The sequence below is a fragment of the Nostoc sp. genome (assembly GCF_036917095.1).
In the GTDB taxonomy this organism is placed as follows: Bacteria; Cyanobacteriota; Cyanobacteriia; order Cyanobacteriales; family Nostocaceae; genus Nostoc.
This window is the reverse complement of the sequence record NZ_JBALFH010000023.1, coordinates 115,343-173,013: the sequence shown is the minus strand read 5'-3', so window position 1 is coordinate 173,013 and position 57,671 is coordinate 115,343. Positions and strand designations below refer to the sequence as shown.

At 42.8% G+C, this 57,671-nt stretch carries 47 protein-coding genes and 1 riboswitch (1 of these 48 cut by a window edge); of the genes, 26 read left to right on the top strand and 21 right to left on the bottom strand.

Features of this window, described 5'->3' with window-relative positions; translation table 11 throughout:
• Positions 1 to 199: 199 nt before the first annotated feature.
• Together galT and V7L01_RS12780 are read right to left on the bottom strand one after the other, a co-directional pair.
• Complete coding sequence (gene galT, locus V7L01_RS12785) at positions 200 to 1,300, bottom strand: galactose-1-phosphate uridylyltransferase (RefSeq protein WP_335035223.1); 1,101 nt, start codon at positions 1,298 to 1,300, stop codon at positions 200 to 202.
• The gene (locus V7L01_RS12780; RefSeq protein ID WP_335035221.1) at positions 1,279 to 3,135 is read right to left on the bottom strand and encodes a glycoside hydrolase family 2 protein; all 1,857 of its coding nucleotides are present in this window, start codon (positions 3,133 to 3,135) and stop codon (positions 1,279 to 1,281) included. Before V7L01_RS12780 ends, galT begins: the two co-directional genes overlap by 22 nt.
• A 1,365-nt stretch (positions 3,136 to 4,500) precedes the next feature.
• Between V7L01_RS12780 and V7L01_RS12775 the strand changes: the two genes are divergently transcribed.
• From V7L01_RS12775 to V7L01_RS12760, 4 genes are all read left to right on the top strand, one after another.
• Complete coding sequence (locus V7L01_RS12775; protein ID WP_335035219.1) at positions 4,501 to 6,393, top strand: lipoxygenase family protein; 1,893 nt, start codon at positions 4,501 to 4,503, stop codon at positions 6,391 to 6,393.
• Between the two features lie 94 nt (positions 6,394 to 6,487).
• Positions 6,488 to 7,837: a cytochrome P450 gene (locus tag V7L01_RS12770; RefSeq protein ID WP_335035217.1), complete on the top strand. Its 1,350-nt coding sequence runs from the start codon at positions 6,488 to 6,490 to the stop codon at positions 7,835 to 7,837.
• 357 nt (positions 7,838 to 8,194) lie between these two features.
• Complete coding sequence (locus tag V7L01_RS12765; RefSeq protein ID WP_335035215.1) at positions 8,195 to 8,797, top strand: hypothetical protein; 603 nt, start codon at positions 8,195 to 8,197, stop codon at positions 8,795 to 8,797.
• Positions 8,798 to 9,455: 658 nt separating this feature from the next.
• A complete protein-coding gene (locus V7L01_RS12760) occupies positions 9,456 to 9,809 on the top strand; it encodes a hypothetical protein (RefSeq protein ID WP_335035214.1) in 354 nt (117 codons plus the stop codon).
• A 779-nt stretch (positions 9,810 to 10,588) separates the two neighbouring features.
• Here the strand turns inward: V7L01_RS12760 and V7L01_RS12755 are convergent.
• The 3 genes from V7L01_RS12755 to V7L01_RS12745 form a co-directional block, all read right to left on the bottom strand.
• Entirely contained in the window at positions 10,589 to 10,825 is a 237-nt protein-coding gene (locus tag V7L01_RS12755) for a DUF4327 family protein (RefSeq protein ID WP_012407481.1), read from the bottom strand.
• An 865-nt stretch (positions 10,826 to 11,690) separates the two neighbouring features.
• Complete coding sequence (rbfA, locus tag V7L01_RS12750; protein WP_335035212.1) at positions 11,691 to 12,110, bottom strand: 30S ribosome-binding factor RbfA; 420 nt, start codon at positions 12,108 to 12,110, stop codon at positions 11,691 to 11,693.
• 119 nt (positions 12,111 to 12,229) lie between these two features.
• Complete coding sequence (locus V7L01_RS12745) at positions 12,230 to 12,436, bottom strand: DUF751 family protein (protein WP_335035210.1); 207 nt, start codon at positions 12,434 to 12,436, stop codon at positions 12,230 to 12,232.
• A gap of 164 nt (positions 12,437 to 12,600) precedes the next feature.
• Between V7L01_RS12745 and V7L01_RS12740 the strand changes: the two genes are divergently transcribed.
• On the top strand, positions 12,601 to 13,458 hold the full coding sequence (locus V7L01_RS12740; RefSeq protein WP_335035208.1) for a DNA adenine methylase: 858 nt from the start codon (positions 12,601 to 12,603) through the stop codon (positions 13,456 to 13,458).
• Here V7L01_RS12740 and V7L01_RS12735 read toward each other — a convergent pair.
• The 3 genes from V7L01_RS12735 to V7L01_RS12725 all read right to left on the bottom strand — a co-directional run bounded on the left by V7L01_RS12735 (position 13,430) and on the right by V7L01_RS12725 (position 16,509).
• Complete coding sequence (locus V7L01_RS12735; RefSeq protein WP_335035206.1) at positions 13,430 to 13,906, bottom strand: PD-(D/E)XK nuclease superfamily protein; 477 nt, start codon at positions 13,904 to 13,906, stop codon at positions 13,430 to 13,432. The genes V7L01_RS12740 and V7L01_RS12735 overlap by 29 nt on opposite strands.
• A 315-nt stretch (positions 13,907 to 14,221) precedes the next feature.
• Positions 14,222 to 15,442: a HetZ-related protein gene (locus V7L01_RS12730; RefSeq protein ID WP_335035205.1), complete on the bottom strand. Its 1,221-nt coding sequence runs from the start codon at positions 15,440 to 15,442 to the stop codon at positions 14,222 to 14,224.
• Positions 15,443 to 15,849: 407 nt separating this feature from the next.
• A complete protein-coding gene (locus V7L01_RS12725) occupies positions 15,850 to 16,509 on the bottom strand; it encodes an L-threonylcarbamoyladenylate synthase (RefSeq protein ID WP_335035203.1) in 660 nt (219 codons plus the stop codon).
• A gap of 66 nt (positions 16,510 to 16,575) precedes the next feature.
• Here V7L01_RS12725 and larC point away from each other — a divergent pair, with 66 nt between their 5' ends.
• The gene (gene larC / locus V7L01_RS12720) at positions 16,576 to 17,856 is read left to right on the top strand and encodes a nickel pincer cofactor biosynthesis protein LarC (protein ID WP_335035201.1); all 1,281 of its coding nucleotides are present in this window, start codon (positions 16,576 to 16,578) and stop codon (positions 17,854 to 17,856) included.
• Positions 17,857 to 17,996: 140 nt separating this feature from the next.
• On the opposite strand, the gene thiC is transcribed toward larC, so the two are convergent.
• From thiC to V7L01_RS12705, 3 genes are all read right to left on the bottom strand, one after another.
• Positions 17,997 to 19,370, bottom strand: a complete 1,374-nt coding sequence (gene thiC, locus V7L01_RS12715; RefSeq protein ID WP_335035199.1) for a phosphomethylpyrimidine synthase — start codon at positions 19,368 to 19,370, stop codon at positions 17,997 to 17,999.
• Positions 19,371 to 19,377: 7 nt separating this feature from the next.
• Positions 19,378 to 19,474, bottom strand: a riboswitch (TPP riboswitch).
• A gap of 72 nt (positions 19,475 to 19,546) precedes the next feature.
• Complete coding sequence (locus V7L01_RS12710; protein WP_335035197.1) at positions 19,547 to 21,112, bottom strand: cytochrome P450; 1,566 nt, start codon at positions 21,110 to 21,112, stop codon at positions 19,547 to 19,549.
• Between the two features lie 349 nt (positions 21,113 to 21,461).
• Complete coding sequence (locus V7L01_RS12705; RefSeq protein WP_335035241.1) at positions 21,462 to 21,941, bottom strand: protein tyrosine phosphatase family protein; 480 nt, start codon at positions 21,939 to 21,941, stop codon at positions 21,462 to 21,464.
• Between the two features lie 627 nt (positions 21,942 to 22,568).
• Between V7L01_RS12705 and V7L01_RS12700 the strand changes: the two genes are divergently transcribed.
• Entirely contained in the window at positions 22,569 to 23,072 is a 504-nt protein-coding gene (locus V7L01_RS12700) for a GNAT family N-acetyltransferase (protein ID WP_335035195.1), read from the top strand.
• Between the two features lie 115 nt (positions 23,073 to 23,187).
• Positions 23,188 to 23,829 (top strand): TetR/AcrR family transcriptional regulator, encoded by a 642-nt coding sequence (locus V7L01_RS12695; protein ID WP_335035193.1) that lies wholly within the window; start codon positions 23,188 to 23,190, stop codon positions 23,827 to 23,829.
• Between the two features lie 227 nt (positions 23,830 to 24,056).
• On the opposite strand, the gene V7L01_RS12690 is transcribed toward V7L01_RS12695, so the two are convergent.
• Positions 24,057 to 24,770 carry a gamma-glutamylcyclotransferase gene (locus V7L01_RS12690; RefSeq protein WP_335035191.1) on the bottom strand — a complete coding sequence of 238 codons (714 nt, stop codon included), beginning with the start codon at positions 24,768 to 24,770 and terminating at the stop codon, positions 24,057 to 24,059.
• A 152-nt stretch (positions 24,771 to 24,922) separates the two neighbouring features.
• Here V7L01_RS12690 and V7L01_RS12685 point away from each other — a divergent pair, with 152 nt between their 5' ends.
• Positions 24,923 to 25,705 (top strand): hypothetical protein, encoded by a 783-nt coding sequence (locus V7L01_RS12685; RefSeq protein ID WP_335035189.1) that lies wholly within the window; start codon positions 24,923 to 24,925, stop codon positions 25,703 to 25,705.
• Between the two features lie 13 nt (positions 25,706 to 25,718).
• On the opposite strand, the gene V7L01_RS12680 is transcribed toward V7L01_RS12685, so the two are convergent.
• Positions 25,719 to 26,468, bottom strand: a complete 750-nt coding sequence (locus V7L01_RS12680) for an SDR family NAD(P)-dependent oxidoreductase (RefSeq protein ID WP_335035187.1) — start codon at positions 26,466 to 26,468, stop codon at positions 25,719 to 25,721.
• A gap of 182 nt (positions 26,469 to 26,650) precedes the next feature.
• Positions 26,651 to 28,129: an MFS transporter gene (locus tag V7L01_RS12675; protein ID WP_335035185.1), complete on the bottom strand. Its 1,479-nt coding sequence runs from the start codon at positions 28,127 to 28,129 to the stop codon at positions 26,651 to 26,653.
• Positions 28,130 to 28,271: 142 nt separating this feature from the next.
• Between V7L01_RS12675 and V7L01_RS12670 the strand changes: the two genes are divergently transcribed.
• The gene (locus V7L01_RS12670) at positions 28,272 to 28,418 is read left to right on the top strand and encodes a hypothetical protein (RefSeq protein ID WP_335035183.1); all 147 of its coding nucleotides are present in this window, start codon (positions 28,272 to 28,274) and stop codon (positions 28,416 to 28,418) included.
• A 204-nt stretch (positions 28,419 to 28,622) separates the two neighbouring features.
• Entirely contained in the window at positions 28,623 to 29,072 is a 450-nt protein-coding gene (locus tag V7L01_RS12665; protein WP_335035181.1) for a hypothetical protein, read from the top strand.
• Positions 29,073 to 29,118: 46 nt separating this feature from the next.
• Here V7L01_RS12665 and V7L01_RS12660 read toward each other — a convergent pair whose 3' ends face one another.
• Complete coding sequence (locus tag V7L01_RS12660; protein WP_335035179.1) at positions 29,119 to 29,445, bottom strand: ester cyclase; 327 nt, start codon at positions 29,443 to 29,445, stop codon at positions 29,119 to 29,121.
• Between the two features lie 695 nt (positions 29,446 to 30,140).
• Here V7L01_RS12660 and V7L01_RS12655 point away from each other — a divergent pair.
• The 7 genes from V7L01_RS12655 to V7L01_RS12625 all read left to right on the top strand — a co-directional run bounded on the left by V7L01_RS12655 (position 30,141) and on the right by V7L01_RS12625 (position 38,602).
• Positions 30,141 to 31,154, top strand: coding sequence for an Npun_R2821/Npun_R2822 family protein (locus V7L01_RS12655; RefSeq protein WP_335035177.1), 1,014 nt, complete (start codon positions 30,141 to 30,143; stop codon positions 31,152 to 31,154).
• Positions 31,155 to 31,228: 74 nt separating this feature from the next.
• On the top strand, positions 31,229 to 32,176 hold the full coding sequence (locus tag V7L01_RS12650) for a glycosyltransferase family 2 protein (protein ID WP_335035176.1): 948 nt from the start codon (positions 31,229 to 31,231) through the stop codon (positions 32,174 to 32,176).
• 145 nt (positions 32,177 to 32,321) lie between these two features.
• Entirely contained in the window at positions 32,322 to 33,554 is a 1,233-nt protein-coding gene (locus tag V7L01_RS12645) for a damage-control phosphatase ARMT1 family protein (protein WP_335035173.1), read from the top strand.
• 413 nt (positions 33,555 to 33,967) lie between these two features.
• Positions 33,968 to 34,330 (top strand): hypothetical protein, encoded by a 363-nt coding sequence (locus V7L01_RS12640; protein ID WP_335035171.1) that lies wholly within the window; start codon positions 33,968 to 33,970, stop codon positions 34,328 to 34,330.
• 263 nt (positions 34,331 to 34,593) lie between these two features.
• On the top strand, positions 34,594 to 36,228 hold the full coding sequence (locus tag V7L01_RS12635; protein ID WP_335035170.1) for an alpha-D-glucose phosphate-specific phosphoglucomutase: 1,635 nt from the start codon (positions 34,594 to 34,596) through the stop codon (positions 36,226 to 36,228).
• 163 nt (positions 36,229 to 36,391) lie between these two features.
• The gene (locus V7L01_RS12630) at positions 36,392 to 37,705 is read left to right on the top strand and encodes a multidrug effflux MFS transporter (RefSeq protein WP_335035168.1); all 1,314 of its coding nucleotides are present in this window, start codon (positions 36,392 to 36,394) and stop codon (positions 37,703 to 37,705) included.
• Positions 37,706 to 38,230: 525 nt separating this feature from the next.
• The gene (locus tag V7L01_RS12625; RefSeq protein ID WP_335035166.1) at positions 38,231 to 38,602 is read left to right on the top strand and encodes a zinc ribbon domain-containing protein; all 372 of its coding nucleotides are present in this window, start codon (positions 38,231 to 38,233) and stop codon (positions 38,600 to 38,602) included.
• A gap of 308 nt (positions 38,603 to 38,910) precedes the next feature.
• Here the strand turns inward: V7L01_RS12625 and V7L01_RS12620 are convergent, their stop codons facing one another.
• The 5 genes from V7L01_RS12620 to V7L01_RS12600 form a co-directional block, all read right to left on the bottom strand.
• Positions 38,911 to 40,218, bottom strand: coding sequence for a CO2 hydration protein (locus V7L01_RS12620; RefSeq protein WP_335035164.1), 1,308 nt, complete (start codon positions 40,216 to 40,218; stop codon positions 38,911 to 38,913).
• 98 nt (positions 40,219 to 40,316) lie between these two features.
• Positions 40,317 to 41,813 carry an NADH-quinone oxidoreductase subunit M gene (locus V7L01_RS12615; protein WP_335035162.1) on the bottom strand — a complete coding sequence of 499 codons (1,497 nt, stop codon included), beginning with the start codon at positions 41,811 to 41,813 and terminating at the stop codon, positions 40,317 to 40,319.
• Between the two features lie 111 nt (positions 41,814 to 41,924).
• Positions 41,925 to 42,638, bottom strand: a complete 714-nt coding sequence (locus V7L01_RS12610; protein WP_335035160.1) for a carbonic anhydrase — start codon at positions 42,636 to 42,638, stop codon at positions 41,925 to 41,927.
• A gap of 172 nt (positions 42,639 to 42,810) precedes the next feature.
• A complete protein-coding gene (locus V7L01_RS12605; RefSeq protein WP_335035158.1) occupies positions 42,811 to 44,688 on the bottom strand; it encodes an NAD(P)H-quinone oxidoreductase subunit F in 1,878 nt (625 codons plus the stop codon).
• Positions 44,689 to 45,056: 368 nt separating this feature from the next.
• Positions 45,057 to 45,242: a hypothetical protein gene (locus V7L01_RS12600; RefSeq protein WP_335035156.1), complete on the bottom strand. Its 186-nt coding sequence runs from the start codon at positions 45,240 to 45,242 to the stop codon at positions 45,057 to 45,059.
• 63 nt (positions 45,243 to 45,305) lie between these two features.
• Between V7L01_RS12600 and V7L01_RS12595 the strand changes: the two genes are divergently transcribed.
• The 3 genes from V7L01_RS12595 (at position 45,306) to V7L01_RS12585 (ending at position 49,751) form a co-directional block, all read left to right on the top strand.
• Positions 45,306 to 45,893: a Uma2 family endonuclease gene (locus tag V7L01_RS12595; protein ID WP_335035154.1), complete on the top strand. Its 588-nt coding sequence runs from the start codon at positions 45,306 to 45,308 to the stop codon at positions 45,891 to 45,893.
• A 336-nt stretch (positions 45,894 to 46,229) separates the two neighbouring features.
• Positions 46,230 to 48,293: a pentapeptide repeat-containing protein gene (locus V7L01_RS12590; RefSeq protein WP_335035152.1), complete on the top strand. Its 2,064-nt coding sequence runs from the start codon at positions 46,230 to 46,232 to the stop codon at positions 48,291 to 48,293.
• 414 nt (positions 48,294 to 48,707) lie between these two features.
• Positions 48,708 to 49,751 carry a cyanophycinase gene (locus V7L01_RS12585; protein WP_335035151.1) on the top strand — a complete coding sequence of 348 codons (1,044 nt, stop codon included), beginning with the start codon at positions 48,708 to 48,710 and terminating at the stop codon, positions 49,749 to 49,751.
• 365 nt (positions 49,752 to 50,116) lie between these two features.
• Here V7L01_RS12585 and V7L01_RS12580 read toward each other — a convergent pair whose 3' ends face one another.
• Positions 50,117 to 50,857, bottom strand: a complete 741-nt coding sequence (locus tag V7L01_RS12580; RefSeq protein WP_335035149.1) for an SDR family oxidoreductase — start codon at positions 50,855 to 50,857, stop codon at positions 50,117 to 50,119.
• Between the two features lie 156 nt (positions 50,858 to 51,013).
• Here V7L01_RS12580 and V7L01_RS12575 point away from each other — a divergent pair, with 156 nt between their 5' ends.
• The 5 genes from V7L01_RS12575 to V7L01_RS12555 form a co-directional block, all read left to right on the top strand.
• Complete coding sequence (locus tag V7L01_RS12575) at positions 51,014 to 51,970, top strand: aldo/keto reductase (RefSeq protein ID WP_335035147.1); 957 nt, start codon at positions 51,014 to 51,016, stop codon at positions 51,968 to 51,970.
• Positions 51,971 to 52,695: 725 nt separating this feature from the next.
• Positions 52,696 to 55,248 (top strand): proteasome protein, encoded by a 2,553-nt coding sequence (locus V7L01_RS12570; RefSeq protein WP_335035145.1) that lies wholly within the window; start codon positions 52,696 to 52,698, stop codon positions 55,246 to 55,248.
• 53 nt (positions 55,249 to 55,301) lie between these two features.
• Positions 55,302 to 56,114, top strand: a complete 813-nt coding sequence (locus V7L01_RS12565) for an Rpn family recombination-promoting nuclease/putative transposase (RefSeq protein ID WP_335035143.1) — start codon at positions 55,302 to 55,304, stop codon at positions 56,112 to 56,114.
• 157 nt (positions 56,115 to 56,271) lie between these two features.
• Complete coding sequence (locus V7L01_RS12560; protein WP_335035142.1) at positions 56,272 to 56,523, top strand: aspartate aminotransferase; 252 nt, start codon at positions 56,272 to 56,274, stop codon at positions 56,521 to 56,523.
• Positions 56,524 to 56,740: 217 nt separating this feature from the next.
• Positions 56,741 to 57,671 carry the 5' portion of a molecular chaperone gene (locus tag V7L01_RS12555; protein ID WP_335035140.1) on the top strand. Its footprint extends 2,045 nt past the window's final position, so the window shows 931 of its 2,976 coding nt (coding positions 1–931); the start codon lies at positions 56,741 to 56,743; its stop codon lies beyond the right edge, outside the window.

The following is a 57,671-nucleotide window of genomic DNA, read 5'->3' as shown; positions in this document are numbered from 1 at the left end:
TGTTGAGGTGTGATTTCATTAACGAACGCCATAATCTCACCAAATTATTAACGTGAAATGGTATTACAGAAAAGTTAAAAACCGTCCCCGATTAGAAGGAACGGTTAAGACAGTTTATTGATGAACTAATTCGAGAGGTGGACAAACTTCAATAAATGCGTTGGTTTGTCCAGAAATTAAGTTACAGTTTCAAACCCTGTCACACCGAAATCGGTTCTTCAATGTTTACCATCACAGCTTGTAGTTCCTTCGCTTTCTCCTCCGGTAAAGCATCATTGGCAAACATCCCCGCTGCAAGTTCGGTTCCCGCCAGATACTTCAGCCTTTCGCTTGTCCGATATGGTGGAAAAAACTCGGCGTGTAAATGCGCTTCGGGATGCGCTAAACCGTCAGTTGGTGCTTGGAACCAAGCCATCAAGTAAGGAAATGGGCGATTCCACAAACCGTCATACTTGAGAGTGACAGTTTTTAACGCTTTGGCAAGTCCCCAACGTTGCTCTGGAGTAAGATCCGTAAAAGTGCCAACTGGCTCTTTTGGTGCAATCCAGACTTCATAGGGGTAACGAGCGCATACCGGGACAAATGCGATCGCATACTCATCTTGGTAAATAATCCGTCGATTGTCTGCAATCTCCTGCTGAATCAAGTCTTGCAGTAAACCCCGCCGATGTTTTTCATAATACTCCTGCTGCATTGCCAGCATCCGCGCCGGGACAGGCGGTATAAAAGGATAGGCGTAAATTTGCCCGTGGGGATGGTGCAATGTTACACCCACCTCTACACCTTTATTTTCAAAGGGCAGCACGTACTGAATTTCAGGATTTAGTCCTAGTTCGCGGGTGCGATCGCCCCATACTTCCAACAGCAAATCTAGATGATCCAACTGTAAGGAACTCAAGGAGGCGCTGGCATCTTGAGTAAAAACTACTACCTCACAGGCTCCATTAGCTGGTAACGTTTCCACGATAGTATCAGGTGGATTGTTTGCTGTCAGGCTCATTGAGGGAAAGCGGTTATCGAACACTGCCACATCATACTTACCTTGGGGTAGTTCCGTTGGGAACTCAGGGTTGGTGGTAGGTGCGAGGGGATTATATTCTGGGGGCGGCATGAATGTCCGCCCTTGACGGTGACTAGCATAAGCTACCCATTCACCCCGCAAGGGGTGCCAGCGCAAGTGGGGATTAGCTTGCACTGGCTCATTACTAGGGCTACTGGCTTCTAACTGACTACTAATTGGGTAGCGACTGTATAACTTGAGTTTGCGTCCGTCGGGCTTTAACAGCTTGTGGGAGTACATAAACCTTGTCCTGAGAGGGTTGCTGCGCGGATTGCCTCAATGGGAAATTTCGGAGTGCGATCGCCGTACAATAAACCGTTAGCTTCTTGGAAGGTATCTGTTAATTGTGTGTAACAGAATCCGCTAAATAGCTCAATGTTATTAACTGTTTCGAGCAGTGCAGCGTATTTCATTTGCAATTCGGAGATATTCGAGCAGTTTTCATATCCCCAAGCTTGATCTGCATTCGGTTGATCGAGAGGGGCATAAGCGATACCACCAAACTCGGTTAACATTACTGGTTGTCCCTGGTGGGGATAGTTATCCAGAGTAAGAATGCGTCCTCCAGGGCGGCTACGCTCAAATAGATCCGATATCTGAATATCCGGTCTGTAGCGATGGGCTAATCGCTCAGGGTGGCGTTCATAGTCGTGAATAGCGAGGATGTCGGTATCTGTACTTTCCCAACCGTCGTTACCAATTACTGGGCGAGTCGGATCGAGAGTCTTGGTCAGGTGATACATTGCCAATACGTAGTTACGATGAGCCGCCGTCTCAGTCAAATTTGGGACTCCCCAAGATTCATTAAACGGAACCCACGCCACAATACAAGGATGGCTAACATCTCGCTTGATGATTTCTGTCCACTCCCGCGTCATCCGTTCCACAGCTTTCGGCGTGAAGCGGTAAGCGCTAGGCATCTCCTCCCATACTAACAACCCTAAAACGTCTGCCCAATATAAAAAGCGGGGGTCTTCAATTTTTTGGTGTTTGCGTACTCCGTTAAAACCCATAGCTTTGACGAGTTCTACATCACGTCGTAATGCTTCGTCATTGGGTGGAGTCATTAATGTCTCAGGCCAATAACCTTGGTCGAGAACTAACCGGAGATAGTAGGGACGACCGTTGAGCATAAAGCGATCGCGCTGAATGCTGACAGTCCGCATCGCTGTATAAGATTCCACTTCATCTAACAGACAATCTTTATCCCATAGCTGAATTTGGGCATCTATCAGCGTCGGCTTTTCTGGACTCCACAGTAATTCATTACGGCAGTCGTCAATACCCGGATCGCTCAGAACAATGCGACGGCAAATTTCCCCATTGAATACTTCATAAGTATCGCTTGCTAACATGCGATCGCCAGCGCTGAGTTTAATTTTAATTTGGACACCTGAAGTAGGTAAATTACCAGCCAGCCCAATTTCAAACCCAATTTCCCAGCGTTCGCAGTCGGGAATCCAACGAAGATTACCGATATAAGTCTCACCTACGCGCTCTAGCCAGACTGTCTGCCAAATACCGCTCGTGCGAGGATACCAAATACTATGGGGTTTCAATTGCCAATCTTGTTTACCACGAGGTTTGGCGAGATCGTGCGGATCGTCTTGCGCCCACACTGTTACCTTGGTTGTACCACTGTGATTTAAGGCATGGGTAATATCGAGACTGAAAGAGGTGTGTCCGCCTTCATGCTCGGCTATGTATTTATCGTTTACCCACACACGAGCGCGATAGTCTACAGCCCCAAAATGTAACACTAATCTCCCGTCGCCTGGTGGTGTTTCAAATTCGCGCTCGTACCAGCAGTTTGGATGAAACCCGCGATCGTTAATCCCACTTTTGGTAGATTCCGGTGCAAAAGGAACTTCTATATGATGAGACCATTCGCTAAAATCGCTGGGTTCGATACATTTTCCTTGGTCATCATATGCAAATTTCCACAGCCCATTTAAAGTTTGCCAGTGTGAGCGTTTTAACAATGGTCGGGGGTGTGCTGCTATTAAGTCCACAAAATTACTATCTGTTTTAGAGGCTAATTTAACCTCAGGATTCTGCAAATCTAACAATTTCATCAAATTTTCTCCTTATACATAACTCAATCAACCCCTGCTATCAGTTAAATTTAAACCCAAATACTTGGATTACCAGATATAGCAAGAGTTTTTAGCCCATCGTTTATCGATCGGTTGGAGCTAGTAGTATTATATTTTTTGTAGCCAATACTGATACCTTCCGCACTTACGTGTTGAAGTCTAACAATAAGTTTATATACGCCTAGCTCGTGACATTATGGCATATACATTACTAATCTTTGCCAAGTCATCTAAAAAAAAAGTATTAAATTTAGGTCTCTAATTACTATCATAAATCTGCCACACAAGAAAGTGGCGATCGTGAAAACTTTTTATATAAATTGTTTAAGTAATTTCTTTTTTAAATCATTTATTAGTGAATAAGCATTAGCAAACTAAAGTAAGATAACTAAAATCAGCTTATACAAGAGGATAACGTAATAATTCGTTGAATATTGCTAGATGGATGGCATTTTTGCTTGCAACCATAGTTGTAGAGTAACTGGTTGAGTTGTCATTGGCTATAACCCAATTATCACCCCAGAGGGAACTCTCTGGGATAATCCCCCTAACTCCTTCAATCATTGAGATGTCATCTATTGTACTGTCAGTGGGGTCGCCCTTTTGAACAGAAAATAATCTGACTTTTGGGTAGAGCTACTGAGCGTTGTAGAAAACGAAGTCAGCAAGCGCACCTGTGTGATTCATGTTTTTGATTCTGCTCGCTGCCCTAAACTAAAAGCGATGGGATATTTTTATCTGGAAGTGCCTTGAATACTCTAAAACTTGTAGGCATTGGGATATGTCCTCACTTTTGTGGACTTTCTGGCAGAGCAAGATTTCTAAACGTTCAATGCGTCGTACAGAAGTCGGGAAATTCCATAAAATTTCTTTTAGAAAAATCAGAATTTCAAACTTGATTGCGATAATACGTTTAGCTAACTCAAACCTGTTTAGGGAGATCCAAAAAATAAAATGCCCAGCCCAACGGGAAACCCACCTACCCTATGAGAACGGCAAAGCCGAACTTTAAGAGGACTTACCGGATTGGGGATATTATGGCTACACGAATGATTGGCACGAATAAAAGGTGAAAACTTGCCAGGGCAAGGGGTAGGGTGTAGTGTTTAAGAAAATTGAATTTTAGTGCATCAAAGAGATCAACATCTTCTTTCTTCCCTACACCCCACATCCAAAATCCAGTAATCTCAGGAGTTTACGCCGATCGTAGCGCCATTCGCTACACACTATATTTTTGGCGCTTTCGCTCTTCGGGCAAAAGCTAGGGGTGAGCAGCATTTTCTTACTGATAAATGCCTTATCCTAAACTGTTAAAGTTCCCTGTACTACACGTGAGTAGGGCCAATGACAGCTTCATCACCAGATAATTCAAGAAGTTTATCAAGCACTCATACCCCAGATATAGCTGGGCAAGAGTATCAATATAACTACACCCATATTCCATCTATTGCGATGCTGGATCGGCTTTCCGTTGCGGAAGAGTTCAGCACCGATTGGTATTTTATAGTAGCCCAGCAGTTACGATTTCTTTTTCTCAATACCTTGATTGTCAACAGAGGCAATCAGGGTTCTAAATCGATTCGTGATGATGTCGAAAAGTTTATTCTAGAAGCCTTGCTCAAGGGAGCAATACCAGCGCGAATCAGCATTGTGGCGAGAATCCTGCAAATTATCCCTCAGTTTTTGCTCAAAGGGATATCTAAGGATGTTAGAGAACTTGACGATCTTTTCTTTTCTATTCTTAAAGAAAACGGACTTGTGATCCTCAGAGATGCTCTAAATCGGGTAATTAACCTTTTATATGAAGGACAACCCACAGGACATGCAACCAGTCTCAAGGACTACGAAAATTTATTTCCGGTGATTGGTGTACCAGCGATCGCTAAAACTTACCACGAAGATGAAGTATTTGCCTACATGCGAGTAGCTGGCTACAATCCCGTCACGATCGAGCGAGTAACTACTCTAGGCGATCGCTTCCCAGTCACAGACGAACATTACCAAGCAGTGATGGGAACTGAGGATTCATTAGCAGCAGCAGGACAAGAAGGAAGGCTCTACTTAGCAGATTATAAAATTTTATCCGGTGCGATTAACGGTACATTCCCACGCGAGCAAAAATATGTTTATGCTCCCCTAGCACTGTTTGCCTTACCCAAAGGCTCAGATCCCACCCGTCTATTGCGTCCGATAGCGATTCAATGCGGTCAAACCCCAGGTGCAGATTATCCGATCGTTACCCCTAACTCCGGTAAATACGCTTGGCTTTTTGCCAAAACAGTTGTCCAAATAGCAGATGCCAACTTGCACGAAGCTGTTACTCACCTAGCAAGAACTCACCTGTTTGTTGGGGTTTTTGCGATCGCCACTTATCGACAACTGCCACTTACCCATCCCCTCAGAATTCTACTGCGCCCGCATTTTGACAGCACCTTAGCAATTAACGATGCCGCCCAACGGATTCTCATTGCTCCTGGCGGTGGCGTCGATAGATTGCTCTCACCATCAATTGATAACTCTCGCGTTTTAGTAGTGCTAGGGTTGCAAAGTTATGGTTTTAATAGTGCCATCTTACCCAAGCAATTCCAACAACGCGGTGTGGACGATCCAAACCTATTGCCTGTTTACCCATACCGGGATGATGCACTATTAGTCTGGGATGCAATTCATCAATGGGTTTCAGACTACCTGAACCTTTACTACCCTACCGATGAAGACATTCAAAAAGATACAGCCTTGCAAAGGTGGGCAGCCGAAATCTCAGCTTACGATGGTGGACGCATCCCCGATTTTGGCGAAGATGGAGGCATCAAAACGCTGAATTACCTGATTGATGCCACTACGCTGATTATTTTCACTGCCAGCGCCCAACATGCAGCCGTTAACTTTCCGCAAAAAGATTTGATGGGCTACGCCGCAGCCATACCATTGGCAGGTTATTTACCAGCCTCAACTCTCAAAAGAGAAGTTACTGAGCAAGACTACCTCAATTTGCTTCCCCCCTTAGATCAGGCGCAACGGCAATATAACCTACTCAGCTTGTTAGGGTCTGTATACTATAACAAGCTAGGCGAGTATCAGCAAGGATACTTTACAGACCAGAAAGTAAAACCATTGTTACAGGGATTTCAGAGTCATCTTCAGCAGGTAGAAGATACTATCAAGCAACGTAATTTGAACCGTCCAAGCTATGAATCTCTACTTCCTTCTAAAATTCCTCAGAGCATCAATATCTGAATTGGAGAGGGGGCAGGGGAAGCAGGGGAAGCAGGGGAAGAATAACAATGCCCAATGCCTCGTGACAAATGACCAATGACTCAAAGTAAATATTATGACACTTAAAGATAAAGTCCTCAAAGGTCACGATCGCCAGCTTTGGCTTGCACCTATACTAGCCAAAGTAGGTTATGACAGTGCGATCGGCAAGTTTCTCCGCTTGATTTTTTATTACACGGATGCATCAATCATCCTCAAGGCATGGCGGGACTTTCTCTACATCCGCAAGGACAATATTGGAGACAAGTATTTTGCAGTAGACCAAGCAATTATGCATTCTTCTCACTCGCAGGTAAGGGAACTAATGCAAACTCAACCACAACTGCGGGGAAACGATTTAGGCATCATTAGAATATTAGCTCCTAGCTACCTACTCGATAATCCTCTGAGCTTGGGAACGAACGGGAACGAACACACAGGACTGCGTACTGTAATCTTACAAGCCTTACCGGAACCGTCTCAAAAAATAGACTTTTTAGGGAATCTAGTTGAGCAAAGCTTGTTAGAAGCTGCTAAACAAGGCAAATTACACATCGGCAACGATTTGCCAAAGGTCATGCTGTCGATTTTGCACCAACTGGTTTTTCAGATATCTTTATCTGAGGAAGAAATCACAGCATCGAGTAGTTACATTAAAGGTTTGGTTCTCGCATCCTTGCCAAATTTTATTAGCAAGTATTTGCTGGCAATATTAACAGCGCCAAAAATTCGGCATCGTCAATATTTAACCAACCGATATAAACAATCTGCTAAATGGGCATCTTACTTTGAAACAGGCGCTCAGTATCAGTTGAACGAACACCAAATTGCTAATACCCTTTTCGATATGATTCATATTGCTGGTACTGCGGGTACGAGTGCGCTTTTGGGATCTGTTATTGGTGTTCTATGCTTGGATAATACCCTCAGAAATGATGTCGTATCAGAAATCAACGCAGTCTGGAATGGCAAGGAAAGTTTAGAGCCAGATGCTCTAGAACAGTTAACACTTCTCAATCAAGTGATTCTAGAAACAGCTCGTCTGTATCCACCTGTGCGGTTTGTTAGCCAACTTACCACTGAAGCGGGTGAAATTGAGATTGGAGAACAAAAATGTCCTTTCCAAAAAGGTACTCGCTTGCTTGGCTCTATTTTTACGGCTAATCGGGATGCCAACAGATACCAAAATCCAAATGATTTTGACTTAACACGGAATTTTTCAGATATCTTATCTTGGAACGGTGAAGGGCATGAGCGAGCCTGTCCTGGTACATCCTTATCAATTGGCTTTATCAAGATTTTCTGTTTACATCTGTTCAAGAACTATCAATGGGACTCAATTACAGAAGTAAAGTGGGATTTTGAAAAAGTGACTGCCGTTACTCCTAATAATTTAGTGTTACAAGGTTTTGCTAAACGGCCGTGAGTGTTGAAGTCGGGAGTTTGGAGTTAGAGAATGTTTGAGAAGTATCAAATATTTTTTTATCCCCCTAACCCATTAGACCTCTTGCAAAAGTCAAAAAATCAGCAATGTCATTCTGTTCTCGCAGAGTACAGAACGCACTATTGCGAAGAATTTCACCACATGTTTTGTTCCGCTCAAGATGACAATTTAAGCATTTATGCAAGAGGTCTTGCACATTTGGGATGCTCCCCTTAAAAAAGTGACTTTAGGAGGATCTATAACTGTTTGGTTTACGCTAAATTTCCAAACATTCTCTTAAGACTCTGTAATTGTTTTGTTGGTTGTATCTTAATTAAGAATTAGGAGTGAAAAATTAGTATGACTGAATTAATCGAGCAAAAGCAACTTAATAATATTGCAACCTGGATGATTCCAATCAGAGAAACAAACTTACCATCTGTGCTTAAGGGTGTGTTTTTTCTGGATGGCAATCCAGTACCAGATACTTGCATCACTATGTACAATTTGGAATGGGATGCACAGAATAGAACTTTGGTATTACCAGTTTTTGCACCCTTGCAGTGGACTTTTCACAACTCGATTCCTGGCTGGATAACACTACGTTTTATTCAATTGTTTAAGTTAACTTACAAAATTCAGTTTGAAGATGAAACTTTGCAGCAAGCCAAAATTATACCTATTTTGCTGGGAATACCAATTTCAACATTGATTGTAAGTTTTACAATGACCCAAGATAAAAATTCTCCCAATGGAGATATTTGGCACAGAAAGAATGTTTGGTTCGGTGGTCTTTCTAGGGCTGGTGAGTATACTCTCCGTAGGGTTGTTGATGAAGATGGCCGTTATACTCCTGCTTTTAATGATATGCTTACCAGGGTTCCAAATGAGTGTTTAGTGATTGCAAGAAGCTCAAAAAACAACGCCTCTAATAATCTTAGCGGTAAACAGATTATCAGCTAAAAGAGTGGAATATTCATCTTGACAGTGAGATATAAATCTGCTCATTAGCTAATTACCAAAACTACCATTTATGGTATTTTTAAAGCTTTTTTTTAGCTCAATTAACTGATTACTTAGTTTTTCTATTAAACATTAAATAACTCTCTAATAAAAACTTTTTATCAAAGGTGCTAAAGTTTTTCTAAAATAACTGCCTTGCTGAAGTGTAAGGCGATCGCAGAACTTTTTAGTCTACTGAGATTTTTCTATTACTTTAATCACTATCAAAACTTGTATAATTACTTATTTTTTCCCCACTAGCTATCAAAACTAAAACTGATGGCACTAGCGGTATCCAGATTCTGTGGATCGACTGTCTCATTAATTTTGTGGAGTTAGTAAGCTGTTCCACATTTAAACTAGGGCGGGCAAGATGCCCACCCCACAAGAGTTTGATTTAATCTGATTATGCAATTTAGATGTTTTTTAGCTTATTGAGCGATTTATCGCTTAATTTCAAGGTTTTTAGTCCTGACTACGAGCTTTCACAGCCCATCATTCAAAACTAATTACATGAACCACTGGTCTTTGAAGAAGACACGGGGAACTATCAGAGTAAGATTCAGCCCCCTTCTTCCGGTAATATTAGTACTTATCAAGAAGTTTTAATAAAAAACATATGTCTTCAATTCCTCTAACCTTGAACCTAATTGAAGGTTCCGTCTCCTTCAGTTTTTCACCCCAAGCAGCACGAGAATTAAAAGCAGCAACAGATCAACTAATGGAACGCTTAAAAGCTGTCGCCGCTAAACCCACTCCTGGCGGCGGTAAAATTACTCCCCAGCCTCCCCTGGAATATCGTTACACGGGTGAAGTATTTTTAGAAATTTTCTGTAATCCTAATATCTGGCCGACGCCCTTCGCAGCCAAAGTTTTGCTGACTGTCCGCAACGTCAACATCCGCTTGACTACTGAAGCTGAACTTACTCGCATCATTGAAGACATTAATAATTATTTAGAGCAAGTAGGATAATAGTTCAGATGATTTTTTAATAAAAAATACTATACAAATACCGCGTGCAACTTTCTCTCAAACCTAACACCCAACCCCTTCCCTACATTCGCGCAGCGTGCCGTCCCCTTACTTTTAAAGCTTGCTACGCATTGGCAGAGCCTTTAGTAGAGAAGCGTCTCGTTGACCCAGCCTCTAGTAGAGAAGAGAAGGCAGTGAAGGGGAGCAATAATCAAAGCCTCTTAGGAGTAGGGGAAACGAATGGAAGCAGGGTTCCAAGAATAAGTTGCATATCGCGCAAATTTTTGATTTTGCGAATATTCTCGACACTCGATAGCGTTCGCGTAGCAAGCTTTAAGAGTAGGGGTACGCTATCTATTGTTGGTTAGCCCGACTTAGCAAACCTTTCAAGAGGCATTTTGGCTTTGAATACCAAGCAACTATCGCTTCCATCAAGTTAAGCGAGGCGATGAATTAATTGCGAGTCAAAAGTGAAGTTCCTACACTTTTATCGGATCGATGTAGGAACGTCACAGAATTTACATACTAGACTCAAGCTGTAGCACCAGATATACAGAACAAGTGGTTCTGATGCTTTCTTCAGCTTGAATAGTTGTATAAATTCAGACTCTAATGCTTCTGTATTAATGAAAAACGCAAGATTCTATATGGGGCAATGCTCATCAAAATCTAAAACAAAAACCAGAGATTACCCCCCAGATTGGGCGTCGAATCGTTGATGGTGACATCCACACATCGAAAATAAACTCCCAATCCCAAATCCGAAATCAAACATTAATTTAGTCGTTGTCCCACTGTTCGCGACCAATTAGGTCGCCAATGCGATCGCGCAACAAAAAGTCACATTTCTCTAATTCACATTCAACGCAAACCCACTCTCTCGCTGGAATGTATTGGCAGAGGGTATATATTGGCTGTTGTCGGCTAATCATTCCCTTTTGCACCAGTCGGCGTGCTTCGTCTTGAATCAGATCGAGAGAGTAGTAATTGATAGAAGGCACCGTATTCACACTCATGTTTTTTACTCACAAATTAACACTTACGATAGTGTTCCCGTTAATAATTAGGAACAAACATTACAGAAATTAGACTTGTGGCTAGGATTTTGTAGTTTGCTATACGGAACTATTTTTATTTTGACGCTAGATATCCTGAAATTATCTCAAGAAATGTTACAAAAGTCAACGAATCCTGACAATTATCGAAAATCCGCTTTACAAAAAAAATTCCGAGTAGTTAACTTAACATGCTCCTTTAGCTTTATGACTTTTATTCAACAAGTCTGAAAGTCTTGCCATTAAAGCCTTTAGGCAAGACTTGGTGGGTAGAAGAGTTCAGGGCGCGACCGCGAATAGCCCGCCACAGGCATCGCTTACATATCAAATAATCACCTTAAAGCCGGATCTAGAATTGCTGGTATTTATCTAAGGGTAAACAACATAAAAATATTTGTCAGATACTTGGGTATAAACTGTAGCAAAGTATAACGGCTAAAGTACACTACGAAGGCTTTTACCATAGCATCTGTTAATTATTTCTTAAGTAAATCCGTAATTACCGAGGTACTTTTAAGACTAAAGTTACACAGGTTTCTTTTAATAAACATCTGTAGAAGGGTGGAGTAAGACTAATTTGTAATTAGAACACACAGATAAAATGCTTGAGGCAAGCATCTGCACAGAAGGGTTGCTGCTCCTACAGTGCTTTTGCAGTAGAGTCAGAACGAAAGCTAAGACAAATAGAAAGTGTATACATGCAACTACCGATCCCTGAAATAGGTTATGGTCACATTAAAACAGACGCGATCTAGTCACGTCTGTAAACTGTTTGGCGGATTTGCTGAGATTAATTGTTCTGAAGTTACATTGTTATTTCAGTCACTTATTCACTAAATGATTCATCATCTTGCTCTGTCCTGTCTTCTACTGATACCAGATTTTCTGGCGGACGCTCATGGTTAAGTTGGTTGAGTAGTGCCAGTACCTTATTACCGCGTTCTATGGAGCGATCTTCGAGAAAAATGACCTCTGGCGTGCGACGTAGCCGTACCCGCGCCCCAAGTTCGCTGCGGACGTAACCCGTGGCCGACTTTAAACCTGCCATTGTTTCTGCCTTAGCTTCATCTGTACCATAGATACTGACGTAGATTTTAGCGTGTTGGAGATCGCCAGAAACATCAACATCAGTAACACTTACCATTCCTGTACCCACACGGTCATCCTTAATGCCGTTGAGCAGCATTTGGCTAACTTCCCGTTTGATCAGTTCAGCAACGCGGGAAACCCGGCGATTTGTAGCCATAAAAATTTCGCCTCCTCACAGAGGTTGTACAACAAAAATACAAGTTGAGTAGACAGTACTTAGCGGAAGCAACGCCAAGAGCAACCGTCTGTGGGGCACAGCCCCGATATAGCGCTAGTCTAGATTGTACTCAAGCCCAGCATTGCACGTAGGGTGAGAGTCAGGAAGATTAGGCTGCTCACAAAGAAACCCAAGATAGCGATTAAGGTGACTGGGCGCTTCAACAATGGTACTAATGGCGCAAAGGTGTTCAGAAACAGTCCTAAGACGATAGTAATTAAGTACCGGGGGTAGCGAAAGACGTTATCCCAAAATCCGTCAAACATCTGAATGTAAACTGCCTTGTTATATACTTACGTTTGTTTTGATATGCTTTATCTACTCAATTGTAATCTATGCGGCTGAAAAATTAGCAGTTAATATAAAATATACTTCGTCGGTTATATTTGCTTTATTTAGTCACGATTATTTTCAGTTAAATCAGAAGTAAATGGTAATTCAAATCCCCAAAGAAACTAGCCCGCGTCCATTTTTGAAGTGGGCAGGGGGTAAAAGTAGGTTGATACAGCAATATATTCCTTATTTTCCCAAAAGTTATAAAAATTACTATGAGCCATTCTTGGGTGGTGGTGCTGTTTTTTTCTATCTCCAACCAAATACAGCGATTTTAACTGATATTAACGCGGAATTAATTAACACTTATTGTTGTGTTAGAGATCGTGTTGAGGAATTAATATCTCTATTGAAAGAACATAAAATCCGACATAATAAAGATTATTACTATAGTGTTAGAAACAACTTTAGTGGTACTGATATAGAAAAAGCTGCTCGTCTAATTTATCTTAATAAGACTTGTTTTAATGGCCTTTATCGAGTCAACTCACAGGGTAAATTCAATGTTCCTTTAGGCAGATATGAAAATCCCAATATTTGTTCTGAGGTTTTACTAAGAGCAGCCTCTGTAGCACTTTCTCATGCAAAAATTCAACAAGCAGATTTTGTTGATGTGTTAAATTATGCCACAAGCAGTGATGACTTTGTATTTTTTGATCCGCCCTACCATCCTATCAGCGAAACTAGCTATTTCACTGCTTATAGTCAAAATTGTTTTAGTAAAAAAGACCAAGAACTTTTAAGAGATACTTGTGCAGAGTTGGCAAGTCGTGGTGTGAAAGTTATGGTATGTAATTCTGATAGCGAATTTATTAGTAAAATTTATACTGATATTAATTTTGAAACTTATAGAATCAAAGCAGTACGATCGATTAACTCAAACATAAAAAATAGAGGGATGATTTATGAGTTATTAATTACATCTTTTAAAGATTTTTATTTGCCCAAGCAATGAATCTGTCTAAGCTATAAACTGCTAATAAATTATGGTTATCATTAACTCTTGCTTTTAGCCATTTGCTTGCGCCTTCTCGCATACCTTCACCGCCTAAAATCACGATAGTAGGTGCAGGGTAATAGTTCTGGATATTCATGTTCAAGTAAGGAAACTTTTCATCAACCGAACCGGGGCTTTCTTGCCATTTACACTCGAAAATTAAACCAGATGGCATTGCTGGCGAGCCAACAACATAAAAATCAACCTTCAAATCGGTATGATAAATTCCAGTTCCAATATAAACTTCTTTTCCATAACGTTTTGGTAATAAAGCAGCATTTAATATAAATTCTTTTGGAACATAGTTCCCTACTTGGAAATAATTATGTCCATACAAGATTGCTTCTACATTTCCTTCTAGAATATTCCCAGACTTATTTGCCCGTCCGCCTTGAGTCAGAGCCATCTTCAATCCCTCTGCCAAAAGTCCTGCTTATTATAGGATTTCACAGAAGTAGTAACAAATGGTCAGTTACTTAATATGAATTTTTGATTTTGACTAAACAAGGTTGGATTAATAGGTAAAAAATCTGAAAATATTGGTACTTGTGTACTAAACAAATACAAATGTATTAATAATTTGGATCGGGAACGAGTTACTAATTCAGGGAAGTATGAAAGAAATGGAATTTTCCTTTTCTCTTTATCCCTTAACCTTTTTCCTAACCTCTCTAATAACTAGGATTAAGGTTGGATAAATTTTAGTTATTTCGTCTTAGCTTCAACCAGTCTGTGCCTCAGTATGACCGTTGCGGATAGACCATGCTAGTTCTAAAAGTTGAGTCCAGCGCTTTTGTAACTGTTTGGGGGTGCATTTGATGGTTTTGGCGATCGCAACGTCGTTTTGTCGGGCAGTTTTTAACTCTAATATCTGCTGTTGCTGTTCTGTGAGTTGATTCACAAAAATTTCCCACTGCTGGGAAGATAAACCCAACTTTTGCTCTAAACCCGCGCCTAACCATTGATGTACCAATTGCCAGTGGTGTTGCTTGGCAAACTTTTCCACATGGTATTTAAACCGTTGTTGGAGATAATCGCGCTGACGGCTGGTTAAACCGAGAATTTGGTCAATTTCTGGGGCTGAGAGGTCTTGGAGTTTCAGACTGAGGTAGTTCATACAGTCAGATTGTCCTTGAGACTCCAGGTATTTCATCAATTCAGTGATGACGCGATCGCGTTCTGACTCTTCAGATGGATCGAAATTAGTTTGGGCAATCATTTGCGATCGCAGCTGTTGCACCGCCGAGTTACGCTGGTAAGATTCTGCTTCTTCACCCTTAGCAGACTCTACCGCCATTTCGATATCCACGGTAGTTTCTTGGGGCTGACGACGAGCAAAACCTTGGGCCCGCAAGATAATCAATTGCTGATTTGCACCACCAGGTAAATTGATCCGACGTTTGGCATACTGTTCTGTAAAGGCCATGTATTCAGCCAATTGCAGCTGAGTACGCGGCGTGTGATCGTCGGGTAGTTCGTTTTCTCTGCGGAAAGCTTTGATAGCTTCGATATAAAATGCTTGTAAAAAATCTTCAATTAGACTGTAACGAGCCTCAAAACCCAACTCAGAGCCGGATATAGTTACATGGCGGTAAACCATAGCACCCAAATTGCTATGTAATTCTACCCGTCCTTGTTTGGAACCGAGTTGATAGTAGCGTAAGCACTTTTGCATCCGATGCCTTCCCAACGTAATCTGCCAGGATTTAATTTCCCCAGATGTTTGGATACGGGAGCTTTTATCGCAAATGCGTTCTACTTCTACAGCTATACGCTTTGCTAAGGCTTCTACACACTTGGGTGTTGCTTTCACTTGCCCTTGCATTTCCTCACGCAGCAATTCAATTAGGGTATCGCTGCTGCTATCTGAAAATTCTTCAGTCGAAACGTGGTTCTCAAAAATAGGTGTAGAGTTTGGTAGATTGACGACGTTAGATTTCATGACTTTTCCAGGTAGTAGTATTGCACCGTAATTACAACGCAGACACAGCAATCAAGGCAGGCCTTGGCTTGTGAATCTTTGGGCATTCATCCATCAACGCTTGCCGCATGTAATGCTCACATCTAAAGCTCATATATAAAACTGTAGGAAATACGAAAGAGTTACGGTTATAGCAATGTGTCGGTTCTTTCACAAGCCACCACATTGACGCTGGGACATAAGTACCCGCCATTTAGTCAAAGTTGTCAAATACCTTGCTATGCCAACTGTTGCCACCATCCTGTTATATCCACTACGTCACCGAACAGATCGTCGTAGGCATCGCTTCTAAATATGACAATTTCAAAAGTGGAGTCGTTTTTATCACAATTTCCGAAACGGAGAGGTGTGCCTGTGAAGTTTAATTCTTATACCCATGCTGCTGCTGCTTCCCAACCTAAACCCCTCCGTATAATTACTGCTTCATCTCCGGTCATATCCAAGATGGTAGATACTTCAAATGTAGGTTCCTCGCCAGTGTCTACAATTATGTCTACCAACTTGTCTAAACGGTCAAATAGCTCTACCCGCGACTGAACAGTTTCTGGATCTATCCGAATCATGCCATCATCCGCTTCATCTGGTGGTAGATGTGCTGAAGTTGAAATAATTGGATTGCCCAACGCTGCCAGCAACTCCAAACACACAGTATGGTTTGGGACTCTAATTCCAGTAGTTTTCCGTTTGGGGCTTTGCACCAATCGCGGTACTAACTTAGTCGCTGGGAGCAAAAACGTGTATGGCCCTGGAACCAGGCGTTTCATAATCCGATAGGCTGTGTCACTTACGAAGGCATAAGTTGCCACATTTGAAAGCGAGGGACATAAAAATGTCAGTGGTTTATCATTTGCTAGCTGTTTAATTTGCCGCACTCGTTCTACCGCCGACTTAGCATTCAAATCACAACCGATCGCATAGACTGTATCAGTAGGGTAAAGCATGACTGCGCCACTAGAAAGCGCCGACTTTATTTCCTCTATTCGGCGAACTTGAGGATTATCCGGATGAACTGGGAAAATTTTTGCCATACAGAGATTTGGTGAGAAGGGACAAGGGAGAATAACTAATGACTAATGACTAATGACTAATTTATTATGAATAAAATTGCTTATCTTCAATGTCCGACAGGAATCTCCGGTGATATGTGCCTGGGTGCTTTGGTCAGTTTGGGTGTTCCTGTGGAGTATTTAATTGAAAAACTCAATGGGTTGGGAATTGAACAGGAATATCAGTTAAGGGCAGAACTTGTCCAACGCAATGGTCAGCAGGCGACTAAAGTCCATGTTAATTTAGCACGCGACCATCACCATCACCACGGCCACGAACACAGTCACGATCGCACACGCCACTTGCCAGAAATAGAGCGGATGATTCTCAAAGCGGGGTTGCCATCACGGGCAGAAGCTTGGAGTTTGGCGGTATTTCGACAGCTAGCAGTAGCAGAAGGGGCGGTGCATGGCATTTCTCCTGAAAAAGTTCATTTTCATGAGGTGGGTGCTGTAGATGCGATCGTAGATATTGTGGGTACTTGCCTGGGGTTGGATTGGTTGGGGATTGAGAGCAATGAGTCAGGATTGCCCTTACTTTACTGCTCGGCATTCCCGACTGGTGGCGGCACTGTTCGGGCTGCACATGGTCAGATGGCAGTACCAGTACCAGCGGTATTAAAGCTGTGGGAAATGCGGGGTTGTCCAGTTTATAGCAATGGCATTGACAGAGAACTGGTGACACCAACAGGAGCTGCGATCGCTACTACTTTGGCAAGAGATTTTGGTTCGCCACCCGCGATCGCTATCAAGCAGATAGGGTTGGGAGCAGGAACCATAAATTTACCCATTCCCAATATTTTACGCCTTTGGGTGGGTGAAAGCGTAAGTTTACAGTCTAATTTCAACGATTTTGAAGATAGTAGCTCAAATTTAGAAACGATATCAGTATTAGAAACTCAAATTGATGATTTAAATCCGCAAGCGATCGGCTATGTGTTTGAGGCGTTGTTCGCTGCTGGTGCGGTAGATGTTTTTACCCAAGCGATCGGTATGAAAAAGTCCCGTCCTGGGATTTTGCTGACTGTGATTTGTCATCCAGAAAATTTACTCAGTTGTGAAGCGGTTTTATTTCGCGAAACCACTACTTTGGGCATTCGGCGAACAACTCAGCAACGCACCATTTTAGAACGAGAAATTCAACAAGTGGAAATTGAATATGGCAAAGTGCGTGTCAAAGTAGCATGGAAAGGACAATCACCAGAAAAAGTTATTGCTAATGTGCAGCCAGAATATGAAGATTGTGCAGAGTTAGCCAGAAAACATAATATTCCCTGGCGTGAAATTCAACGTTTGGCGCTACAGCGTTGGTATTTAGTCAATGCCTAAATATCCTCGTTCCTAGTCAGAGACTGGGAACGAGGTAAAAAAGCTTTATTTTCAATTAGTCCACGGAGGTGGACTTCGTTTGTGTGCCCCTAAACTCCGCGAATTCTATTCGCTAGGGTTTAAGTTGACTAGATCATCTGCTAGCTTTGGGTAACAGTTTCTTTCGCCAAGAACTTCTCTAGTTCTGTCAGCGCATCAGCATCAACTTTAGTTTGCATTGGGCAGAACTTAGGCCCACACATCGAACAAAACTCAGCAGTTTTATAGATATCTGCTGGCAGAGTTTCATCGTGATATTCCTTAGCTCTTTCTGGATCGAGTGATAATTCAAACTGACGGTTCCAATCGAAGTTGTAACGCGCCTTGGAAAGTTCATCATCTCTATCTCTTGCACCAGGGCGATGTCTAGCAATATCAGCTGCATGAGCCGCTATTTTGTAAGCAATCAACCCATTCCGCACATCTTCGGCATTTGGTAGACCCAAATGTTCTTTAGGTGTTACGTAGCACAGCATCGCAGTACCGTACCATCCAGCCATTGCGGCTCCAATAGCTGAAGTGATGTGGTCATAACCGGGAGCAATGTCTGTCACCAATGGCCCCAAAACATAGAAAGGTGCTTCCGAACACTCTTCCATTTGCTTACGGACGTTGAATTCAATTTGATCCATTGGCACATGTCCAGGCCCTTCCACCATCACCTGTACATCATCTTCCCAGGCTTTACGAGTTAGCTGTCCAAGGGTTTTCAATTCAGCTAATTGTGCTTCATCTGAGGCATCATGGGTGCAGCCGGGACGCAGGGAATCTCCTAAACTGAAGGAGACATCATATTTTTTGAAAATCTCAATAATATCTTGGAAGTGGGTATAAAGCGGGTTTTGTTTGTGGTGATGTAGCATCCACCGCGCCAAAATACCGCCGCCGCGAGAGACAATACCAGTGAGCCGGTTTCTCACCAAAGGCAAATGCTCAAGCAAAATCCCTGCGTGGATAGTTTGATAGTCTACTCCTTGCTGGGCGTGCTTTTCGATGATATGGAGAAAATCATCAGCAGTCAGGTTTTCGATTGTGCCGTGGACACTTTCTAAAGCTTGGTAGACTGGCACTGTACCAATGGGAACAGGGGAAGCTTTGATGATGGCGGTACGAATTTCATCCAAATTACCGCCGCCTGTGGATAAATCCATTACGGTATCAGCACCGTACTTTACTGCCAGATTCAGCTTATCAACTTCTTCCTGAAGATTAGAAGAGTTGGGGGAAGCACCGATATTAGCATTTACTTTACATTTAGAGGCGATGCCAATAGCCATCGGCTCTAAATTAGTGTGATTAATATTAGCCGGGATAATCATTCGTCCCCGCGCTACTTCCTCACGAATGAGATCGGCAGGGAGATTTTCGCGTTGGGCGACGTAGTGCATTTCTTCGGTGATAACACCTTGGCGGGCGTAGTGCATTTGAGATACATTACTCTGCCCACGTCGTTTAGCAACCCATTCTGTCCGCATATTGTGATTCCTCAATAAACAGCTTCCCTCCGCTGGTATTACCCAGACTCAGGTGTTAAGGGTGTGATCTCAGCCTGGTTATGTAGGCACCCCTAGCATTGATGTAGTGTACCACCTTCGTTATATCTGGGGGTAAGGGTGTTAAAACAATTCAAACCCAACTTCTAGGTTTTTTGTTATGGAAGCGAATTTCTCAACCGAAAGCGCACTGGCATTTTATCGGATGGATAAATTAACAGGTTTTGCTGTAATTGTTCCAGAGAAGAACGACCGTTGACTAACTCCCAGTCGAAGTACCGGAGCAATAATGCTAGCATCATAGTTGCTTCTAGCATTGATAGATGCTCTCCCAAGCAACGATGAGGCCCTGAGCCAAAATCTATCATTGGCAGTGAGCTAGTTTCCTTACTCTTGTCTAACCAACGTTCCGGTAAAAATTCCCCTGGATTAGCATAAACTTCTGGATCTCTTCCAGCAGCAAGCATTGACCAGGATATTCTTGTACCGCGAGGAATCACTTGACCCTCAATTACAGTGTCGCGTTGAGTCTCCAATGAAGTTGAGCCTGATGCGACTGAATAAAGGCGTAACGTCTCCTTGATAATTGCGCGAATATAAGCCAATTCCTTGAGGCTTTCTGTATTAATACAGCCAAACCTTTGCCAAGCTTGGTCAACGATGTCTCGTGCTTGCTGAAAAACCCTTTGATTTAAGCTCAACTCTCCGATCGCAAAGGATAAAGTATGGGCTGTTGTGTCAGTACCAGCTATTAATAATTCAACAGATTCTGCTATTAATGTTTTATGATTGTATTTTGGTTCTTTGGCAGCGATTTTGACTAACATTGATTCCAGGAACAAAGAACTTACCTGTGGTAAATTGGTTGTGTTTTGTTCTCTGAGCCTTAAAGCTAAGTCTACACGGGGAGTTAGAAATTCCTCTAAATATCGCCTTGCTGCCCAATATTCTCTTGAATTTTTAGTTGGCAAATATTTCATCCATATTTTCTCTCCAGTAGCTTGTCGTAGGAACCGATAGCCTAAAATAGACATCGCTTCGTACACCTTGAGAACTTCCAGAGATGGCCCTTCATGACTAGTACTGTTTCTATTCACAGGAATGCCGAGTACTAGACAAGAAATCACTCTCATTGTTAGTTCTACAAACAAAGGATCTACGTGAACTTCTTTTGGTGGCGCTGCTTCTTTGAGTGTCTCAATTACTTGTTCGCAGGCTTGGCTAATCATTTCTACATATTTCGAGAGACTGCTAGAACTGAATTCCGGGTTCCAAGCTTTGCGTCGCCACTGCCACTCAATCCCAGTTTCTCCTATTAGAATGGGACTACTCATGTCGTTCCAAGCTTTGCGTAATTGCTCAGACCTGATTAAGCTACCATCTTTCATTCCATTGACAATGGTATTGTCGATAACTTTTGGTTTACTTAAAATGACAACTGGGTTGTTGCCATTCCAAATAACATACATCGGGCCTAGCTGTTGACTCCAATCAAATATTTGCCGGAATAATTTTTTCTGTTTCACTGCTGCTAATATTTGAGGAAAATTTCCTAACAGCCAGTGTTTGGGAGGAGAAGGGAGTGATTGTAGCGATTTATATGTGTTCTTTTGCTTCCACCAGCGCCACCCAATTATTCCGGCTATGCTAGTAACGCCTGAGACTGTTGCTAAATATGGAAGTGAGTCAGAATAAGCAATCTGAGCAGTAATGTCTTGGAACATGAATCCACCTTTATCCACCAAAAACTTCAAATTACCCAGATGCTACCTTATTGTTTCCCATTCGTGAGAGGTTAAGGTCAAATACTATCTGTCAATAAGCAAGAGTACCTATATTGCAGAAAATCGAGGTCGGAAACACAAAAGCAAAAGCTTTTAACCACCAGGTATTATGGAGCGATCGCCTTTACTTTGTACGTTGCCTCATCCACTGCCCAGTTGTGCGAATTGTACCTGAATAAAAGAAACCTCTAAGAAGGTTTTACTACGCAAAACCGTCCCTCTCCGAGTCGGAGAGGGACAGACTTGAACGAAAGTTCAAGGCAGGGAGAGGTTTGTTAAACTCGCTGTTTCAGCAAGTAGGGACAACTACTTTCGCGTGTTTGTTAACGTAGTCTACAAATAATTGTTTTAGCCGAGGACTAACGCCAGCGTGTTCAAAGAATCCAAAACCCAGATTCTTAGCTCTGGCTAAGGTTTCTTCTGGTGTTAATCCTTCCTGGATAGCGATACTTAAGAGGGCAATTCCAGTCGATCGCATCCCGGCTGCACAATGCACAACTGCTGGTTTAGGGATTTGTTCGAGTGTCCTGAGAATTTTGGTAATCGCCTCTTCATTCAAATTTTTTAAATCCACCTTGAGTGGAACATTCGTATAATGCAGCCCCAATGCTTCCGCTACTTTTTGCTCATCCTGGGAAAATCCTAGCTCATCAGGCGATCGCAGATTTAGAACGGACTTAAAACCTTCTTGAATAGCTTGCTCAAGCTGTTTTGGTATAACTTGCCCTGTTGTTGTCAAGTTTTCGTTAATCTGTATGGCGTTGATCACATTCACTCCTTTTCACTTTCTAATGGCTTCTAGCTTGGTAAATAGTCGAATCAGCAAGCTTTGAGAAGATATACAAATAAAAACCTCAAAATTAGCCAAATATCAAAAGATATAGCTTGATTAATTCAAAATACAGATTTTGAAGTTAGTTATTTTATTGCTTTATCCATAATATACGGTTTATCGATAGACTTAGTGTTGATTAAAACTTATTATACTTTTTACGTATAAAATTACGGTAGCTTATATTCTAGGAGTTGTCATCGATCGCGATCGAATTACAGGTGGCGGTGCGATCGCTGGTTCTTCCCAAACTGCCCCTGTGGATGTACTTGCTCGCGTGAGTGCTGCGAGTCACAATGTTCAAGAAATCAGTCGGCAAATTGTCCAGCGAGTTGTGACTCAATTGCAAACTGCTAATATCAGTAAAGAGTTGATAATTTGTCTATCTAAATTAATGTCTTAGGATGTCTACGACGGTCGCGTAGCTCTGTCGTACCCTTACGGGGAAGCAAGCTTGGCGCAGCATCTCGTAGAGAAGTGCGGGCTACGCCTACGCAACTAAAATTTCTCATAACATACCAAAAAGTCAAACAGGCATGTAATCTGAATGCTAGCCCTGAACTTATGAGCGCTAACGAAATATCTCTCCGGCCTGCCCAAGAAACAGATGCCTGGGTGCTGAGTGCAATTCATATTGCTGCTATCAAAGCTCTGCCTGCAACTTTTTACACTCGGAAAGAACTTTTAGCTTGGCGTAATTACCGCGACAAACCTGATGGTTCAAATATCTTGAAGAGTATGAAAGTAGAAACTTTCTGGGTTGCGCTCCAGGGAGATGTTGTTATCGGTTTTGCTAGTTTTATTATTGATGAACTCATCGGACTGTATGTTCATCCTAAATATCAAGGTAAAGGGATCGGGCGTGCTTTGGTTCAACATTTTTGCGATGAAGCAACTGAACAAGGTATAGATAAGGTAATTACAACTGCTAGTCTTTATGCTGAAGGGTTTTATTTACGACTGGGATTTACTGCTATCCAAAAGGCACCTCATTATTTAAGAAGTGGTGTAATTGTCCCAGTTACTAAAATGAGTAAAACATTATCTCCCGCCCCAAAATCAACTTAAGCCGATCCAAGTTTTTCAATAACTTTAAAAATGCTGATTTCAATATTATTTTTACCCAAATTACCACAACTTTTTCTACATATCCTATGATGTAAGTAAGTACTTGCCAGCATAAATGAATAAAACTATCCGCTCATCAACTCTCACCCGTATACGTTTAATAGAAGCCGCCTCGCAGGTATTTGCGAGTTTGGGTGTTCAAGGAGCAACTACCCGTGAAATAGCTCGTGTTGCTGGTGTGAATGAGGTGACTTTATTTCGCCACTTTGCTAGCAAAGAACAACTTTTGGGAGCAGTAATCGAAAATGCTTTTGTACTCCAGACAGAAGCCCTTGCACACCCCGAAGCGTGGACGCAGGATCTAAAAATTGATTTAAGGCATTATGCCCATCTTTACAATACTATGTTAGAGGCACAGGAAGACTTAATTCGTACCTTCATTGGAGAAGCTAAACGTCATCCACAAGCGGCCAAACAAGTGATTCAAGAAGCTGTCAAGCCTTTAGGGGAAAAACTGATAGCTTACCTGCAATCGAGTCAGAAACGGGGCACCGTCAGAGCAGACCTCGATCCATTTCCAGCAGTCGATATGTTTACAGGAATGCTGTTAGCTGGAATGCTATGCCGTAGTGCAAAATTCAATCAAAGCAGCTATAGCTGTGAGGAGTATATCGAAAGCTGTGTAAATATTTTTGTGCGTGGTATTAGTGCCACTCCCCTCTCAGTTGTCAATACAGATGTAAGCCACGATCTATGAATTTAAGTTATTTCTGCGCGACTCCCTACTAAAACTACTCAAGAGGCAACAGCTTTAGCGATCGCTACTGAATATAATTTATGTTTAATCGATATTAATAGTAATTAAAACTCACTAATCTATTAACAAAGATTTATCTAAATTAAACAATCTACTTGGCAAACAAACACTGCACTGTAGTCTATGCATAGTATCGATATAATTATTAAATTAGAGATTTACAACAGTTATTCTAAAGTATTAGCTTGAGTAGATTCGCTACTAACTAAAAGCGCTTGCTGTTTGGCCAGCACTTGTTTGCGTAACAAGAGCAATTTTCTATCTTTAATGCCTTCTGCCATCAACCCCTCAACAGTTCTCATCAGATAATCAGCGCAGGAACCCAATTTTCCAGATGCGGTGGCAATGCTATTAACAGTGGTTGTTAATGGTATCTGATGAGCGTATCTGGGATGTTGGCGATTGGCAACGAAGGCGATCGCTTTAAATTCCTGTGTACCATCAAACACCTTTACCCAACGAGCAACGTAGACACCACCCAACATTTCTCGTCGCCAAATCAGCAGTAATTCGGATGGTACATCAGCAGCAGCAATTCGATAAATAATGCCACGACAACTACCGCCCCGATCGAGTCCTAAGAGTAAACCGGGATTCTCTGGAGTACCACGAGCGAGGATCATCCATGTGCAGAAGCGCCGATGCCAACCATAAACAATCCCAGCACGGCGCTCGACGTATGTGATTAGGGGATTCCAAATCAGCGAACCGTAGGCAAATATCCAGATATCAGAATTTGGTGATTGTTGTTGTAGTGTTTCATCGAGCGATCGCTGTAACTCATCTTCACTCAAGGTAGTTAGCTTGATTCCAGAGTGTGATGCTTCTAATAGCCTCGTCTGTTCATTTCCAGCTTCGAGGTCGCTACGACTGAGTGACATAATTGAGATTATTTCCTTTTTCGGAAATCTTCAGTAATTTCACTATAACTTTAAGATAAATTAATTAGCATGTAACTCCTTTTACCGTAGGATTGACGATAATCCTAACTATATCTTGTTGATGCCAATCTACGAAATAAGGAGTAAGCTTTGTGGCATTTGCGACAAACCAATTATTAAAGTTCTCAATCAAATATTTACCAGCAATTGCCACCAAACTAGCAATTACAACTCTAATAGCAGTTCTCCCACTACCAGTTCAAGCAGTTACATTAGTAACTAGTCGTGCTGCTTTCGGAGGCAATGACGAAATTGATTGGTCGAGTTTGGGTAAAGTGTTCAATCCCTTTGCTCCCGATCCTTCGGCTTTTTTGCCTAACTCTTTTTCAGCAGTATCCGAAGGCGGTCTATCTTTGGGTGTAAATATACCTCAAGTTGACGATGCTGCTATTACCCCACCTTTTGTTTTTAAAACCTCTGTTATACCCAAAGGCATTCCGACCAACTTCACTGATGGTGATTTTCTTCTCTTCACAGGCTTGAACCCAAGAAGTGGTTTTCCTGCAATTGGCAACCCTGGCCCTTTGACCATTAGCTTCGATCGGCCTGTTTTCGGTGCTGGTACTCAAATAGCTGTAGACGATATTCCAGAATTCAAAACGTTTGTTTCAGCTTTTGATAGTGCGAATAACCTTTTGGGTACTTTCACAGTACCGGGGACTTCCTCAGAAAAATTGGATAATTCGGCATTGTTCCTTGGGATTCGCAGTGAAACTGCTAACATCTCGCGACTCGTTTTCAGCACTTCTGAGTTAAATAGGGCTTTGGCCATCAACAGGGTGAGCATTATTGCAGTTCCTGAACCAAATTACACCGTGGCTATATTAGCTTTCGGTGTTTCAGGTGCAATTTTAAGAGTACGCCAACGCAGGTAAGAATTATGCTTGTTTAATGTTCTTGTCCCGTTGGTCGAATCAGGATTTCGTTGACATTTACACGTGGTGGTTGGGTAACAGCATAAACGATCGCAGCAGCAACGTCTTCGCTTTGCAGAGGTGTAATTGCCTTACGTCGTTCTTCGATCCGTTGTTTGGCAACGGGATCGGTAATTTGGTTATCAATTTCCGTATCCACCAAACCTGGTTCGATAATGGTGACGCGGATGTTGTCCTTGTGGACTTCTTGGCGCAATGCTTCCGAGAGGGCATTGACACCCCATTTGGTAGCATTGTAAACACCGAGTCCCGCCCGTGCTGTCCGGCCAGCCACTGAAGAGATATTAACTATATGCCCGGATTTTTGCGCCTTCAACAGAGGCAAAACAGCGTGAGTCGCATATAGCAGCCCTAGTACGTTCAGGTCAAACGATCGCCGCCAGTCTGAGCTATTCCCAGCTTCAATGGTGCCAAGTAAGGCAATCCCTGCATTATTCACAAGAATATCGACCCTTCCCAATTCTGCATTTGCCTTTGCCACCAAGTCATTTACCTGAGTTTCGTCAGTAACATCGGTGACAATCGGCAATGCCTTGCCACCACTAGCTTCGATACGTTCTGTCAATGCCTGAATGCGATCGCCCCGCCTAGCAGCGAGTACTACTGTTGCTCCTTCAGCTGCCAAGGCGATCGCAGTTGCTTCTCCAATCCCGGCTGAAGCCCCAGTGATAATTGCTACTTTTCCTTCTAATTTACCTGTCATACGATTATCTAGCTCCTTAGTAATTGATAATTGAATATTGGGCGTTGCATATTTGCGGGATGATTTTGCTAGTTTTGTGGGATGGGCATCTTGCCCGTCCCTTGTATTTCAGGGCGCTCGTGTCGCCCACCCTACAAGAATCATCCCTTGATTCAGCAACGCCGAATATTGAGCATTGGGCATTAATTATTCCTCCCCTGCTCCCCCTGCCCCCCCTGCCCCCCTGCCTCCTCTGCCCCCTGCCTCTTCCCGATCCTCAAAACGGATGCAACCGCTGCCCCACACAGGATTACGGCTGCGAAGCGAAAAGTTCCTTGGAACCCCGCAACGATCGCTTCAGGAGTGGCAACAGAGACATCTGCACCCGCAGACATGCTAGCGATTAACGTTCCAAATACTGTCCCGATTAGAGCAACTCCTACTGTATTCCCTGAGGTACGTGACAAAGACAGCAGTCCAGAAGCAATTCCTAACCGCTCCCTTGGTACCGATCCCATAACAGTGCTGTTGTTGGGCGATTGGAATAAACCCAGTCCAATGCCGTAAATAAAATAGCGCGACACATAGCCTAGCTCAGTAATTTGAGCGTCAAAGGTACTAATCCCCAGACAACCGCCAATCATCAACCCCAGCCCAATTGAACTGATCGATCGAGCGCCAAAGCGGTCTGAAAGCGTTCCAGCTAGTGGGGCAATTAACCCACTAAGCAGAGGCGACACAGCTAGTAGTAGCCCCACTTTTACCGTCGGATACTGCTTGACCCCCTCTAGAAAGAAAGGGACGATGAGTAGCGAACCGCCAATCACAATGAATGCTAGCCAGCCACTGAGTAAACCCATACTCAACTGAAGATTGCGAAACAGGTGTAGCTCTAGTAGTGGCTGCTCTAAGATGGCTTCAACTACCAAAAAAGTTGTAAAACTCACAGCAGCGATCGCTAATAAAATCAATGCATTGGTACTACCAAAGCCCTGGCTTTGCCCTAGCGTCATACCCAGCCCAAAACTACCCAGAGTCAACAAAGCCAATATCGCTCCCAAAAAGTCAAATTTCTGTTTGCCCTCAATGCGTACAGAAGGTGGCACTACCCTAGCTATTAAAAAACTAGCGACGATCCCCAGCGGTACATTGATGAAGAATATACTATGCCAGCCTGACAAACTGAGGAGCAGTCCGCCGGCGGAAGGGCCAAAAGCAATTCCCAGTGACACTACACTACCGATAACGCCAACAGCCCGACCTCGTTCGGAAGAGGGAAAAACTTCTGTGATGATTGCCAAACCAAGCCCAGAAATGAATACAGCACCCAGTCCTTGAAGTGCCCGAAAGCCGATCAACCATTCAATACCAGGTGCAAAACCACATAAGAGCGAACTGAAAGTGAACAGAACAAGTCCCCCTTGGTATAAGGACTTCTTGCCCCACATATCCCCCAGGCGCGTTGCCCCCAAAACTAAACCGGAACTGACCAACTGGTAACTCAATACAGCCCATTGGGCCGTAGGAAAACTGGTATCAAAGGCTTGCACCAATGTGGGCAAAGCAACATTGATGATGCCCACATCTAGGGTAGACATGAACACCCCAAGTCCGACACCAAGTAAGACCCAATTTTTTTGAGAGCTTGACAAAGCCAGAGGTTGTGATTGCAATTGTGCCAACGTTTAGCCTCCGCCTTTGACTTTACGGTTGTGAATAGTTTGCATACGTATATTCATTGTAAGGTGCTTTCCTCACTACCAAGTTTAGGAAACTAAATTAGTTGCTTCCATCCCAGACTATCTATGTATTTCATCCCTACCGTTGGCAATTCTGTTTACAGCGATCGCAGCAGGCGCTTTGTCGATCGGAAATGCCCTCGATCGTTTGAAAAATTCAGGTTTATCCCAGGCATCGACTTCTCAATCAATGGGACTCGCTTTTCTACTTGTCATATATTTAGTAGAGTAACTGGATACTCTTAACTCCGGACTCCTTCGGCGATATAAACAATAGCGTTCAATAAAATACGGCAAACCGATAGAGTTATTGTACTTTATACTAGTTAGCAAACTATCATAGACAACTCTAAGAAGCAAGCTCTAGAGGAAATGGAAAATGTCAATTATTAAAATCACACTTGTAACTGCAACTAAAAACCTTTTTGTATAAGCAATGACTCAAAAAGCTGCCTTATCTCGATTTGCATTAGGATTTATTGCAGGCTTTGTGTCTGTTTTGTTATTTCACCAAGGCGTGTTTGCGCTGCTACATGCAGTGAATTTCACACCTCGCGCCCCCTATCCAACTGCACCGACACAGCCATTTGGAATCCCGCAAATTTGGTCTAGTGCATTCTGGGGAGGGATTTGGGGACTGATTTGGGTAGCAATTGCGCCTCGTTTTCGACATGATAAAAGCTATTGGTTAGCAGCATTGGTATTTGGTGCAATTGTCCCGACGCTAGTGGCTTGGTTTGTGGTCGCACCACTCAAGGGTCAGCCCATCGCTGGAGGTTGGAAACTTGTGGGAATAGTGACAGGTTTATTGGTTAATGGTGCTTGGGGAGTGGGAACCGCCGGGTTGCTGAGATTATTTTCTAGAAAGCAATTGTTCAACAGCTAGAGTTTTAAGCACTTCTACCAGTTTCTAAAGATATTCGCCATTAATTCTACTGCCCAGATATTCCTGGCTCAATCCGCGCCCCAAGCTGAAGAACTCGCCCGAGATCGTCAGCGTTCCGCCAGGTTTCAATTATCTTCCCCTCAACAATCCTATGAATAAACGTAGCCGTGAACGTTTGCTCTCGTCCATGACTAGGTATTCCAAAGAAACTTTCTTGAGTGCAGGTGTTGGTCGCACGCACCACAACTTTGTCACCTTCAGCAATTACGTCTTCAATAGTCCATTTCTGCTCGATAGCCCCAAATGAACCAAAGAGTTTACGTACCCCCTCCGGCCCTGGGGGAAGCCCAGTAAACCACCGTGCATCCTCCAAGTTGGAGCCGTCATCTCGCAGATATCTTCAATCCTATGCTCACTAATAAGTTCGATCCAGCGTCGAGCAATTATTTTGTTTTCTTCAATGTCAGGTATTGCTGCTCCTTTTATATTTATAAAAATAGTGTTTATTTATCAGTGATTAACTGTGGACTGATGCAAGTTCACAAATAAATTTTTGCTCCGTGCATTATTGCTAATTTCTGCAAAGACAACCACTACTGCTTTAGGCAACCCCATATATTATCGCATTGTAGTAAAGTATCCAATACACTCTCAGAGGATGTTTGTAAAGTATACCGTTGTATCGAGATCCTCCCGAACAAGCCTTAAAAGGGGTAAATAACTTTCTCAAAGTCCTCCTTTTTAAGGAGGATCTAAAGTTTTGGATACCTCAGCCACCACTTTGAAAACATCCTCTCATTACTGGTACAGTCCCATGTAATTTAATCGAATGCCCAAGCGCACAGGGCATTTTTGGGAGAAGCTATACGACAACACGGGTTTTGCCAATGCAGACAAACAGCGGGTAATGTTAGTATCGTGCAAACTAACCAAAATTGCTTCCTTCTTGCCTTAGCAAAAAGTCTAAAGCTGTGTATATTATTAATTATTTGGGAATAATAGCTTAGAAAATAACGATCGGACTATTTGCCTTACTCAGGAACTTAAAGATAAAAAGGATATATCAAAATGGATTGTTTCGGTATTTACACCCTTGCTAATGATGTGGTGTTTGACCAACTAGTAGCTTTGCTAAACAGCATTGAGGTGAATGTTAGCCCAGATATTCCTATTTGTATTATTCCCTATGATGACCGACTGGATCTAGTTAGGCAAGAAGTTAACGCTCGAAAGAATGTAATCCTGTTTGATAATTGGGAGGTAATTCAGCGCTGGGAAGAATTTGCTCATCAGGTTTGGGCTGCTCCTTCTAGTAAAAAAGAGAACAAATTATCGCGTTCTAGTTGGTACAAAAGCCATTTACAAAGAAAGTTTGTTGTCTTTGAGGGTATTTTTGATAAATTTGTATTTTATGACAGTGATAGCTTGGCAATGAAGCCAGTCAATAATCTAATTCACAAGTTAGAAACATACGATTTTGTTTTTGATGATTGGGAACACCTTAAGGATAAACCTGTTGCAGCGTTAGATATTTCAGTTATAGAACAAACTGGACTGTATACAGAAGCAGATATATATTCTCAGCTGCATTGTTCTAGCTTTTTTGGATCTAAACGAGGGTTATTTACTATTAAAGAAATTGAAGTAATGAAGGAGCGATTAATTACCGATAGGGAAGTTGAATGGATTAATGGATGGTGGGATGATGCTTTTTTGTTTAATTATATGACTTTGCGCTGCGATCGCCCACTTTTTAACTTTACACTTAGCCCTAATGGCGAAGAGAGAACAGGCAACTGTGCCAATGCAGATCCCTTTGTCAATATTAATAATGTTCTTTACAATCAAGATGGTTTAAAACCAATTCACCGTATCCATTATATGAGCTATTCTTCTCGTGATTTCGCCCGTTTATGTCAAGGAGAAGATATCAATATCTGTTATAGAGATGAGTTCTTATACTATCGCTTTCTCAAACAGCCAGAACAAAGACCAAAACAACTAAAACAACCTAGTATGCTTACAAAAACTAATATTTTCTTTCATAAAACCATGAATAAGCTTCAAAGAACTTTTCGCTAAATATAGGCTTCTTGGCAATCCATTAAATTTACAATTGATATAATGTTTCTATTTTCTAGTTATTAATATATAATATGCCTAAAATTACTGTTTGCATTCCTACTTTTAATCGTGTCCATCTCCTCCCTTGTGCCATTGACAGCGTACTCAATCAGTCGGAGCAAGATTTTGAGCTAATTGTTTGTGATGACGGTTCTAGCGATGGTACACCTGAGTTGATGTCACAGTACACAGACCACCGGATTAAATATATTCATCATCTACAAAATATTGGTAAAAGTAATAATATGCGCTCTGGCTTTGATGCTGCCAGCGGTGAATATTTTATTAAATTTGATGATGACGATCGGCTAACACCGGATTTTCTTGGAAGTACCGCAGCTATTCTTGCTCAAGACTCTAGCATTGATTTTGTCGGTACAGATCATTGGATAATTGATATTAACAATGTACGAGATGAGGCAAAAACTAAAGAAAATTCTCATCGCTGGGGTAGAAAGAATTTACCAGCAGGTGTTGTAGATAATTTGTTGGAAGTTGTATTTATTCAACAAAGCTTTCAAATTGGGGCAACATTATTTCGCCGGAAAACATTGCAAGAGTTAGGATATATGCAGCCAAATCTGCAAAATTGCGAAGATAATGATTTATTTGTGCGTCTGGCTTTGGCTGGAAAAAAAGGATATTATTTACCAGAATTATTGATGGAATATCGCTCCCATGCAGAGCAGCAAGGGATCGATCGAGCCATTCCCTATTTATTTGATAAAATCCGCTATTTAGAAAATTATAAATTTGAGTCAGAAAAAATAGAGGAAGTTAGGAAAAATCGTCTAACTGAAACGCAATTATTATTAGGTTTGCGTTTAATTGAAAAGGGTGAAACCCAAAAAGGCAGAGAGCTAGTTTTAGCAGGAAAGTCTTTTTCGACGCCTAAAGCTTGGACTGCTTTAGGGTTATCGCTGTTACCAGTCGGGTTGAGAGGTAAGGCGTTTAATACACTGCGACAAGTGCGGGGTTAGGCAATAGACTCATCCGCAAATCGCCAATACTTGCTGTGAATGAGTTTTGTGGATTCAGATTCAATAGGCGATTATCACCGAATGCTGAAAAACCAAGAGCGATGAATTATGATTTATCCATAAATTACGAGTGCAAGAGAAATTTATGGTGAATTCATATAAAGTCCCGAAATTACCGCTACCACCGTCACTTTTAGGTTCAGAAGTCGGTTCTTTTACTGAGTTCACAGTTACTCAAAGAATGCCTGCAATTGCCCGTCGAGTTATCGTTGAAAATAATTTTTCACCAGAAATTAATACAAGATTAGAAAATCTGGCGACAGAACTGCCTACAGGATATTTACCACCTCTGGTGAATGATAGTGGTGCAGATTTTCCAGCTTGGGATACATATCTAAAATCTTACAAGGGTCAGCGTTGGATAGACGTTCCCTGGTTTTTTACAGAAACTTATTTTTATCGGTTAATTCTAGAAATTACTGATTACTTTCGCCCTGGTATATGGCAAGCTGTCGATCCATTCCAATTGCAAAAATCTCAGGGGTTAGAAGCGTCTCTTGACTCGACTATTCTTCTATGTACTCAGGTGAATAAATGGTTGGAAGATTCTGAAATTGATGCCCCACCAAACCAAACAGCTTTAATTGCACTATTATATTTCGCTTTGTGGGGAAATCGAGTTGACTTGAGTTTATGGTCAGCATTCGAGGATGACCGGAGCCGTTTTGATATTCAAAATCAACTAGCTCACATTTTAGTAAATGATGCCTCCCAAATTAGTGAACTATTAACTCTTTCTCAAGGAGGTCGCATCGATTTTGTTTTAGACAATGCTGGTTTTGAACTTGTCTGTGACTTATGCTTAGTAGATTACTTATTAAGTAGCAACTTAGTTAATCAAGTTTACCTGCACCTGAAACCCCATCCTACTTTCGTTTCTGATGCCATGATTAAGGATGTACATGACACAACAATTTTTTTAGCCGCTACTAGCGATCGACAAGTGACATCTTTCGCTCAAAGGCTGGAGGAGCATATTGCATCAGGGCGTTTAGTGTTGTCTGAAGATTACTTTTGGACATCACCTTTAGCATTTTGGGAAATACCCAACTCTCTCAATAATGAGTTAACTAATGCCAATTTAATTATAGTCAAAGGAGATGCGAATTATCGTCGGTTATTAGGCGATCGCCATTGGAATATTACTACCAGCTTTGCAGATATAGTCTGCTACTTGCCTGCACCAATAGTAGCATTACGCACCCTGAAGTCGGAAGTAGCAGCAGGTTTAAAATCTGAGGTTGTTGAGAAAGTAGCAAAATCTGACCATTCTTGGTTGACCAATGGACAATGGGGTGTGATTCAGTTCGTGGCTTAGTAATATAGAGGCAATGCTCCCTCGCCAACTCTACCAGACCCACTGTTCGGTCGGCATTGCCTTCAAACAGCAGCCCATTCACAGCAACCTTTTGCGCCACTCCACTACGTTGCGATCGCAATGACAATTTATAACCTGGGTTTGATATAACTTGCACATTTGGGATGCTCGCAATTCTGACTTCAGTATTCAGAATAGCTCAATCATCCTAATTCAGTTTTTGCATCTGTTAAGAGTAGAGGGATGCCAACACCTTCATACAAAGGCATTGATAGCCTTATCAGTGCAATCAACCCTAAATTATTACCAAAGAAAATTAGATACCCCTCTGTGGAATGTAGTACAAGCATTAACGGAAGTTTATTATATGTCCACTGTTATGAATGCTATCTAAATTAGATACTGGTGGCAAAATGACTAATAATCAACAAATCGTTTACCCCCTTATTCAAAAAGAGTATATAAAGCCTGTAGACACAGACGAATTGGCCCAGCTCCGTAATCGGCGTCAGATGAAGCTTCGTGCCAGACAACAGGCTTTTACTGTTCAAATTGTGAACACAATCGCGGTTGCCTCCATTGCGAGTACTTGCTTGTTTGGGATAGGCACGCTTTCGTGTTGGGGGTTAGAGATTATTGAGGCGAACACAAAATCAGTTACCCTCAGCAAGCAGTATGAATGGCAGATACGAAAACATATCTGCTTGGGCTGGATGCTTGTTGGTTTTTTCAGCTTTGTTGCTAGTGCTTCATTGGGTGAAAAGCCTCAGCGATGAATCTCACGAAGACTCAATGGGAAACCTTGTCAGTACACGGTGCTAGGTGTAGTGTTAAGAGAGATTCAATGGACAAGTGGCAAACAGAACTTTTTTCTTCTTAATTTCCCACGCCCCAATACCTGCAACCTCACCCCCAAAAGCCAGTTATATCAAGGATTTACGCTTATCTAAGTGCCATTCGGTACATAATACGTGGCAGTTTTTTTTGTAACGAACTTATGCAAAGCTGTAAAAGAAAAATGCCTTGTTAAACATTATCTATGAACATCCATAAAATCTCTACTACTCCCTTAAGCGACCAAAAGCCTGGTACTTCTGGGCTGCGGAAATCAGTTAAAGTTTTTCAGCAGCCCCACTACCTGGAAAATTTTATCCAATCCATCTTCGATTCTGTGGGGGACTTGCACTCTCAAACCTTAGTCTTGGGTGGCGATGGTCGTTATTACAATCGCCAAGCTATTCAAATCATTTTGAAAATGGCTGCGGCCAATGGCATTGGGCGGATTAAAGTTGGTCAAGGGGGAATTTTGTCTACTCCTGCGACTTCCGCTATTATTCGCAAGTACGAGGCCATTGGTGGGATCATCTTGTCTGCTAGCCATAATCCGGGCGGGCCAAATGGTGACTTTGGTGTGAAATATAACATTAGCAACGGTGGCCCAGCACCGGAAAAGGTGACAGAGGCGATCTACGATCGCAGTAAAGTGATTGATAGCTACCAAATTTTGGAAGCACCAGATGTAGATTTAGAAACTTTGGGTGAGTCACATTTGGGAGAGACGGTAGTTGAGGTGATTGACTCCGTACAGGATTATCAAGAGTTAATGGAGTCCTTGTTTGATTTTGAACGGATTCACCAACTGTTGACAAAGGGAAATTTCCGGTTCAGCATTGATGCCTTACACGCAGTAGCTGGCCCCTATGCTCATGCCATTTTTGAGCAACGTTTGGGCGCATCAGTGGGAACTGTGCAAAATGGTACACCCCTCGAAGACTTTGGGGGCGGACATCCTGACCCAAATCTAGTTTATGCCCACGATCTGGTGGATATTTTGTACGGAGAGAATGCACCAGACTTTGGGGCAGCTTTTGATGGAGATGGCGATCGCAATATGATCTTAGGGCGTAAGTTCTTTGTCACCCCCAGCGATAGCCTCGCAGTTTTAGCCGCAAACGCCAAGCTAGTCCCTGGTTATAGTGAGGGTTTAGCTGGGGTAGCGCGATCGATGCCTACTAGCCAAGCAGTAGATCGAGTTGCTGCTCAGATTGGGATTGAATCTTATGAAACACCTACTGGCTGGAAGTTTTTCGGCAATCTCTTAGACGCGGGGAAAGCAACTCTGTGCGGTGAAGAAAGTTTTGGTACTGGCTCTAACCATATCCGCGAAAAAGATGGGCTATGGGCTGTGCTGTTTTGGCTGAATATTTTAGCAGTCCGGCAACAATCTGTTGAGCAGATTGTACGGGAACATTGGCAGACTTATGGACGCAATTATTACTCCCGCCATGACTACGAAGAGATACAGACAGAGCAAGGCAACACTTTAATAGAAAGACTGCGTTCTTTATTACCAAACCTTAAAGGTAAGCAATTCGGTAACTATCAAGTTGAATATAGTGATGACTTTAGTTATACCGACCCTGTTGATGGCAGCGTTAGCGAGCAACAAGGTGTTCGCATTGGCTTTACTGATGGCTCCCGGATTGTGGTGCGACTTTCTGGTACGGGGACTCAAGGTGCAACCCTAAGAGTTTATCTAGAAAGCTACGAGCCAGATCCCGCCAACCATGACCTCGATCCACAGCAAGCACTTGCTTCTTTAATCGCTATCGTCCAGGAGATAGCCCAAATCCGCGAACTGACAGGACGGGAACAGCCAACTGTGATCACCTAGTAACCCAAGTTGCGGGTTATAAACCTCTGAGTGCTTCACACCTACCGAGTGGTGCGATCGCTCATGAAAAAGTGTGTGGTTGTGTGTAGCGCAACCATCCACTCCCACCCTTATGCCAACGATAAATCAATGGTTTTAGCGATAGTACTGATAAAATTTGCCAGTGATTCAAGTGATTGCTTATTTAGCTTTCATCAACGTCTGGGCATTTGATTACGAGTTTGTGCCTAAAATGTCAGTTCGACAAGCTAAAAAAATGCGAATTCGACCCAAAACCTTAAGCTTCACTATACTTCTGGGAGCGCTCGCCGCCCTGCCGCCCTTATCAATCGATATGGGACTTCCAGCATTCCCGACGATTAGTACATCCTTGAAAACGTCGCCTGGTGTGGTTGGATTAACCCTCAGCTTGTTCATGATTGGCTTTGCTGTTGCCCAACTCATCTTTGGGCCGCTCTCAGATCGGTACGGACGCAGACCAATTTTGCTCGTGGGCTGCGGACTCTTTGTGCTTGCAGGAGCAGCCTGTGCTACTGCACCGTCAATCAACACGCTGATAGCTTGGCGGTTAGTTCAGGGTGCTGGTGCTGGTGCTGGTATGGTACTGACACTGGCAATCGTCCGCGATCTATTTGAGGGCCCAGCAGCCCGCGCCCAACTCTCCTATGTCAATCTCGTGATGGGCGTAGCACCGATGATTGCACCCACAATCGGTACTTGGGTGTTAGCGATCGCTAGTTGGCGGACTATCTATGGGACACTAGCTGTAGGCGGGTTGTTAGTCTTGTTGTCTGTTGCTTTAGGGCTAAGTGAATCGTTAGCTGCTCGCGATCTGGATGCAATCAAACCACATCGACTGATAAAAAATTATGGGCGCATTCTCAGCAATCGGATTTGTTTGGGCTACGCCCTTGTCAACGCCCTGAGTTTTGGATGTATGTTTACCTATGTCGCCGGATCGCCACTGGTGTTACTGAATGTATTAAAAGTTCCGACTACAACTTACGGCTGGCTATTTGCATCGACTGCTTTTGGAATTATGATAGGCTCATTCTTAAATGGGCAGCTAAGTATGCGTGGCGTATCTTCGTCAAGGTTGCTCGCGTTTGGACTTCTGACTGCCGTTGCTACATCAGTTGCACTCACAATCGTATCAGTGAGTGGTGCTGCACAACTGATTACACTCATGCCTCTTCTGATACTTAATACTTTCTGTCTGGGGATAATTTCCCCCAATGCCATACATGCTGCGATTCAGCCATTGCCAGAGATCGCTGGAGTTGCGGCTGGCACAGTGGGATTTCTGCAAATGTCATGTGGGGCTTTGGCGAGTGGGCTAGTTGCCTTGCTCTATGATGGGCGCACAGCGATCGCTATGTCTAGTTTAATGGCAGTGTTTGCGATCGCTTCCTATGCTGCCTATGTCGGGCTAGCACGCCCAGCAGAACTTCGCTTTACTCGTGCTTCTAGCGACTAGTGGTCTATTGCATTAATTCTGCTGGGTAAATACGTTTGTAGTGAGGACTTTAGTCCTCAAAGATTCAAGCACTAAAGTGCTTACTACAAACCTATCAAAACTTTTTGGACAGACTACTAGTGGTCTATTCCATTAAATTTGAGGGATAAGAGAACGAACCGCAAAGGCGCGAAGTACACAAAGGAAGAAGGAAAGAAGAGAAATTGAAGAATTTATCTACTCGTCAAATTTAATGGGACAGCCTACTAGTGGTCTATTGCATTAAATTTGAGCGATAAGAGAACGAACCGCATAGACGCAAAGCGGCTTCCCGCAGGGTAGGACGCAAAGAGAAGGACACTTCCGTGGGCGGGTTTCCTGACTTGAGGAAAGTGTCCGTCGCAAAGGAAGAAGGAAAGAGGAGAAATTGAAATTTGATTCACCTATCAGAATTAATGGGACAGACTGCCCACGCATGTATTTCCCCATTACTCCTGTAAATGGCTAGAATCAAAGTGTTTACTTAACTTATTAGCGCTAAAGGTTTTGGCTACTGTATCTTGTCCCCGCTGCCATCAACTCGTTGATAGTCAAGCTATTAGTTGTCCCTATTGCCGGACGACACTCAAAGCTTACGGTCATCCCGGTATTCCATTGCACCGCGCCACCGGGGACGGGTATCTGTGCGACACCTGCACCTATGAAGCTGATGATACTTGCAATTTTCCCCAGCGTCCCTACGCCAAAGACTGTACTCTCTACCAAAATATTGAAGAGACAAAGTTAGAGTTGGAACAGCAGCGTTACCCTAACAGTTTTGTAGTAAATGTGAAAAATTGGGTAAAACGCAATCAGGCTTTGCTGTTGCTATTAGGTTTATTATTGGTCTGTTTGTTGTTCGTTATATTAAGGTCTTGATTTGTATTTTCTGAGGAGTGGGGAATAATAAGGCAATACGCTTGGGTTAAGGGCTACTGGCAGCAATTTTGGGTTTTCGAGACGCGATAAATCGCCGTCTCTACAAGTGTTTTGGGCTTATCTGAACTGTATTGGAATATAAGGAACTTCCAAATAAAAAAATATCCCATCGCTTTTAGGACAGGGAGCAGGGGAGGCAGGGGAGGAAAGAGAGTTATTATTAAGCAATTATCTCTTCCCCTGCTTCTCTTCTCCCCCTGCTCGCCTCAACAGATAACTTTGTTAACCGAACCGTATAGCGGGATTTCTTATCTATAATCTTGCTTTTGAATACTTCGCAAACGTGCAGCATCACGAATATTGTAATCGGGTCGAGTAAAGCGATTTAGCTGCATCTCAAAGAAATCTCGATTGGCTTGTAAATGCTTGGGATTTTGGTCATCTAAAGGATATAAAAGTGCAGTTCGCAAGGCTTGAATTACCGCAGAAGTAACACAGTACATTGACCGTTGAAAACTAACTCCCAACTGAATCAACATATCTTCTTCACCTCGACAATGTTTGCTGTAGTAATCAACAAGATATGGTGGCAAAAAATGCAACATATCTTGCATTAATAATGTCGGGGGAATGCCAGCAGTACCCACTGGGAATACATCAGCGTAAAGAATGCCATAGTGAAAATCTTTTTGGTCTTCTGGTACTTGACGCGCTTGAGCATTATAAGATTTTGTCCCTCGGAAGGGTGCAGTGCGGTAGAAAACAGCTTCTACATAGGGTAATGCTGCTTCATATAGCCACATGAAACCCTTGGATTTGGGCACAATTTCGTAGCATTCGCCACGAATATAAACGTGATGGTAAATGGGACGACCTGCGATCGCAAATATACCATTAACTAAGAAACTCATCGCCTCTGGGACGCTGGTAATTGTACCTTCGTCATAGCGGTCGGACATTTCAAAGAATACCGGCGCCATGACTTCCCAGAATAAGCCCAGATTAGCGTAGTATGACATCTGGCGGCACTGTTCTAAAAACATATCGGGGAACAGCTTGTAAAGTCCCAGCATTACGGGATTGCCTTGGAAGTAAGCTTTAATTGCCCGGTCGGCGTTGGCTTTGTATTCTTCAGAATCTAGGTAAGGGTCAAATTGTCCACCCATGCCTCTATGCCACAACATCGCCCGCATACAAGCTTCAGCGAATTCCATATTAATGCGATCGTGGAACAAGTGGTGCAATAACTTTGGCATTTTGAAAGTTTCACCCTTCTCAATAAATGCCAAAAGTTCTGGATGTGCAGTAGCTTCACCGCGCCAAATTCGCAAATCGGCATCATCGCCAGCATAATGATTATGCAGTTCTAAATACTCTTGAGGTAAGAAGTATTTAAAGAAGGGAAGCGGGTTTAAAAATTCGCGTTCGGCGATATAAAGTAGGTCGCGCCAATAAAAGTCCATCGGTACAGCATAAGCTTTGTATAAACCGATGATTTGCATCAAATTTTCTGGAGTATCGGGTAACATTGCACCGCCGGCTTCTAAGCGGTGGATTACTTCGGCAAATTCGTGTTTTGAAGGAGGTAATTTAATTGCTGTTTTAATTGCTGTCATGGTAATCCTAAATTGGTAGAGACGCGATTTATCGCGTCTGGGGGATAGGTTTTGAGACGCGATAAATCGCCGTCTCTACAAGTGTTTTAATGTATTTTCTATTTCAGTGCGACTTCAGAGATTACGGTTTTTTCCAAGGAGGGAATTGCAGCGACCATTGTTGTAGTTGTGGATTCACTCCAACGCACTAACCAAGTGGGTTGTACTCCCAAAAAGATGATAAAAGCTGCCAAAATTAGCGCTGGCATTTTCTCAGACCACAGGACTTTGGGATAGTAGGCGAAGTTATCGAGTCTGCCAAAACAAGTGCGGTTGAGGAGGATGACGAAATAAACTGCGGTTAAGCCACTAGCTACTACACATAAAATTGTCGGGATGGGGAAGATAGAGAAGCTGCCTTGAAAGACGATAAATTCGGCGATGAATCCTGTTAAACCGGGAATACCTGCACTAGCCATACCACTTAAAACTAGTAAGGCGCTAATTAGAGGTAAGCCGCGTATAGGACTCATCAAACCATTGAGTTTATCTAACTCGCGGGTGCCGACTTTCGCTTCCACGACTCCCACCAAGTGGAAGAGAATCGCCAGGATGATGCCGTGGCTAAACATTTGGGCGACTGCACCAACAAGTGCTAGGGAAGTACTGGCGGCACCAGCGAGCAAGATATAGCCCATGTGACCAACGGAACTGTATGCTACCATGCGCTTGATGTCTTTTTGAGCGATCGCAATTACTGCTCCATACACAGCGCTGGCTGCTCCCCAAATTGCCAGAGTTGGTGCAATAATACTCCAAGCATGGGGAAACATACCTAACCCAAATCGCAACAGTCCATAGGTTCCCAGCTTTGCCAACACACCACCGAGAAGAATTGCAATTGGTGCTGAAGCCTCAACGTAAGCATCTGGTAACCAAGTATGGAAGGGAACTAAGGGAATTTTGATGCCAAAACCTAATACTATTCCTGCTAGTAAAAGGATTTGCTTTGCTGTTGAAAGGTTTTCTGTAGAGACTGCATCAAAAGCAAAATTAGTAGAACCACTCAACCACACCATACCCAAGAATGTTGCCAGAATTAATGCTCCCGAAACGGCAGTATAAATCAGGAATTTAATCCCAGCATAAGCTCGTTTTTCTCCTCCCCAAATGGAAATTAGTAAGTAGAAGGGGATTAATTCTAGTTCGTAAAATAAGAAGAATAACAGCAAATTCTCTGCTAAAAAAGCGCCTGCAACCCCGCCACTAACTAATAAAATCAGGGAGTAGAATAGACGGGGACGTTCGGTTTCTTGACTGCTGCTGTAAATAGCAATCCAGGTGAGCAGGCTATTTAACACCAACATCAATATAGAAAGCCCATCAGCCCCTAATTGATAACTCAAACCGAGAGTTTCATTCCAGGGAAGATATTCTTGAAATTGCATTCCAGGATTGCTGATATCAAATTTCAGCAGGATGAAAAGGTTCCAGAGAAAAACTATCCCAGAAAACCATAATGCTCCTAAACGAATACGATTACTAGGGAGACTTGCAGGTAATATTGCTATGAAAACAGCCGCAAAAATCGGAAGCCAAATCAAAACGCTTAACATGGTATTTTGGAGTTTTATAAAATTGGAAATTGTTATCCTCGAAATTTGCAGCAGAATTGCGATAAGGTGTATTTCCAGGTAAAACCTGGAAACAAGATTAAGAACAAAAAGCTAATCTACTAGACTGATTCTTCCAGTATCTAAATCGTAATAACCACCGACTATTTTCAGCTTTTCTGCTTTGATTAACTCAGATAAAACTGCTGATGATTTCAACTTTTCAACTTGCGCCAAAATATTTGCTTTACAGGCATTTTCTAACTTATCTCCCGATAGGTCTTTTGAGCTTTCTACACTTGGTTTAATAGCTTCAAGCAAACTTCCAATTCGCCCTGGTACTTGAGCACCTTTAATCGCCGCCTCTACTGCACCGCATCTTTCATGCCCCATGACCATAATGACTTTAGTACCTAATACTAAGCTGCCAAATTCTAAGCTACCAATTTGCTGTGTTGTGGCAATATTACCAGCTATCCGGCAGACAAATAAATCTCCAAGCCCTTGGTCAAAAACAATCTCTGAAGGCACCCGTGAATCTGCACAACCTAGAATAGAAGCAAAGGGCTTTTGACCTTTGGCAATTTCGACTAAACGTGAATGAGTTTGGTTAGGATTGCGCCGTTTTGTTTTAACAAACCTATCATTTCCATCTAATAATTCTTGCAGAGCCTTATCGGGTGTAATATCATCTGGTGCTGATTTTGTTTCGGCTGCAAGTAACTTTGAACCAAGTCCGGCTGTCAATACACCTGTACCGATCGCACCTGCACCAAACTTGATTAAACCTCTCCTGGAAAAATTGATCTGGGGATGTTGTATGCTCATGGAATTATCCTCACAATATTTATTAACTAGTTCGTAATTCGTAATTCGTAATTCGTAATTATTGATGAAACAGTTGCTTGTAATTGTGTTTTTTGGTATCCGTTAACTGTGGAAACTTTAATTTCCAAATTATTCAATTACAAATTACGAATTACGAATTATTTTGTTGCTGCTACCCAAGTGTCGAGATTTGAAAAACCAAATTTAAAAACTGCACTCCCCAAAATCGCCAAGTTACCCACATTCCTAAAACGCCTACTCCTAAAAGAACGGTTAAGGCATAAAACTGGGTTTGACCAGAAGTGCTGTATTTAAGACCTTCGCCACCTAGTAGCGAAAATAACCCAACGAAATTAACGATGCCATCGACTACAAAGCGGTCAATCATATCGGCAAGTTGGGAAATTTTGGCAACTCCAAAAATTATGGTCATTTTATAGAGTTTAGGGGTGTAAAAATCGTATGCAATTAAGTCTTGTAAACCTTTCCAAGGGAGGCGAATCGGTTTAGGAATATTGCTTAAATAAAGCACGCCAGTGATGCTGCAACCAAAAATACTCGACCAAATTAAAAGCAGTGCGACATCTTTATTTAGGTTTGCCCAATCGGGTAAAAGTGATAAGCTTTGCAACACTAAAGGAAGATGTAGACTGACACCAAGTAAAATCATCATTGGCAGAATCATTGGCCAGTGTGCTTCAGGCGATCGCTGACTCATTTGTGTCGGTTTCCCACCAAAAATTAAACAGAATTCTCTGGTTAAACTCACGGCTGTTAAAGCATTTACCGCGATTACTACTCCCACTAACCAAGGTTGGGTTTCCCACAACCCATCGGCTAGTTGAATCGGCACCCAAAAGCTACCCAAGGGTGGAAAACCAATTAATCCCAATGTCCCGACGATAAAAGCGATCGCAGAAATCGGGCGACGCGTCCACAATCCACCTAATTGGGTGACATCTTGGGTGATGCTATTCCAGATAATTCCCCCAGTACTCATTACCAACAAGGCTGCGGATATGGCATGGGTGAGTACTAACAATAGCGCCGTTTCGTCTTGCTGCACTCCCACAGCAATGAATACTAAACCCATGTATGCGCTGACAGAATAGGATTGGCAGCGTTTAAGATCGATTTGGGCGATCGCAATTAAAGAAGCACCCACGGCTGTCACCGCACCAATCCCAACCATCGCCGAGGAAACTATGGGCGACAAGCTTAATACAGGTTGCAGTTTAATCAGCACCCATGCACCACTTGCTACTACTACCGAGTTCCGCAAAATCGTACTGGGAACAGGACCTTCCATCGCTTCATCTAGCCAGAGATGCAGAGGAAACTGGGCACATTTACCCATCGGCCCAGCAATTAAAGCTAAACCTACCAGTGCTATCGTTGTCGGGTTGACGTTGGCAGTAGTCGCCCACTCGGCTAGTTCTGTATAATTCCAAGTTCCAGCTAAAGGCCATAAAGCCAATACGCCGATCAGCAAGAATAAGTCTCCCACCCGTTTGGTTAAAAAAGCATCTCTTGCACCTGAGACTACCAACGGCTGACTAAACCATAAGCCGACTAGCAGGTAGGTTCCTAAAGTTAGGATTTCTAGAATGATATAACTGAAGAACAAGTTATTACATAGAGCAAGGGCACACAATCCCGCTTCAAATAATCCCAACAAAGAATAGAAGCGTCCCCAACCCCAATCCATCTCCATGTAGCCGATTGCATAAATCTGCGCCAGCAAATTTAAGCCAGTAATCACAACTAAAGCGCCGACAGTCACTGAGGATATTTCCAAAGCAATTGTCAAGTCTAAACCAGCTGTAGATAACCAAGGAATAAATACTTCTTGGGCTGGGTGATTCCAAGTTGCTTGTAAAGCGATCGCACTATGTACAAACGCCAAAAATGTCATCACCAAGTTTACATAACCCGCCGGTCTTGGCCCCGTTTTCCGAATGATCCCCGGCGACCAAGGCACAGCTAACAAACCACCTATTAAGGCATAGCACGGAACTAGCCAAACAGTCTCTAGTAGAAACTGAGCCATAAACTCACCTCTATATTGTCATCAAAAATTATGGGTTTTAAGTCAACTGGCGTTGATCCCTGTTAACCCAGCCACGATCTACGACGGACGACGCCTACGCAGAACATACAAATTTATGTTTATTTAATTTTGTTAGAAACAGCTTACCGTTATATCTGTCCAAATGGAATTAGTTAAATAAATAAATTTGAGATACTAACTCTAATTATTTCTTATATAATCAACTATTTCAGCAAGCAATAATAGGTATTTATTCTTATCTATGCATCGAGTGAGGGATGAATCAATAGTTATCATTAGTTTTATCAATTCATATAAATGACAAGAGACGCAATTGATTGCGTCTCTACAAATCGACTAAATGTAATTTATATTTGGGTGATTTTGTCAAGCTGCCAGTGAGAGATAGTAATGGCAGGTGGTGAGTCAACTTGGCTGATGGGGGCGGGTTTCATGTCTCGGTAGTCTAGGAGTTGGACTAGGATGAGGTAAGCGATCGCTAAAATGATCGAAATCGCACCTGTAAGAATGGCAATTATTTTCGAGCGTTCCATTAGTATTTCCTGTAATGTAAGTAGAATAACTGTATTGAGCCATCGATGAGGATTGCGATCGCTATGACTGCAACCACAAAAAAATTTACTTTTGCAGAGTATCTTAAGTATAACGATGGCACGGATACCCAATATGAATTGGTCGATGGAGAATTAATTCCCATGAGCCTTGGCACTGGCAAGCACGGTGGCATCTCCAAGTTTTTAGAACGAAGCTTTGATGATGAAAGTGCCAAAATGGGCCAGAATTGGACAGCACAAAAGTTTTCTATCGGAGTGCGTTCGCCACGCGGGGGACGCTGGGACACTTCACGAATTCCAGATGTAGTAGTATTACCAACACAGCAGTGGGAAGCACTTTCTAATCGAGAGGCTGTAATCGAACTCAATGAAACTCCCCCCATATTAGTGGTAGAAGTCGTCAGCGAATCTACACAAACTACAGACTATCGCAGCAAACGTTCTGAGTATGCTGTTCTGGAAATTCCCGAATATTGGATTGTTGACCCAATTCAAGAGATAGTAACAATATGCACCCTAGTAGAAGGGTTCTATGATGCTATTGCATTCCGAGGACAAGAACGCATCATCTCTTTTACTTTTCCACAGTTGGATTTGAGTGCCGAACAAGTCTTGGCAGGACGGAAGTGAACTCTTAATTACTATTACCCAGCCAAACCGTATTGGCTGTACTTCAACAATGAGCCTCAGAACCTCGACATTGACCTTCTGAGGCTCAACGTTGACCTTCTGAAGCTCGACGATGACCTTCTGAGCCTCGAAGTTGCGCCTTTGATCCTCGAAGTTGCACCTTTGATCCTCGACGTTGACCTTCTGAGGCTCAACGATGACCTTCTGAGCCTCGAAGTTGCACCTTTTATCCTCGAAGTTGCACCTTTTATCCTCAACTAACAAATATATCTAACTATTGGTGAATGTACAGGGGTAAGGGTGTAGTAAAATTTGCTCACCTCTGTAAAGTGAAACATGGCTTTAGACTTCTCCGGTCAAAATCTCCGAGGACGCAACTTCAAAGGACAAGACCTTGCGGGTGCAAACTTTAGCTATGCCGACATCCGAGGGGCAAACTTCACCAACGCTAATTTAACAGGTGCAAACTTCAGCCATGCCAAAGCTGGACTGCAACGCCGTTGGGCAATTCTTCTAGTCCTTGTCTCGTGGCTGTTATCGGGACTTTCAGGATTTTTATGGATTGTCAACGGTTATTTGGTGTCACCCATATTTAATACTTCCAAGTTAGATTATCAGATTGGCGGCTGCGCTGTTCTAATCGCATTAATTGCCTTTTTCTTCTTTACAATTCGCCAAGGACTAGCAGCTGGTTTAGGCGCTATAGCCTTCGCCTTTGCCGTAGCCGTAGCTGAAGCCTTAGCCGTAACCTTAGCCATAAACTTCGCCGTAGCCTTCGCCTTCGCCGGACCCTTCGCCTTCGGCGGAGCCTTAGCTGAAGCCATAACCTTCGCCATAACCTTCGCCTTCGCCGGAGCCTTAACTAGAGCCTTAACTTTCGCTGGAGCCTTCGCTGGAGCCTTCGCCGGAGCCTTAACTGGAGCCTCCGTCTTAGCTAAAGCCTTCGTCTTAGCTGGACCCTTCGCCTTACCCTTCGCCGGAGCCGTCGCCGTAGCTGGAACGTTACTTAGCATCTACATTGGTTGGCGAGCCATGAAAGAAGACGAAAAGCACTCCTTGGTTCGTAATATCGCGATCGCTTTTGCTGCAACAGGAGGCACAAATTTTCGTAGCGCTAACTTAACAGGTGCTAATTTCACCCAAGCTACGCTCAAAAGTACAGATTTGCGAAACGCTATCCTTATATGTAGCTGTTGGCATCAAGCCAAAATGCTCGATCGCGTTCGTCCTGGTTTAACTTATCTGCAAAACTCACAAGTACGTCAACTGCTAGTTACAGGACAGGGACAAGACAAAAACTTTGACCGTGAAGACCTACGAGGTATCAACTTACAATCAGCAAATTTGGCAGATGCCAGCTTTATTGGTGCCGATCTCAGTGAAGCCAATTTGCAAGATGCCGATTTGTCAAGAGCAAAGCTGAAGCAAACGCAACTAGACGGCACAAATTTAACAGGTGCAACACTCACCGGCGCGTACATTGAAGATTGGGGCATTACAAATACAACTAAATTGCATGGGGTGAGGTGTGAATATGTCTTCATGCGCTTACCCACAAAAGAAGACCCCGACCCCCTCCGTAAACCTGATAATAAGCAAGAGGTATTTGCAGACGGCGACTTTGCCGACTTTATCCAGCCAATTTTTGACACCCTCTACTTTTACCACAATCAAGGCGTTGACCCTCGCGCCGTTGCTATAGCTTTCAAAAACCTTGCCGAAAACCATCCCGAAGCCGAGTTAGAAATCGTGGCAATGGAGAAACGAGGTAATGATAAATTCTTACTCAGAGCCAAAACTGCCGCAGGTAGCGATAAATCTCAACTGAGTGCGGAATATTTTGATGACTATAATCAACTTAAAGCTTTATCGCAGAGTCAGCAATTATTGCTGGTAGAAAAAGATAAACGCATTATTAGTTTAGAAAATATGGTAGATACTGCTCTCAAGCAGCCGAAATTTTATACTCAAGGAGATACAAATATGTCAGATATCAGTGGCATCAATATTGAAGGCAGCAGTAATGTTAGCGGTATCGCTGGCAATAATTCTATTGCTAATCTAGGAACCATCAGCGGTAACGTGAGTATTGCCCTCAATGAGTTACCTGATGCAACCGATGCCGAGAAACCAGGAATCAAAGAATTATTGTCGCAGTTGCAAGATGCGATCGTACAATCCACATATTTGCCAGAAGAAGAGAAAGCCGAAGCACTAGAACAGGTGAAAGCTTTAGCAGAAGCGGGTAAAAATCCTCAAGAATCCACCAAGCAAAAGACAGCAAAAACGGCAATCACCATGTTGAAAGGGATATTTACAGGCTTACCTGCGCTCGCCTCGCTGGTGGAAGCGAGTAATAAATTATTGCCTGCGATTTCTAAATTATTCGGTTTAGGATAATCGATCGGGAAAGCCAGAGGGTCGGTTCTTTGTAGAGACGGCGATTTATCGCGTCTTTGCTTTACAATTAGCGGCGTGTCAAAAACACCTTATCCGAACCGTATTGCCCTACCCCCAGCCTCCTCCACAGAGTAGAGCAGAGAATTAAAAATTACTCTGGGTTATTATGGCGTTAAAAAACAGTACAAGCCCTGTACGCTGGAAATTCTACCCTATCTAGTGCCAGAGTTAAGCTAGTACGCGTCTAAATTGCACATTTTATTTTTTCGTTAAAACTGTCATTAGTCCTTTGTCCAAAGTCCAATTGTAAATACAAGCGACTAGCGACCAACGATCGAGGGCGATCGCGAATAAATAAGCAATTAAAATGCGTACCAGCCTAGCAATAATTGCAGTTTGCTCTAGAAGTTTAGTATGACAAAGGCATTCCCAAGCATAGCAAGGCGCTTGAAAAGTATAGGAATCAAGTTGTTGAACATGGGAACCTTCCTAATAACCCGTTTTATCGAAAACTGGAAACGCTACTTCCTGGGTGACACTGTTGATGTCCGCCCCTCCCCCTCCTATGATGTCCGTCCTTCTTTAGCGGGCCCAGTCCTTAGCTTAGGTGGGGGTGGCCCCGATGTCGATGATGCAATCCAGTGGATGATTAACCAAGTTAGGGGAGGTAATAACTCCACCACTAAAGTTAATGTTGTAGTTATCCGCACTAATGGTACTCACGATTACAATCGGCTAATTTATGCCATGAAGGGCGTAAACTTTGTGGAAACTCTTCTAGTTAGCAATAGGCAAGAGGCAAACAAAGCCGAGATTTATGAAAAAGTCAGAAATGCTGATGTGATTTTCTTTGCTGGCGGCGACCAATGTCAATACATCCGCAACTGGAAAGATACCAAGCTTGAGGCTGCCGTAAAGTCAGTTTACCTAAAGGGAGGTGGTATTGGTGGCACTAGTGCGGGTGCGATGATCCAAAGTGATTGTGTTTACGATGCTTGCGCTTCTTCCGAAAAAGGCATTGAAACTAGGGATGCACTCGAAGATCCTTACCGAGACATCACCTTTACTTACAACTTTTTCAATTGGAGCAATTTGAAGGGAACCATCGTAGATACGCACTTCGACAGGCGGCAAAGAATGGGCCGAATTATGACTTTCATAGCCCGTCAAATTAAGGATGGTGTCTCTAGCAGTGTTTTAGGCATAGCGGTTAGTGAAAGTACATCGGTTCTTGTGGATAAAAACGGTTTGGTGAAAGTTATGGGTAGGGGTGCGGCATACTTTGTACTTGGCAATCATCTGCCGGAAGTATGCGAACCCCGAACGCCTTTGACCTTTTCTAATTACAAAATTTGGAAAGTTCGCAGTGGCGACACCTTTAACTTGAGAAACAGACCAACCTCTGGGTACTATCTCAGGAGTGTCAAAAGGGGGCGGATTGATTCAAATCCTTATTGAGTAGGGAGTGGGGAGTGGAGGCAGGGGGCAGGGGGCAGGGGGCAGGGGGAAAATTCCTCCCCTCTGCCTCTTCTACCCTACGGTGTACACACAAGTGCTGTTCACATACGTTTCAACTCTTTTACTCACCCACATTTTTGTCAGAGTTAAACTGTCAGACTCAGCGACATCCCGCCCTGAACTAAAGTTCAGCGGCTCATAGCCCAAGTCCACTTAAGTGGACTAAATTGATCGTTCAGTCCACTTAAGTGGACTTTAGCTATGAGACTCGGAATTCATTCCGAGGCGGGATAGAAACGTAGTGCGAGATTTAATTAATAAAGATATGGCTGCGACAAGACTTGTCTGTACACCGTAGGCCTCTTCTACCAGGGAACTACGCCATTTTCATCAAAAAAACCTCCGGTGGAACCATCATCAGGGAGAGTGGCAAGTCTCACTGCTGCTGTGGCTCCCTGCTCAACTGTGCGGTATCCTTGGTATTGATTCATGTCAGTTGCTGTAAAACCAGGGTCAGCAGCATTCACTTTAATCGGGGTATCTTTGAGTTCAGCAGCTAACAAAACTGTGATTGCATTCACTGCTGTCTTTGATGAGTTATAAGCAAGAAGTTTAACATCAGCGAACTCACTGTTTGGGTCAGAGTTTTGAGTCAGAGAACCTAAACCACTTGATAAATTTACTATTCGCCCTGCTATTGACTTCTTTAAGAGTGGTAACAGGGCTTTTGTAACTGCAAACACTCCAAATACATTTGTCTCGTAAGTCTGTCGCAGTGTTTCAATATCAACTTGACTGGGTGGAAAGCGATCGCCATCACTTACTATCCCAGCATTGTTCACAAGGATGTCCAGTTTTCCAAATTCGCTTTCGATTTGTTGAGCCGTAGAGTCGATTGTTTTTTGGTCGATGACATCAAGTTGAAGCGATCGAGCATTAATCTGATTTAAACGGAGTTTATTCGCCGCTTCTTCACCACGTCCTATATCTCTTGCACCAACAAGAACAGTAGCACCTCTAGAACCTAGTTGGCGTGCGATCTCATACCCGATACCTTTGTTTGCACCTGTGATTAGTGCAACTTTGCCTTTTAAATCTTCTGACATCTTATTTCTCTATTTCGAGCGATACTAACAACTGTTACTATTTTCGAGCATGGCTGTCGTGTTTCCACCAGTAGTCATTCACACCTCAGATAGCGGTTGAGAAAATATTTGCACCCTAAACTAGCTATTGACTCAAAATTCTTGGAGAAAGTAAATATGCAAACCAAACAGCTTGGTAATTCAGAGCTTCATATTACCCCAATCGGCTTTGGAGCCTGGGCGATCGGTGGCGGTGGATGGGCTTTTGGTTGGGGAGAGCAGGACGATCGCGAATCGATCGCTGCGATCGAGAGCGCTCTCGATCTCGGCGTTAATTGGATTGACACCGCAGCTATCTATGGTCTGGGGCATTCTGAGGAAGTTGTTGCGAAGGCGCTCAAAGGCCGATCTAATCGCCCCTACATTTTCACTAAATGCTCTATGATTTGGGATGAAAAGGGCGAAATTAGTCGCAGCCTGAAGGCGGATTCTCTGCGGCGGGAGGTTGAAGCCAGTCTGCACCGACTCGACATTGAAACTATCGACCTCTACCAGATCCATTGGCCCAACCCTGACTCAGAAATTGAAGAAGGCTGGACAACTCTCAGCAAGCTTAAAGATGAAGGGAAGGTTCGCTATATTGGGGTTTCAAACTTCAATGTAGAACAGTTGAAACGTGCCCAGGAGATTGCACCAGTTACCTCATTGCAACCGCCTTATTCACTGGTTAAACCCGATGTCGAAAAGGAGATTCTGCCTTTTTGTCAGGAAAATAACATCGGTGTGATTGTTTATTCACCAATGCAATCTGGCTTGCTTACAGGAAAGATGACACCTGAGCGGGTTGCTAATTTCCCTGATAATGATTGGCGCAAGAATAGCAGTGAATTTCAGGAGCCACGTCTATCTCGTAACCTGAAGCTAGTGGAAGTATTGCAGCATATTGGTCAACAACACGATCGCTCGCCCGGTGAGGTGGCGATCGCTTGGACTTTAAACAATCCGGCGGTGACAGCTGCGATCGTTGGCGGACGCAATCCAAAGCAGGTGGAAGGAATCATCGGTGCTGGAGAATTTCGCCTCAATCAGCAGGAACTAGATAAGATTGGCACTTTCCTGCGCGAGAATCCATAAAATCTCTAATGGAAATCATCGACTTTAATATCTCTACAGTACTAACCCAGAAAAATCACATCCGGAAAAATCTACAAATTTTGTCAGGAATGCTTGCTGAGATTTCTCTAATGAAGCGATCGCAATAACAAACTGAGTACATTCAAAGCAGATTGCTACTCACTTTTTGTAACCATAATTGAGCAATACCACTTACCAAAGTCGAAAATAGAACGGCAATTTCTAACACAGACAATAAGTGATGATGGTCATTACTTATTGTCTGTTTTCTATGAGTCTTCAAGGTTACGGCAACTACTCTCTCTGCCTCATCATAAATCCTCTGCCATTATTGTGGGATGTTTGGTTTTCCCTTCTTTTAATTCGCCAACAGTCTCATTAAATTCACTTAATCCTTTTCGGACATCCTCTCAAAATAAGCTGTGTAAAAGCGTTTAATAACCACATCTCTAGTAGGCAGTCTTCAATCATTTGGTGGTATAGAATTCCACTTTATCCATTCTTCAACTTGGATTCTGACAAATGTATTCTTTTTTAAGTTTCCCAGCAAAACCCGATTTTCCAAAATTGTCTTGAACGTTAAAAACGCTTTATACCAAAATCGCAAATTAAATGATAGAAATGCTAAATGTGATATCAACACATTGAACAATGGTTGGCTATCGCATTTATTTATTTATATGTTATAAAGCTCACAGAAATTAATGTTAGGCGAAAACTACTCTATGGAACCAGATAAACTGGGCCGTTTTAAGGAGTACGGCGAATTCATCCTCCGAAAGATAGATTCTGTGCCTCAGTACCCTTCTAAACAAGAAGATTGGGTTCCAGCTAGTCTTGATGACTGTCTGCTTCGTCTGCGGTCAGCTGCCCAGAAAACTGTAGACCTTGCAACTTCGCCTGTCAAAATTGGTGTGATGGGAGAATTCAGTAGTGGGAAAACCTTACTTTTAGGCAGTTTAATTGGATATGCAGATGCTTTGCCAGTGAGTGAAAACCCGACTACAGGCAATGTTACCGCCATACATATCATTCCCCAAGACGACTTTGCAACTACTCAATTAAGTAATTTTACTGTAGAGTATCTTTCTCATGAAGGAGTCCATGAGTGCCTACGCTTCATGCTAGGGGAAGCCAATAAACGAACAACAGCAGCAGGGCTTCCTCCAATACCAGTATCGAAACTCAACTCTGGCACAGATATTATTGGCTGGTGTGAAGAAGCCTGGAATAGCAGTAACAATTTAGAACTACGTTATTTACTCCGGGAGTTGGTATTATTCCTGCGAGCTTATCAAGCCTATGGGGAAGTTATGTGTGGTGGGCGCTACCAGATTGATGCGATCGCCGCCCGCGAGGGGCTACAGCTAGTCGAACAGCCAATGGCAATCCAAACTCTGAAATTTGAAGATTTACCCCCAGCGCATATCCGATTACCAAGTCCACCCCAGAGGCTACCAACGAAGTTATTGCAAAACAGTTTCCCACTGATCCGCCGCGTAGATATCGATGTGAAAATCTCACGGGAAATTTGGGATTTTGCAGGTGCAGCTAAATTTATTCTCATCGACTTTCCTGGATTGGGGGCTGCTAATTCGGGGGCTAGGGATACCTTTTTGTCACTGCGGGAATTGGCAGAAGTACAAACAATTTTGGTACTGCTAAATGGTAAATCTCCTGGGAGCGATCGCGCCAATAAAATCTTTACGATGATGCAGCAGCAGCGACCGGGACAAGACCTGAAAGATTTAATTCTCGTAGGTGTGGGTCGCTTCGATCAACTACCCTTAGACAGCGAAGGTGGCGAAAGAGAACTCGACCAACTAATTGAAGATAGCTCAGGTAACAGCTATTTACGGGAAGAAACGGTTTTCCATAAACTCAAAGTTCTGCAAACTACCATTGACGGTGCAGAAGCGTTTACAACTCAAAAAGACCGCATTGTTTTACTGTCACCACTGTTAGGACTGGCTGAACTGGCAAAACGTTCTAGTACAGTCAAAGCAGGCTCGCCAGACTTTTTGGCTAACTTAGACTATCCTGATTACCTAGATCGGTCTAAACGGCTACAAGAAAAATGGGAGCGCTTAAGCGAACAGCTACTAGAATCTGACACTCGTAGCTATTTGGGCAGACAGCTAGGTTACTTTAGTCAAGATGGGGGACTTAGTAAGCTGCGGGAATTGATTCAAACCCACGTAGCTAATCATGGTCTGAAGCAATTGTATGAAGATACTCGCAGAGCGGCTGATGTGGTGAGTCAGCAACAAGATCACTTGAAAGACATCATAGATGAAATTCACGACCAAGGCATCCCCACAGGCGATAGTCCCGCTTTTATCGAATTGCGCTTTCTGGTTGAAAGCTTGGATAAAACCTACAGGAATTTTCAAAAAGATTTAGGGAAAGAACCACTTAAAGATCGGCGCGGTTTTGTTGTCAGCGATGTAGTGAAAGACGAACTCACCTTTAGAATCCTGAATTGGAACCAGTGGACTTTACTCTTCAACAAAGCCAACAATGGAGCGATCGCTCTGGCAGAATCTAAAGGTGCAGCCGGGAAATTGTTTGACCGAGGAAACCGTGTAAATAGTTCGCTTCCAACTAAGAGTGATGATTTTTATCCAGTCTTTGAGAAAACCGTTAAAGAAGTAGAAGATTTTGCCCGCGATCGCATCCAGCAAGCAGTGGTAGATTTGTTGAACCAATTGTCAAATCATATTGCCCCAGAACGCGAACAATTGCAGACATTTTTCCATCCAGAAATGGAACTAGAAATCGAAGAAAAATTTGGTTTTGAAGATGCCGATCTCTTTTACAAATTATTACTAGGATGCGATCCTAACGAATGGAAAGAAGCAATCATTTCCGAAATCAGCAGTAAGGAGCAAACCGTTGCGCCCGAAATTATCTTTCCTTTAGCACGTAAAGACGATAAACACAACGTTGGTCAAATCTTTGACTGGGCACCAGAGAAAAGCCAAAGTTTACCCAGATCGAGCAACCACCAACTTTTAGTCTTGCGACTGCGAGATGAAATTACTGCTAGCGCCAGCCTCCATCTTGTGCAGTATGTTAGCGAAGTTAATCAGCAAATTAATTCCGAACTTGAAGGTATTTTGGATCAAATTATTCCTAGTTTGCAAAACCTTTCAAAAAAAGAAAATTTGCTGAGATATTTGGCGGCTGGAGAATTGCCATCTGAAATAGCAATTCCTACTTGGTTGCAGATTATTTCCGAAATAGCTGCTGTTTCTTACTTAGATGATTTGAGATAAGCTAACTCAGAAAATGACTGATTGCGATCGGGTAGGGTTATGAGGATGGGTTTGTGAGACGTGATGCGATTTTTTATGCAATTTTCAAGCGTGTCCCAGGATTGTTTTTCGAGTTAGTAGAACAGCCACCAGCCGAAGCTAGTAGCTATCGCTTTGAATCAGTTGAAGTTAAAGAACCGACATTTCGGATTGATGGGGTATTTTTACCTCCACCTGATGCAACATCTCAGACGATCTTTTTTGCTGAGGTACAATTCCAAAAGGATGAGTTACTGTACCATCGGTTTTTCTCCGAATCCATGCTGTATATGTATCGTAACCCATCGCTTTACGATGACTGGTACGGGGTAATTATTTTACAGTCTCGCAGCTTGGAACCAGAAAACACTACTATTCACAGATCGTTACTGAACAGTTCTCAAGTACAACGGATTTATTTAGATGAGTTAGGTAGTCCTGATGAGCAAAAAGTAGGTATCAGTTTGATGCAGTTGACTATTGCCTCAGAGACTCAAATGGTGCAAGAAGCAAAACGTTTAATTGAGCGGGTGCAACAAGAACAGATAACTGTTTTAGCTAAGGAGGAGATAATAGATGTAATCACAACAATCGCTGTTTATAAATTTGCCAACTTAAGTCGTGAAGAGGTAGAGGCAATGTTAGGAGTTAAGTTAGAAGAAACTAGGGTTTATCAAGAAGCTAAACAAGAGGGACTAGAACAAGGACTAGAACTAGGGCGAGAACAAGGACGAGAACAAGCAAAACTTGAACTTGTACCTCAGTTCTTAGCTCTTGGTATGTCGATGGAAGATGTTGCCAAATTACTTAATTTAACTATCGAACAAGTAAGACTTGCATCTGAGTAATCATAACAATTACTGGTTCAGCACATTTCATCTGAATGAGGTACACAAGGGCGGGCAGGATGCCCACCCCACAATATTTATCATATTAAGATGTGTACTTCGTTGACTTACAAAGTGCTGTAAATTTGCAAACTTAAGTAGTGAAGAGGTAGAGGTGATGTTTGAAATTAAGTTACAAGAAACTAGGGTTTATCGAGAAGCTAAAGAAGAAGGACGACAAGAAGGACTAAAAAAAGCATTAGAAGAAGGACGACAAGAAGGACGAGAACAAGCAAAACTTGAACTTATACCTCGGTTCTTAGCTTATGGTATTTCTATAGAAGAGGTTGCCCAGTTACTTGATTTAACTATCGGACAAGTCGAACAAGTAAGACTTACAACGGAGCAAGAGTCTTCAACATCAACTTAATAACTGCTGCAATTTTCATAGCGATGTCTAGTTTGGGCTACGCCTATGTCCTTTCATATAAAAGCGTAGCCCAACCTAGATATCGCGCCAAATAAAAAAGCCAGTGCTAAAGAGAATCAATGGTACAAGACCAAAGATTCTCTAAATTTGTAATTTTATGATAGAACATTACAGTTTTTAGCCAGGTATAAAACAAACAACAGAAAGTGATACTATAATGAACCCTTTTCAACTTAACAAATATAGCGATCGAGAACCAAGCGAGAAACAACAAAAAAGATTTCCTGGATGGTTTGCTTTAGATTTTGGCACGTCGAATTCTACAGTTACACTTTTCGATCCAATTGAAGTACCGATCGCAGAAGTTTTACCCAAAGAACAAGAAATCCGGTTGCGCGATCGCTTATCACAATGGCTAAGTTCTCCCGCTTCTGTAGCTTTACCAGATGTCAGCGCTGATGATTGGGAAAAGTTTATCGCAGAAATTAGCAAAAACCTGGAGATAGAACCCAGCCGATTGAGCGAAGTCTTTGAAAGTGATAATAAAGAGCGATTTTTGGAAGCAATTCGCCAAATTGAACTTTCTTTAGGAAACAGCGAGAGGTTCCGCCGTGCTGTCAGCAAAAAACTTTACCAAATCTATCATGAAGTGTTCCGCGTCCCTACCCTAGAGTCGCAAAATCTGATTCCAGTTGTGCTGGATATCGATCGCCGCGACACGGAAATTCCCAGCGAGGCGGAAATTTCGCAGTTAGGGGACTTAAAACTGCGGATGGGTAGGGAAGCTAGAGATAACCGAAAAAAAGCGATCGCTCAAGGTACAAGCGGTTCTTTAAAGGAAATTATCAGCAGGTTTCACCATTCACCCAAACGCTATTTTGGTCAGGATCGGTTGTTTTCAGTTATTTTGGATGGTGAAGAAGAATTAATTACCGCTAACCAACTGATCCAATCTGCTTGGGCGCATTTAATCGAGTTAACTGAAGATTACCGCCAACGCGCCCAACGCAGGTTTTCAGAAGGAGATTTTTTGACAGCAGTTGTCACCTACCCCACTGTCGCCCCCCCAGTTGTTCGTAAGGAAGTTAAGGAACTGGTTGAGCAGTTGGGGATTGACGATGTGCAAACTGCTTATGATGAAGCTGTTT

Excerpts from the sequence above, each read along its gene's own strand:
- V7L01_RS12735 (WP_335035206.1), bottom strand. The coding sequence starts at position 13,906 with ATGGCTCTGACTCAAGGCGGACGGGCAAATAAGTCTGGGAATATTCTA.
- V7L01_RS12585 (WP_335035151.1), top strand. The coding sequence starts at position 48,708 with ATGACAAAGGCATTCCCAAGCATAGCAAGGCGCTTGAAAAGTATAGGA.
- V7L01_RS12780 (WP_335035221.1), bottom strand. The coding sequence starts at position 3,135 with ATGAAATTGTTAGATTTGCAGAATCCTGAGGTTAAATTAGCCTCTAAA.
- V7L01_RS12730 (WP_335035205.1), bottom strand. The coding sequence starts at position 15,442 with ATGAAATCTAACGTCGTCAATCTACCAAACTCTACACCTATTTTTGAG.
- V7L01_RS12770 (WP_335035217.1), top strand. The coding sequence starts at position 6,488 with ATGACACTTAAAGATAAAGTCCTCAAAGGTCACGATCGCCAGCTTTGG.
- V7L01_RS12665 (WP_335035181.1), top strand. The coding sequence starts at position 28,623 with ATGACTCAAAAAGCTGCCTTATCTCGATTTGCATTAGGATTTATTGCA.
- V7L01_RS12560 (WP_335035142.1), top strand. The coding sequence starts at position 56,272 with ATGTTTGAAATTAAGTTACAAGAAACTAGGGTTTATCGAGAAGCTAAA.
- larC (WP_335035201.1), top strand. The coding sequence starts at position 16,576 with ATGAATAAAATTGCTTATCTTCAATGTCCGACAGGAATCTCCGGTGAT.
- V7L01_RS12600 (WP_335035156.1), bottom strand. The coding sequence starts at position 45,242 with ATGGAACGCTCGAAAATAATTGCCATTCTTACAGGTGCGATTTCGATC.
- V7L01_RS12745 (WP_335035210.1), bottom strand. The coding sequence starts at position 12,436 with ATGTTTGACGGATTTTGGGATAACGTCTTTCGCTACCCCCGGTACTTA.
- V7L01_RS12620 (WP_335035164.1), bottom strand. The coding sequence starts at position 40,218 with ATGACAGCAATTAAAACAGCAATTAAATTACCTCCTTCAAAACACGAA.
- galT (WP_335035223.1), bottom strand. The coding sequence starts at position 1,300 with ATGTACTCCCACAAGCTGTTAAAGCCCGACGGACGCAAACTCAAGTTA.
- V7L01_RS12610 (WP_335035160.1), bottom strand. The coding sequence starts at position 42,638 with ATGAGCATACAACATCCCCAGATCAATTTTTCCAGGAGAGGTTTAATC.
- V7L01_RS12680 (WP_335035187.1), bottom strand. The coding sequence starts at position 26,468 with ATGACAGGTAAATTAGAAGGAAAAGTAGCAATTATCACTGGGGCTTCA.
- rbfA (WP_335035212.1), bottom strand. The coding sequence starts at position 12,110 with ATGGCTACAAATCGCCGGGTTTCCCGCGTTGCTGAACTGATCAAACGG.
- V7L01_RS12595 (WP_335035154.1), top strand. The coding sequence starts at position 45,306 with ATGACTGCAACCACAAAAAAATTTACTTTTGCAGAGTATCTTAAGTAT.
- V7L01_RS12765 (WP_335035215.1), top strand. The coding sequence starts at position 8,195 with ATGACTGAATTAATCGAGCAAAAGCAACTTAATAATATTGCAACCTGG.
- V7L01_RS12645 (WP_335035173.1), top strand. The coding sequence starts at position 32,322 with ATGGTGAATTCATATAAAGTCCCGAAATTACCGCTACCACCGTCACTT.
- V7L01_RS12755 (WP_012407481.1), bottom strand. The coding sequence starts at position 10,825 with ATGAGTGTGAATACGGTGCCTTCTATCAATTACTACTCTCTCGATCTG.
- V7L01_RS12635 (WP_335035170.1), top strand. The coding sequence starts at position 34,594 with ATGAACATCCATAAAATCTCTACTACTCCCTTAAGCGACCAAAAGCCT.
- V7L01_RS12695 (WP_335035193.1), top strand. The coding sequence starts at position 23,188 with ATGAATAAAACTATCCGCTCATCAACTCTCACCCGTATACGTTTAATA.
- V7L01_RS12725 (WP_335035203.1), bottom strand. The coding sequence starts at position 16,509 with ATGGCAAAAATTTTCCCAGTTCATCCGGATAATCCTCAAGTTCGCCGA.
- V7L01_RS12760 (WP_335035214.1), top strand. The coding sequence starts at position 9,456 with ATGTCTTCAATTCCTCTAACCTTGAACCTAATTGAAGGTTCCGTCTCC.
- V7L01_RS12710 (WP_335035197.1), bottom strand. The coding sequence starts at position 21,112 with ATGTTCCAAGACATTACTGCTCAGATTGCTTATTCTGACTCACTTCCA.
- V7L01_RS12590 (WP_335035152.1), top strand. The coding sequence starts at position 46,230 with ATGGCTTTAGACTTCTCCGGTCAAAATCTCCGAGGACGCAACTTCAAA.
- V7L01_RS12605 (WP_335035158.1), bottom strand. The coding sequence starts at position 44,688 with ATGGCTCAGTTTCTACTAGAGACTGTTTGGCTAGTTCCGTGCTATGCC.
- V7L01_RS12615 (WP_335035162.1), bottom strand. The coding sequence starts at position 41,813 with ATGTTAAGCGTTTTGATTTGGCTTCCGATTTTTGCGGCTGTTTTCATA.
- V7L01_RS12570 (WP_335035145.1), top strand. The coding sequence starts at position 52,696 with ATGGAACCAGATAAACTGGGCCGTTTTAAGGAGTACGGCGAATTCATC.
- V7L01_RS12775 (WP_335035219.1), top strand. The coding sequence starts at position 4,501 with ATGACAGCTTCATCACCAGATAATTCAAGAAGTTTATCAAGCACTCAT.
- V7L01_RS12690 (WP_335035191.1), bottom strand. The coding sequence starts at position 24,770 with ATGTCACTCAGTCGTAGCGACCTCGAAGCTGGAAATGAACAGACGAGG.
- V7L01_RS12575 (WP_335035147.1), top strand. The coding sequence starts at position 51,014 with ATGCAAACCAAACAGCTTGGTAATTCAGAGCTTCATATTACCCCAATC.
- V7L01_RS12580 (WP_335035149.1), bottom strand. The coding sequence starts at position 50,857 with ATGTCAGAAGATTTAAAAGGCAAAGTTGCACTAATCACAGGTGCAAAC.
- V7L01_RS12655 (WP_335035177.1), top strand. The coding sequence starts at position 30,141 with ATGGATTGTTTCGGTATTTACACCCTTGCTAATGATGTGGTGTTTGAC.
- V7L01_RS12650 (WP_335035176.1), top strand. The coding sequence starts at position 31,229 with ATGCCTAAAATTACTGTTTGCATTCCTACTTTTAATCGTGTCCATCTC.
- thiC (WP_335035199.1), bottom strand. The coding sequence starts at position 19,370 with ATGCGGACAGAATGGGTTGCTAAACGACGTGGGCAGAGTAATGTATCT.
- V7L01_RS12740 (WP_335035208.1), top strand. The coding sequence starts at position 12,601 with ATGGTAATTCAAATCCCCAAAGAAACTAGCCCGCGTCCATTTTTGAAG.
- V7L01_RS12700 (WP_335035195.1), top strand. The coding sequence starts at position 22,569 with ATGAGCGCTAACGAAATATCTCTCCGGCCTGCCCAAGAAACAGATGCC.
- V7L01_RS12640 (WP_335035171.1), top strand. The coding sequence starts at position 33,968 with ATGACTAATAATCAACAAATCGTTTACCCCCTTATTCAAAAAGAGTAT.